General features: G+C 50.4%; 57 protein-coding genes (1 of these 57 cut by a window edge). 45 read left to right on the top strand and 12 right to left on the bottom strand.

Features of this window, described 5'->3' with window-relative positions:
- Positions 1 to 553: the 3' portion of an N-acetyltransferase DgcN family protein gene (locus ABD028_RS20630; RefSeq protein WP_343847296.1), read on the top strand. It extends 494 nt beyond the left edge of the window; the window shows 553 of its 1,047 coding nt (coding positions 495-1,047); its start codon lies off the left edge, out of view; the stop codon is at positions 551 to 553.
- 42 nt (positions 554 to 595) lie between these two features.
- The gene (locus tag ABD028_RS20625) at positions 596 to 1,747 is read left to right on the top strand and encodes a YkvI family membrane protein (RefSeq protein ID WP_343847295.1); all 1,152 of its coding nucleotides are present in this window, start codon (positions 596 to 598) and stop codon (positions 1,745 to 1,747) included.
- On the opposite strand, the gene ABD028_RS20620 is transcribed toward ABD028_RS20625, so the two are convergent.
- On the bottom strand, positions 1,723 to 2,403 hold the full coding sequence (locus ABD028_RS20620) for a GntR family transcriptional regulator (RefSeq protein WP_343847294.1): 681 nt from the start codon (positions 2,401 to 2,403) through the stop codon (positions 1,723 to 1,725). The two genes, ABD028_RS20625 and ABD028_RS20620, sit on opposite strands and share 25 nt — an antisense overlap.
- A gap of 211 nt (positions 2,404 to 2,614) precedes the next feature.
- On the opposite strand from ABD028_RS20620, the gene ABD028_RS20615 reads away from it, so the two are divergent.
- The 4 genes from ABD028_RS20615 to ABD028_RS20600 all read left to right on the top strand — a co-directional run bounded on the left by ABD028_RS20615 (position 2,615) and on the right by ABD028_RS20600 (position 8,197).
- Positions 2,615 to 3,760, top strand: a complete 1,146-nt coding sequence (locus ABD028_RS20615; RefSeq protein ID WP_343847293.1) for an alpha/beta hydrolase — start codon at positions 2,615 to 2,617, stop codon at positions 3,758 to 3,760.
- A gap of 222 nt (positions 3,761 to 3,982) precedes the next feature.
- Positions 3,983 to 5,161: a dipeptidase gene (locus tag ABD028_RS20610; protein ID WP_343847292.1), complete on the top strand. Its 1,179-nt coding sequence runs from the start codon at positions 3,983 to 3,985 to the stop codon at positions 5,159 to 5,161.
- 22 nt (positions 5,162 to 5,183) lie between these two features.
- Positions 5,184 to 7,079 carry a serine hydrolase domain-containing protein gene (locus tag ABD028_RS20605; protein ID WP_343847291.1) on the top strand — a complete coding sequence of 632 codons (1,896 nt, stop codon included), beginning with the start codon at positions 5,184 to 5,186 and terminating at the stop codon, positions 7,077 to 7,079.
- Positions 7,080 to 7,087: 8 nt separating this feature from the next.
- Positions 7,088 to 8,197, top strand: a complete 1,110-nt coding sequence (locus ABD028_RS20600; protein ID WP_343847290.1) for a mandelate racemase/muconate lactonizing enzyme family protein — start codon at positions 7,088 to 7,090, stop codon at positions 8,195 to 8,197.
- 4 nt (positions 8,198 to 8,201) lie between these two features.
- On the opposite strand, the gene trmB is transcribed toward ABD028_RS20600, so the two are convergent.
- The 3 genes from trmB to ABD028_RS20585 are packed head-to-tail and all read right to left on the bottom strand — an operon-like array spanning position 8,202 to position 10,580.
- A complete protein-coding gene (gene trmB / locus ABD028_RS20595; RefSeq protein ID WP_343847289.1) occupies positions 8,202 to 8,861 on the bottom strand; it encodes a tRNA (guanine(46)-N(7))-methyltransferase TrmB in 660 nt (219 codons plus the stop codon).
- Entirely contained in the window at positions 8,861 to 9,631 is a 771-nt protein-coding gene (locus ABD028_RS20590) for an ABC transporter permease (RefSeq protein WP_343847288.1), read from the bottom strand. The genes trmB and ABD028_RS20590 overlap by 1 nt, the downstream gene beginning before the upstream one ends.
- Positions 9,624 to 10,580 (bottom strand): ABC transporter ATP-binding protein, encoded by a 957-nt coding sequence (locus ABD028_RS20585; protein ID WP_343847287.1) that lies wholly within the window; start codon positions 10,578 to 10,580, stop codon positions 9,624 to 9,626. The genes ABD028_RS20590 and ABD028_RS20585 overlap by 8 nt, the downstream gene beginning before the upstream one ends.
- A 212-nt stretch (positions 10,581 to 10,792) precedes the next feature.
- Here ABD028_RS20585 and ABD028_RS20580 point away from each other — a divergent pair, with 212 nt between their 5' ends.
- A complete protein-coding gene (locus ABD028_RS20580; protein ID WP_343847286.1) occupies positions 10,793 to 15,298 on the top strand; it encodes a PAS domain S-box protein in 4,506 nt (1,501 codons plus the stop codon).
- Here the strand turns inward: ABD028_RS20580 and ABD028_RS20575 are convergent.
- Both ABD028_RS20575 and ABD028_RS20570 read right to left on the bottom strand, forming a co-directional pair.
- Positions 15,295 to 16,344 carry an alkaline phosphatase D family protein gene (locus ABD028_RS20575; protein WP_343847285.1) on the bottom strand — a complete coding sequence of 350 codons (1,050 nt, stop codon included), beginning with the start codon at positions 16,342 to 16,344 and terminating at the stop codon, positions 15,295 to 15,297. The genes ABD028_RS20580 and ABD028_RS20575 overlap by 4 nt on opposite strands.
- A gap of 63 nt (positions 16,345 to 16,407) precedes the next feature.
- Entirely contained in the window at positions 16,408 to 18,771 is a 2,364-nt protein-coding gene (locus ABD028_RS20570; RefSeq protein WP_343847284.1) for a TonB-dependent receptor domain-containing protein, read from the bottom strand.
- Between the two features lie 216 nt (positions 18,772 to 18,987).
- On the opposite strand from ABD028_RS20570, the gene betI reads away from it, so the two are divergent.
- Together betI and ABD028_RS20560 are read left to right on the top strand one after the other, a co-directional pair.
- Positions 18,988 to 19,584 carry a transcriptional regulator BetI gene (betI, locus tag ABD028_RS20565; protein WP_102798645.1) on the top strand — a complete coding sequence of 199 codons (597 nt, stop codon included), beginning with the start codon at positions 18,988 to 18,990 and terminating at the stop codon, positions 19,582 to 19,584.
- A 2-nt stretch (positions 19,585 to 19,586) separates the two neighbouring features.
- Positions 19,587 to 20,759, top strand: a complete 1,173-nt coding sequence (locus ABD028_RS20560) for a BCCT family transporter (RefSeq protein ID WP_343847283.1) — start codon at positions 19,587 to 19,589, stop codon at positions 20,757 to 20,759.
- On the opposite strand, the gene nhaA is transcribed toward ABD028_RS20560, so the two are convergent.
- The gene (gene nhaA, locus ABD028_RS20555; protein ID WP_343847282.1) at positions 20,714 to 21,889 is read right to left on the bottom strand and encodes a Na+/H+ antiporter NhaA; all 1,176 of its coding nucleotides are present in this window, start codon (positions 21,887 to 21,889) and stop codon (positions 20,714 to 20,716) included. The genes ABD028_RS20560 and nhaA overlap by 46 nt on opposite strands.
- Positions 21,890 to 22,207: 318 nt before the next feature.
- Between nhaA and purE the strand changes: the two genes are divergently transcribed.
- The 8 genes from purE to ABD028_RS20515 all read left to right on the top strand — a co-directional run bounded on the left by purE (position 22,208) and on the right by ABD028_RS20515 (position 31,617).
- The gene (gene purE, locus ABD028_RS20550; RefSeq protein ID WP_343847281.1) at positions 22,208 to 22,699 is read left to right on the top strand and encodes a 5-(carboxyamino)imidazole ribonucleotide mutase; all 492 of its coding nucleotides are present in this window, start codon (positions 22,208 to 22,210) and stop codon (positions 22,697 to 22,699) included.
- Positions 22,696 to 23,835 carry a 5-(carboxyamino)imidazole ribonucleotide synthase gene (locus ABD028_RS20545; RefSeq protein WP_343847280.1) on the top strand — a complete coding sequence of 380 codons (1,140 nt, stop codon included), beginning with the start codon at positions 22,696 to 22,698 and terminating at the stop codon, positions 23,833 to 23,835. The genes purE and ABD028_RS20545 overlap by 4 nt, the downstream gene beginning before the upstream one ends.
- 100 nt (positions 23,836 to 23,935) lie before the next feature.
- Complete coding sequence (trxA, locus tag ABD028_RS20540; protein WP_343847279.1) at positions 23,936 to 24,793, top strand: thioredoxin; 858 nt, start codon at positions 23,936 to 23,938, stop codon at positions 24,791 to 24,793.
- A 160-nt stretch (positions 24,794 to 24,953) separates the two neighbouring features.
- The gene (locus ABD028_RS20535) at positions 24,954 to 27,902 is read left to right on the top strand and encodes a diguanylate cyclase (RefSeq protein WP_343847278.1); all 2,949 of its coding nucleotides are present in this window, start codon (positions 24,954 to 24,956) and stop codon (positions 27,900 to 27,902) included.
- Positions 27,903 to 27,994: 92 nt separating this feature from the next.
- Positions 27,995 to 28,693, top strand: a complete 699-nt coding sequence (locus tag ABD028_RS20530; protein ID WP_343847277.1) for a spondin domain-containing protein — start codon at positions 27,995 to 27,997, stop codon at positions 28,691 to 28,693.
- A gap of 10 nt (positions 28,694 to 28,703) precedes the next feature.
- On the top strand, positions 28,704 to 29,423 hold the full coding sequence (locus ABD028_RS20525; RefSeq protein WP_343847276.1) for a spondin domain-containing protein: 720 nt from the start codon (positions 28,704 to 28,706) through the stop codon (positions 29,421 to 29,423).
- Between the two features lie 14 nt (positions 29,424 to 29,437).
- Positions 29,438 to 30,151, top strand: coding sequence for a winged helix-turn-helix domain-containing protein (locus tag ABD028_RS20520; RefSeq protein WP_343847275.1), 714 nt, complete (start codon positions 29,438 to 29,440; stop codon positions 30,149 to 30,151).
- Positions 30,151 to 31,617 (top strand): sensor histidine kinase, encoded by a 1,467-nt coding sequence (locus ABD028_RS20515; RefSeq protein ID WP_343847274.1) that lies wholly within the window; start codon positions 30,151 to 30,153, stop codon positions 31,615 to 31,617. Before ABD028_RS20520 ends, ABD028_RS20515 begins: the two co-directional genes overlap by 1 nt.
- Before the next feature lie 3 nt (positions 31,618 to 31,620).
- On the opposite strand, the gene msrA is transcribed toward ABD028_RS20515, so the two are convergent.
- Positions 31,621 to 32,163, bottom strand: a complete 543-nt coding sequence (msrA, locus tag ABD028_RS20510; protein ID WP_343847273.1) for a peptide-methionine (S)-S-oxide reductase MsrA — start codon at positions 32,161 to 32,163, stop codon at positions 31,621 to 31,623.
- Between the two features lie 135 nt (positions 32,164 to 32,298).
- Between msrA and ABD028_RS20505 the strand changes: the two genes are divergently transcribed.
- Together ABD028_RS20505 and ABD028_RS20500 are read left to right on the top strand one after the other, a co-directional pair.
- Positions 32,299 to 33,009: an SDR family NAD(P)-dependent oxidoreductase gene (locus ABD028_RS20505; RefSeq protein WP_343847272.1), complete on the top strand. Its 711-nt coding sequence runs from the start codon at positions 32,299 to 32,301 to the stop codon at positions 33,007 to 33,009.
- A 124-nt stretch (positions 33,010 to 33,133) separates the two neighbouring features.
- Positions 33,134 to 34,564, top strand: a complete 1,431-nt coding sequence (locus ABD028_RS20500) for a sodium-dependent transporter (protein ID WP_102798658.1) — start codon at positions 33,134 to 33,136, stop codon at positions 34,562 to 34,564.
- A gap of 38 nt (positions 34,565 to 34,602) precedes the next feature.
- Here ABD028_RS20500 and ABD028_RS20495 read toward each other — a convergent pair whose 3' ends face one another.
- Together ABD028_RS20495 and ABD028_RS20490 are read right to left on the bottom strand one after the other, a co-directional pair.
- Positions 34,603 to 35,406, bottom strand: a complete 804-nt coding sequence (locus ABD028_RS20495; RefSeq protein WP_343847270.1) for an NAD(P)-binding domain-containing protein — start codon at positions 35,404 to 35,406, stop codon at positions 34,603 to 34,605.
- A 46-nt stretch (positions 35,407 to 35,452) separates the two neighbouring features.
- Entirely contained in the window at positions 35,453 to 36,229 is a 777-nt protein-coding gene (locus tag ABD028_RS20490) for a DUF2884 family protein (RefSeq protein ID WP_343847269.1), read from the bottom strand.
- Positions 36,230 to 36,498: 269 nt separating this feature from the next.
- On the opposite strand from ABD028_RS20490, the gene ABD028_RS20485 reads away from it, so the two are divergent.
- Positions 36,499 to 36,690 (top strand): hypothetical protein, encoded by a 192-nt coding sequence (locus ABD028_RS20485; protein ID WP_102798661.1) that lies wholly within the window; start codon positions 36,499 to 36,501, stop codon positions 36,688 to 36,690.
- Between the two features lie 42 nt (positions 36,691 to 36,732).
- Here the strand turns inward: ABD028_RS20485 and ABD028_RS20480 are convergent, their stop codons facing one another.
- The gene (locus ABD028_RS20480; protein WP_102798662.1) at positions 36,733 to 36,951 is read right to left on the bottom strand and encodes a YgaP family membrane protein; all 219 of its coding nucleotides are present in this window, start codon (positions 36,949 to 36,951) and stop codon (positions 36,733 to 36,735) included.
- Between the two features lie 159 nt (positions 36,952 to 37,110).
- Here ABD028_RS20480 and ABD028_RS20475 point away from each other — a divergent pair, with 159 nt between their 5' ends.
- The 25 genes from ABD028_RS20475 to rplQ all read left to right on the top strand — a co-directional run bounded on the left by ABD028_RS20475 (position 37,111) and on the right by rplQ (position 55,743).
- On the top strand, positions 37,111 to 37,542 hold the full coding sequence (locus tag ABD028_RS20475; protein WP_343847268.1) for a response regulator: 432 nt from the start codon (positions 37,111 to 37,113) through the stop codon (positions 37,540 to 37,542).
- 14 nt (positions 37,543 to 37,556) lie between these two features.
- The gene (locus tag ABD028_RS20470; RefSeq protein WP_343847267.1) at positions 37,557 to 38,684 is read left to right on the top strand and encodes a MalY/PatB family protein; all 1,128 of its coding nucleotides are present in this window, start codon (positions 37,557 to 37,559) and stop codon (positions 38,682 to 38,684) included.
- A 79-nt stretch (positions 38,685 to 38,763) separates the two neighbouring features.
- Positions 38,764 to 39,384, top strand: a complete 621-nt coding sequence (locus tag ABD028_RS20465) for a tetratricopeptide repeat protein (protein ID WP_343847266.1) — start codon at positions 38,764 to 38,766, stop codon at positions 39,382 to 39,384.
- A gap of 121 nt (positions 39,385 to 39,505) precedes the next feature.
- Positions 39,506 to 41,881 carry a ribonuclease R gene (gene rnr / locus ABD028_RS20460; RefSeq protein ID WP_343847265.1) on the top strand — a complete coding sequence of 792 codons (2,376 nt, stop codon included), beginning with the start codon at positions 39,506 to 39,508 and terminating at the stop codon, positions 41,879 to 41,881.
- Complete coding sequence (gene rlmB / locus ABD028_RS20455) at positions 41,882 to 42,628, top strand: 23S rRNA (guanosine(2251)-2'-O)-methyltransferase RlmB (protein ID WP_343847264.1); 747 nt, start codon at positions 41,882 to 41,884, stop codon at positions 42,626 to 42,628.
- A 158-nt stretch (positions 42,629 to 42,786) separates the two neighbouring features.
- Positions 42,787 to 45,366 carry a M1 family metallopeptidase gene (locus tag ABD028_RS20450; RefSeq protein WP_343847263.1) on the top strand — a complete coding sequence of 860 codons (2,580 nt, stop codon included), beginning with the start codon at positions 42,787 to 42,789 and terminating at the stop codon, positions 45,364 to 45,366.
- A 216-nt stretch (positions 45,367 to 45,582) separates the two neighbouring features.
- Positions 45,583 to 46,941 carry a DUF4397 domain-containing protein gene (locus tag ABD028_RS20445; RefSeq protein ID WP_102798668.1) on the top strand — a complete coding sequence of 453 codons (1,359 nt, stop codon included), beginning with the start codon at positions 45,583 to 45,585 and terminating at the stop codon, positions 46,939 to 46,941.
- Entirely contained in the window at positions 46,941 to 47,282 is a 342-nt protein-coding gene (locus ABD028_RS20440; protein WP_343847262.1) for a hypothetical protein, read from the top strand. Before ABD028_RS20445 ends, ABD028_RS20440 begins: the two co-directional genes overlap by 1 nt.
- 2 nt (positions 47,283 to 47,284) lie before the next feature.
- The gene (gene rplN / locus ABD028_RS20435) at positions 47,285 to 47,653 is read left to right on the top strand and encodes a 50S ribosomal protein L14 (protein WP_102798670.1); all 369 of its coding nucleotides are present in this window, start codon (positions 47,285 to 47,287) and stop codon (positions 47,651 to 47,653) included.
- A 12-nt stretch (positions 47,654 to 47,665) separates the two neighbouring features.
- Positions 47,666 to 47,980, top strand: a complete 315-nt coding sequence (gene rplX / locus ABD028_RS20430; RefSeq protein WP_102798671.1) for a 50S ribosomal protein L24 — start codon at positions 47,666 to 47,668, stop codon at positions 47,978 to 47,980.
- A 16-nt stretch (positions 47,981 to 47,996) separates the two neighbouring features.
- The gene (gene rplE / locus ABD028_RS20425) at positions 47,997 to 48,536 is read left to right on the top strand and encodes a 50S ribosomal protein L5 (RefSeq protein WP_102798672.1); all 540 of its coding nucleotides are present in this window, start codon (positions 47,997 to 47,999) and stop codon (positions 48,534 to 48,536) included.
- A gap of 11 nt (positions 48,537 to 48,547) precedes the next feature.
- On the top strand, positions 48,548 to 48,853 hold the full coding sequence (gene rpsN / locus ABD028_RS20420; RefSeq protein WP_102798673.1) for a 30S ribosomal protein S14: 306 nt from the start codon (positions 48,548 to 48,550) through the stop codon (positions 48,851 to 48,853).
- Between the two features lie 12 nt (positions 48,854 to 48,865).
- Positions 48,866 to 49,258: a 30S ribosomal protein S8 gene (gene rpsH / locus ABD028_RS20415; protein ID WP_102798674.1), complete on the top strand. Its 393-nt coding sequence runs from the start codon at positions 48,866 to 48,868 to the stop codon at positions 49,256 to 49,258.
- A 14-nt stretch (positions 49,259 to 49,272) separates the two neighbouring features.
- A complete protein-coding gene (rplF, locus tag ABD028_RS20410) occupies positions 49,273 to 49,806 on the top strand; it encodes a 50S ribosomal protein L6 (RefSeq protein WP_102798675.1) in 534 nt (177 codons plus the stop codon).
- Positions 49,807 to 49,818: 12 nt separating this feature from the next.
- Positions 49,819 to 50,172, top strand: a complete 354-nt coding sequence (gene rplR, locus ABD028_RS20405) for a 50S ribosomal protein L18 (RefSeq protein WP_102798676.1) — start codon at positions 49,819 to 49,821, stop codon at positions 50,170 to 50,172.
- 9 nt (positions 50,173 to 50,181) lie between these two features.
- Positions 50,182 to 50,682: a 30S ribosomal protein S5 gene (gene rpsE / locus ABD028_RS20400; protein WP_102798677.1), complete on the top strand. Its 501-nt coding sequence runs from the start codon at positions 50,182 to 50,184 to the stop codon at positions 50,680 to 50,682.
- 3 nt (positions 50,683 to 50,685) lie between these two features.
- Positions 50,686 to 50,871, top strand: coding sequence for a 50S ribosomal protein L30 (gene rpmD / locus ABD028_RS20395; protein ID WP_425427716.1), 186 nt, complete (start codon positions 50,686 to 50,688; stop codon positions 50,869 to 50,871).
- A gap of 3 nt (positions 50,872 to 50,874) precedes the next feature.
- Positions 50,875 to 51,309: a 50S ribosomal protein L15 gene (rplO, locus tag ABD028_RS20390; RefSeq protein WP_102798679.1), complete on the top strand. Its 435-nt coding sequence runs from the start codon at positions 50,875 to 50,877 to the stop codon at positions 51,307 to 51,309.
- A 5-nt stretch (positions 51,310 to 51,314) separates the two neighbouring features.
- Positions 51,315 to 52,634, top strand: a complete 1,320-nt coding sequence (gene secY / locus ABD028_RS20385; protein ID WP_102798680.1) for a preprotein translocase subunit SecY — start codon at positions 51,315 to 51,317, stop codon at positions 52,632 to 52,634.
- A gap of 24 nt (positions 52,635 to 52,658) precedes the next feature.
- The gene (rpmJ, locus tag ABD028_RS20380; protein WP_102798681.1) at positions 52,659 to 52,775 is read left to right on the top strand and encodes a 50S ribosomal protein L36; all 117 of its coding nucleotides are present in this window, start codon (positions 52,659 to 52,661) and stop codon (positions 52,773 to 52,775) included.
- A gap of 105 nt (positions 52,776 to 52,880) precedes the next feature.
- On the top strand, positions 52,881 to 53,237 hold the full coding sequence (gene rpsM / locus ABD028_RS20375; protein WP_102798682.1) for a 30S ribosomal protein S13: 357 nt from the start codon (positions 52,881 to 52,883) through the stop codon (positions 53,235 to 53,237).
- A 12-nt stretch (positions 53,238 to 53,249) separates the two neighbouring features.
- Positions 53,250 to 53,639: a 30S ribosomal protein S11 gene (gene rpsK, locus ABD028_RS20370; protein ID WP_102798683.1), complete on the top strand. Its 390-nt coding sequence runs from the start codon at positions 53,250 to 53,252 to the stop codon at positions 53,637 to 53,639.
- 30 nt (positions 53,640 to 53,669) lie between these two features.
- Positions 53,670 to 54,290 carry a 30S ribosomal protein S4 gene (gene rpsD / locus ABD028_RS20365; RefSeq protein WP_102798684.1) on the top strand — a complete coding sequence of 207 codons (621 nt, stop codon included), beginning with the start codon at positions 53,670 to 53,672 and terminating at the stop codon, positions 54,288 to 54,290.
- A 22-nt stretch (positions 54,291 to 54,312) separates the two neighbouring features.
- Positions 54,313 to 55,302, top strand: coding sequence for a DNA-directed RNA polymerase subunit alpha (locus ABD028_RS20360; RefSeq protein ID WP_102798685.1), 990 nt, complete (start codon positions 54,313 to 54,315; stop codon positions 55,300 to 55,302).
- Positions 55,303 to 55,344: 42 nt separating this feature from the next.
- Entirely contained in the window at positions 55,345 to 55,743 is a 399-nt protein-coding gene (rplQ, locus tag ABD028_RS20355) for a 50S ribosomal protein L17 (RefSeq protein WP_102798686.1), read from the top strand.
- Positions 55,744 to 55,799: 56 nt separating this feature from the next.
- Here the strand turns inward: rplQ and ABD028_RS20350 are convergent, their stop codons facing one another.
- Positions 55,800 to 56,555 carry a hypothetical protein gene (locus tag ABD028_RS20350; RefSeq protein ID WP_102798687.1) on the bottom strand — a complete coding sequence of 252 codons (756 nt, stop codon included), beginning with the start codon at positions 56,553 to 56,555 and terminating at the stop codon, positions 55,800 to 55,802.
- Positions 56,556 to 56,896: the final 341 nt, after the last annotated feature.

Here is a 56,896-nt window from a genome sequence, read left to right as displayed (position 1 = left end):
ATTGGTTAAAGCGATGCGAGAGCAGGGCATGCAAGCCACATTCAGAGCTACAGGCCAAACCGGTATTATGATTGCCGGGAGCGGTATTCCGGTGGATTCGGTGGTGTCAGACTTTATCTGCGGTGCTGCTGAAGTGATCTCCCCCGCCAATCACAAGGAACACTGGGATGTGATTGAAGGTCAGGGCTCTTTGTTTAATCCGTCCTATGCCGGTGTCAGTCTCGGTCTGCTGCATGGGTCACAGCCTGATGCCCTGGTAGTTTGCCACGACGCCACCCGCACACAAATCAGTACCTGTAAGCAATATGAGTTGCCATCTATCCGTGAATGTATCGCGTTGAATCTCCAGTGCGCGCGCCTGACCAACCCCAAGGTCCGCTGTGTAGGTATCTGTGTAAATACTTCCGGTCTGGCGCCGCATAAAAGAACGGCATATTTACAGGCATTGACACAGGAAACGGGCCTGCTTTGTGTCGACCCACTTACCGATGGCTGCGCCTCCATAGTGGATGAGATTCAACGGGTTTGGCATGGTCAGGCCGAACTGGCATGATGCTGCTGAGGCAAGCCAGCCGGTGCAGTCAGGGAGGAAGCGATGATTAATTCGGGCAGGATACGAAACCTATTGCAGTGCTATTTTTTGCCAGGATTGGTCTTTCAGTCGGTGATTGTGGGTGGCGGCTATGGTACCGGGCGGGAAATTGCCGAATTTTTTCTGGTGCATGGCCCGGTTAACGGGCTACTGGGCATGTTGGTAGCCGGCCTGTGTTGGAGCGTTGTGCTGGCTATTGCATTTGAGTTTTCCCGCCTCACCCACAGCCATGATTACCGGCGCTTCTTCAAACAACTGCTGGGGCCAGGTTGGGTACTGTTTGAGTTGATCTACTTGCTAATTGCCCTGTTGGTACTGGCCGTGCTTGGCTCTGCGGCAGCGAAGATGGTGACCGATCTATTTGCTTGGCCGGGTATTTGGGGCACGCTGATATTGCTGGCCTGTATAGGCTTGCTGGCTTATCTGGGAACCCGGGTGATAGAGCGCGCGCTGACGTTCTGGTCGGTACTACTGTATCTGGTGTATGCCGGTTTTCTGCTTTGGGTTGTACATGATTTTGGCGGCGATATTGCGGCCTCTTTCAACAGTGAACCAAACACAAGTACCATCTGGTATTGGGACGGAGTGCGCTATGCAGCCTACAATCTTAATGCCCTGGCTGCCGTATTGTTTGTGACCCGCCATTTGCACAGTCGCCAACAAGCTTTGGGGGCCGGCGCCCTGGCCGGCGTAATTGGTATAGTGCCGGGCATCTTTGTGTTTATAGCGATGCTGGCCCAGTATCCACACATTATCAGTGCGCCGGTGCCGGTCACAGCGCTTTTGCAGGGGCTGGGCGCTATATGGTTCTTTGTGGTGTTTCAGCTTATTTTGTTCGGCACTTTTGTGGAAACCGGCGCAGGAATTATTCATGCAATAAATGAACGGGTTGCTGGTGCTTTCCAGGAACGGCATAAAACCTTACCCAAAACTTACCGGTTGGCTATTGCCCTGGGGTGCTTAAGCCTGGCCATGTTGCTGGCTGAACAGTTTGGTCTGATAACGCTGATTGCCAAGGGCTACGGTATGCTGTCCTATGCCTACCTGGCGGTGGTTATCCTGCCCTTGCTGACCTTCGGACTGGTGCGTATTTTGCGAAGTCCCAAGACCCGGGCTAAAGACCAAAAGACTCAGACCAGCAGATCCTGGGTATAGAACTGCTTGTGTGAAAATATGGCGTTTAAAATACGCTCCTCGGTCTGGGCAATCATATCCTGAACCTGCGCCTGAATGGCCCTGGGTTCGTCACCCTTGATGAGATCCAGCAAGCTGTTTTGTTGATCACCAGAGTAGGGAAAAGATTGGCGGGTTTTAATATACAGCCAGTAAATGCGCATGGCGGTGTCTTCCAGTTGCCGAACCCAGTCATTCATTAACGGGTAGCCAGCCGGGGCACAAAAAGCCAGATTGATTTCCTTGTTGATTTTTAACAGCTGCAGAGCGGTTTGGTCGTCTTTAACCGGCAATAAGCCCTGAATTCTTTTGTTCAACTGGCGAATATGCTCGATATCAATCTTGGCGCCAGCCAGAGAGATGACTTCGGGCAGCAACATTTTACGTAAGGTGAAATTTTGCCGGATTTCCAGCAAAGTCAAAGGTGCAACCTGAGTAATTCGCGGTGACAGGGAAACCAGAAATTGTTGTGCAATCAGCCGTTCTATCAGGTTTCTGGCAATAGTGCGGCTGATGCCGAACATGTCACTGAGAATATTCTCAGACACCTTGTGACTGGGCGGCAGCGCCTGGGTCACTATGGCGTCCATCACGATATTGTATGCCTCAGTGGCATCGTTAATTTTATTTTTGTCCATTTGTGTGCATTGACCTTGGTTGAGGCTCAAAATTAATACACCAGCTGACCCATCTATTCAAGCGATAGAGCTACTGATTGCGGAGAATGTTGATGATTTCCCGTGTTTTGTACAGCCATATATTGTAAAAAGGCTGTTAAATTGATTTGTCAAGCGATATGGTGTTTCTTTCTGGCCCTGTGGGCAGTAACTAAACACAATGGAGTAAAGGATGAAAAAGTGGCAAATATCGGCTCCTCTGGGATTAATATTGGTCGCCCTGATTTTTGTGCTGGGTATGCTGTGCTCCGTCTATCAGCTGGTTTCTGCTGGTAAGGAGATAAATCGCAATGCTCTGTGGCTTAACACCAATAATGGCGGCATAGACGAATCCTTTTATCTGCAAATAAATGGTGTACGCCAGTATATCCGGGTCCGTGGCAGGGACTTATCGAATCCGTTGTTACTGGATTTACATGGTGGTCCTGGTGGCGCTTTTACACCGTTATCACACCGTTTATTACTGCCTCTTACCGAGTATTTTACCGTGGTGGAATGGGACCAGCGGGGGGCCGGACGCTCTATTGCTGATAATCAGGCCGCCAGCGTGACAGACTATGCCACTATGGTCGAGGACGCAGTCGCCGTGATGGAGCATGTAACCCAGCGTTTTGGACAATCTAAACTGGTGCTGGTGGGGCATAGTTGGGGCAGCATGCTCGGTCTTGGCGTTGTTGCTAAACGTCCTGATCTGGTGTCTGCCTATGTGGGCGTTGGGCAGGCACTGGGCTGGAAGTCTGGATTTGAAGGCAGTCGCAGGCAGATGATGGTGCTGGCTGAAGAGCAAGGGGATATAGACACCTTTAACGCCCTGGAGGCGCTTAGCCAGTGGCCGGACGCCGACCAAGGAATGGCGCATATCCAGGCCATACAACAATATGTACCCCGCTTTGCTGGTTCTATTTATGCGTTGCGTGACCCTACCGATGACTTTCGCACCCATTTGACTCTGGATGCGGTATTGTCACCGGATACCAGCATCGGTGAACTGCTGAGTTTTATCACAAATTCCGAGCCTTCACTGGCAACCCGGCAACTCATTCGTGATCTTTACCACTATGAAATAGAGTACCCGCAACATTATGTTTTTAGCGTGCCGATGTTTATTTTTCAGGGCGAGCGCGATCTGCAAACCCCTACCTACCTGGTTAAAAACTGGTTCGAACAGGTCGAATCCCCGCATAAAGAATATGTTGCATTCCAGCATTCCGCCCACTTTGTGATTAATGAAGAGCCAGGCAAGTATTTATATAGCTTGCTAAGTAAGGTCAGACCTATGGCCTTGCAGCCAGTTTCAGGTAGCCAATCGATGGATTGAGCGGGCAAAACCCTTCCATAATGAAAATAAAGCAGCCTAAATATGTAAAAAGGCTGTACAAAAGATGTTGCGTACGGTTAAAGTGTAACCAGTCCGACTGCCACAGACAGCCATCGCCAGGTTGTTGTCTGAGACGGACAGGCCGGACGGCAGGCATGTGAAGCTGGACCCTTGACACCTGGCATGCCGTTCGGCCACCCCACAAAGTGTTGGAGAAAAATAATGAAAACAGTGAGAAACACGGAATATCCACTTAGCCGACGCGCTTTTCTTAAATCTGGTCTGGCCGCCGCTGTTGCGGTTCCTATGCTGAATTTGGGCAGTTTCAAGGTCTTTGCGGCCAGTGAATCCCGCTACAGTGCCAAGGTGATTGAATTAGTTCAAAGCACGCAGGTCTTTGATATGTTGTCGCTGATGGCGCCGCTTGGGCAGACCATAAAGGCCGCCACCAGCAAACAACCCAAACTGGAAGATGGCTATGGCCTGGATGAAAAGTATCTGCGCCTGATTTTGTCCAGTGGCACCGATGTATTTCATCCCGCGGTGGGAGTGGGAGCGGATGAGGCGTTAGCGTTTGTGGCCCGTTTGAATGCCTTGGCGGCCGAGCATCCGCAGCATTTGCAACGCATCGATAGTATCAGCGATCTGCACAATCTGAAAAAAGGCCAGCGGGTGGGTTTTATTGTTGGCACCCAGAATTCAGATCATTTCCGTAGCCTGGATGATATTAACCAGTTTTACACCCTGGGGCAGCGCATCAGCCAGCTAACCTACAACAGTCGCAACCTGATTGGCACTGGTTCTACCGACCGTAACGACGGTGGCCTGAGCAGCTTTGGGGTGGATGTGGTGCAGCGCATGAATGCGCTGGGCATGGCGGTGGATGTGAGCCATTGCGGCGACCAAACCACCTTGGATGCCTTCGATGTGTCCACTAAGCCGGTACTGATTACACATTCCAATGTGCGTGAGCTTGCCGGAGGCCATATTCGCTGCAAGTCGGCCGAGGCGATCAAAGCCATGGCGAAATCCGGCGGCGTCATGGGTATTACCGGTATTCGCCAGTTTGTCAGTCATCGCGAGCCCACCAATCTGGTCAGCATGATTGATCATATTGACTATATCGCCAGGCAGGTGGGGGTGGAATACGTCGGCGTAGGGTCGGATATGGACATGGATGGCTATGATGACATTCCTGCGCCCTTTTTGAATATGTTGAAAGCCCAGTATAAGTCCAGTTATGCCTTCAGAGACAAGCTGGACACAGACGGTTTTGACCATCCCAAGCGGATCTATGACCTGACCGATGCCTTGTTGCGTCGCGGTTATGGCGAGGCGGACATCCGCTTGATCCTGGGCGGCAATTTTAAACGGGTGCTGGGTGAAATCTGGCAAGCCTGAGCCAACATTGGAGTCAATCGTTATGACGTTACAGCGCATTATTCTGCTTAATCTCCTGGCCGGGCTCTTGTTCACCCTCAGTGTTCAGGCACAAACGGCATTGGATATTAATGATCCTGCTGTGGTCGAAGCCTTTGTAGACGGGGCTGTTAAGCCCACCATGGAACGCGCCCATAACCCCTCCGGGGTGGTGATGGTGATGAAAGACGGCAAAATTATTTTTGCCAAAGGCTATGGTTACATAGATCTGCAAAAGCGCATTCCTGTGGACCCTGACACCAGTCTGTTCAGGCCTGGCTCGATCTCCAAACTTTTTACCTGGGTGGCGGTAATGCAGCAGGTTGAGCAGGGAAGGTTGGACCTGGATACGGATGTAAACCGCTATCTTAAGTCATTTCAGATCGAGGACAGCTGGCCTGGTCAGCCGGTAACCCTGCGCCACATCATGACCCACACCGCTGGCTTCGAAGACGGTGGGTTGGGCTATTTGATTGTTGACGACCCTGAGCGCCTGATGCCGCTGGCCGAATCTTTGGCCAAATATCAGCCACAAAGAGTCAATCCCCCTGGTATGCATACGGCTTATTCTAACTGGGCAACCGCGCTGGCCGGGCTGATTGTACAAAACGTTTCCGGCCAACCCTTTAATGACTATGTACAGAGGCATATTTTTGCTGTGCTGAATATGCAACATTCCAGTTTTGCAGAACCTTTGCCAGTGGATTTGCAGCCGCATATGGCCAAAAACTATAAGTACAACCCCCGTGGTGAGCAGGAAATCAGTTATGAACTGGTGAGCAACTTTGGCCCGGCCGGGGCGATGGCTACCACCGCGCTTGATATGAGCAAGTTTGCCGGTGCGTTGTTGAATGACGGTGAATTTAACGGACGTCGTATTCTGCAGGCAGATACCTTGCAACGTATGCTGGATGACGGCTTTAGCCATGATCCACGGGTACGTGGCATGGGACTGGGATTACTGCTACGCCAGTATGGTGCCGACGGCCTGGATATATACGGCCATGATGGTGCGACGCTGATTTTCTTCTCGCATTTTGGTTTGTCCAGGCAAGAAAATCTGATGTTGTTTACGTCCTTTAGCGGCTCGCCTGGCGGCCCTGAACCCCACAAAGCCCTGGTGAAATCCTTCTATGACGTCTTTTTTCCGCGAGCGGTTGCGGCGATTCCACCCCCGGCGGATTTTGCCGGGCGAGCAGACAAATATATCGGCACTTACCATAGCTGGCGCAATAACTATAGCCAGGCGGAATCCCTGCGTCGCATGCTTGGCGAAACCAAAGTCGCGGCATTGGATGACAACACCTTGCTGATTGGTGATAAGCGCTACGTGGAAGTGGACCACAACCTGTTCCGACAGCTAGATGGTTATCAGCAGATCGCGTTTCAACAGGATGCGGATGGCAGCATTAGCGGGTTTGTGGTGGATGGCATGGGGGTGGCGCAAAGTTATAAAGCGCCACTACAAGACACCCTGAATTTTAATCTGCTGTTGCTGGCGTTGTGCCTGCTTATCTTCTGCAGTGTGGTGCTGCGTCTGGTGTATCAGTGGCGTCTGTGGCGCAGCCAAACGGGTATCGAATATCGTGCCTGGCTGGCGTCTGCTGGATTAGCCTTGAGTAATCTGTTGTTTGTTATTCTGTTACTGACGGCCTTAACCACTGAGTTGCCGGAGCTGATGTTTAACCTGCCAACCTCTTTTATTTTGGCGTTATGCTTCCCTATCTTGGCGGTACCGCTGCTACTGGCCCATGCTTTTTATGCAGTGCAGATTTGGCGCCATCGCCTGTTGGCTGGTAGCTGGGCTCGCATCCGCTATAGCCTGGTAACGCTGGCTGGGTTCGCCATGTTGTGGTTTTGCCTGCACTGGAACCTGCTGGGGTTCCACTATTATAGCTAGCCGGATATATGAAAATCATACAAGTTGATATTGCCAATCTGGATGTGCCGATTCGTCATGCAATCAGTACCCCACGCGGAACTATCACCGCTGCGCACAATGTGGTGGTGAAGCTGACCACCGACAGCGGCATTTATGGTTGGGGGGAAGCCAGCCCCTTCGCAGCTATTACTGGTGACAGTCAGCAAAGCAACTATCTGGCAGCCACACAACTGGCGGAGATTTTACTGGGGCAGGATGCGCTGGCTATAGAATCCAGGGTAGGTGAGCTGTTCAATGCAACCTGTGGTGAGCCTTCACTTGTCTCTGCCTTTGATATGGCATTCTATGATATCGCCGCCAAGGCGGCCGGTATGCCGCTATACCAGTTTTTGGGTGGACAATTGCGGGAATTGCGCACCGATATGACTATAGGACTGCAGACTAGCGTGGCTGATACTCTGGCGCAGGCGCAGGAAGTGCTGGCGGCAGGATTTGTTGCTATCAAGCTGAAGGTGGGGCGCGATGGCCTTAAGGATGTTGAGCACGTAGCGGCAGTACGGGAACTGGCTGGTGCTGATATTGCTATCCGTATTGATGCCAATCAGGGCTGGGATCTGCCCACCGCGCTGGCCAGCCTGCGCGCCATGCAAAGCCTTAACCTGGACTATGTGGAACAACCGCTGGCGGCCTGGAATGTGAGGGGACTGGCAGAGCTCAGGCAGCGACAATCCATTCCTGTTTGTGCCGATGAAAGCCTGTTCAGTCATATTGATGCGCTTAATCTGGCTCATATGGCCGCGGCCGACTATCTGAATATCAAGCTAGGCAAGGCCGGGGGAATTTTTACTGCTCTGAAGATAAGTGCGGTGGCCGAAGCCGCAGGACTTAAATGTATGATTGGTTGTTTTGCCGAAAGCCGTCTTGGCGTGTCGGCGGCCGCCCATCTGGCTCTGGCCAGGGGCAATATCCATTTTATCGACCTGGATACCGCGTATCAGTTCCGGCAGGACCCCATCCGGGGCGGGGTGCATTACGCAGAACAACATGGCGGGCTTATGCAGATAAGCGACCGCCCTGGCCACGGTGCCGAGGTGGACGAAAGCGGCTTACGAACCCCGTATTGCATTCGTTTATAGGCCGTCAGGGCAGCTCCACCTCTAATTGCCAGCTTTGCTGGCCGCTGGCCCAGTACTTGCGTTCAAAGGGGGTCATCGGGTGTTCGGCCTGATAGCACTCAGGATTGGCCTTGATACCGGCAATGCCAAGGGCCAGGGCAAATTCTTCAATATACAAAGGCCAGTTACTGCGCACTGTCAGGGTGCCACCCAGTTTGAGAATATCGGCAAAGGAGGCGCCGCCGTGCCAGCGTCTTTTGACATGCATCGACTTGGGCCAGGGATTGGGGTAGAGCAAAAAATGCCTTTGCAGGCGCCAGCCGGCCTGATGCGCTAAACGCCAGAAATCATTGAGGTCGGCGCGCAGCACCAGGTAGTTGTCTTGATCCACCGCATAGCCGCGTTCATGCTTGGCGGTACGCAGCGCCGATTTGTCGATGCCAATGACTTTGGCTTCGGGGTAAAGGCTGGCAATTACGGCCGTGCTTTCACCTACCCCGCAGCAGGAATCCAGGATCAGTGGTCCCTGCCAGTTATCCAGCCAGGTCTGAGCCTCGGCAAAGGCATCCAGAGTATGTTGATTGAAAGGCTTTTGCGAGTCGCTGGCCAGGTGCCGTCTGACCAACTCTTCCAGCTTCTCGTGAGGCCCGCTCTGGTTACTGGTAACGACTTTTGATTCACCCATCAACTGCGGATCCCCACGCCTTTATTGATCAGATGCCAGGCGGTGGCGAATAACGCCAGGTTAAATCCGACTAATACTGCCAGGGATGTGCCAATGCCCACATCGGACACGCCCAGAAAGCCATAGCGAAAACCGTTAACCATATACACAACCGGATTGGCCTTGCTAACCCACTGCCAGAATTCAGGCAACAAGGTGAGTGAATAAAATACCCCGCCCAGATAGGTCAGGGGGGTCAGCACAAAGGTGGGGATAACACTGATATCATCAAAGGTTTTGGCATACACGGCATTCACCAGCCCCGCTGCGGCAAACAAGGTGGCGGTCAATACCAGCGTCGTCACCAGCATCACTGGATGGTGAATCTGAATATCCACAAAAAATAATGACACCAGGGTAACAATCAAGCCAACCAATAGTGCGCGTGCCACGCCACCACCAATAAAACCGAGAATGATAATCCAGTTAGATAAAGGCGCAACCAGCAACTCCTCGACATTGCGCTGGAACTTAGCGCTAAAAAACGAAGAGGAGACATTGGCATAGGCATTGGTGATCACCGACATCATGATCAGGCCGGGAACGATAAACTCCATATAACTGAAGCCGCCCATCTGGCCGATGCGGTTACCTATCAGGTTACCAAATATCACAAAGTACAAGCTCATGGTAATAGCTGGTGGCACCAGGGTTTGTACCCAGATGCGCAGGAAACGCGTGCATTCTTTGCGCCACAAGGTTTTCAGGGCGGTAAACTGCAAATTAGCCATGTTGAGCCTCCCCGGGAGTCACCTTTTGTGCACGACCATCTTCCACCAGGCGCACAAACAATTCTTCCAGTCGGTTGGATTTGTTGCGCATGCTCAGTACCTGAATGCCTTGCTCGGAGAGCTGACTGAATACGCCATTCAGCCCCGTGGCCTTAGGGACATCCACTTCCAGCGTATGGTCATCTGCCTGGCGGAAGGTAAAGCCTTCCAGGTGGGGCTTGAGACTATTGGCAGGCAAATCAAGAATAAAAGTTTCAATATTCAATTTGGCCAGAAGCCCTTTCATGCTGGTGTTTTCGATAATACGCCCTTTATCAATTATGGCGATATTGCGGCACAGCATCTCCGCCTCTTCCAGATAATGGGTGGTGAGAATGATGGTGATACCCTGACGGTTTATGTCCTGCAGAAAGGTCCACATGGAGCGACGGATTTCAATATCTACTCCGGCCGTGGGTTCATCCAGGATCAGCACTTTAGGCTCGTGCATCAAGGCTCGGGCAATCATTAACCTGCGCTTCATGCCTCCAGACAAAGTGCGTGCAGGCATATCGCGCTTTTCCCACAGATCCAGTTGCTTGAGATACTTTTCCGCACGTTGCACGGCCACATGACGCGGCACACCATAATAGCCGGCCTGGTTGCACACTATCTGCAACAGGGTTTCAAATTGGTTAAAGTTAAATTCCTGGGGGACTAAGCCAATATGAGACTTAGCTTTAACCAGGTTTGTATCCATATCATCGCTGAACACCGCGACCTTGCCTGCGGATTTATTGACCAGGCTGGCAATAATGCCGATGGTGGTGGATTTCCCGGCTCCATTTGGGCCAAGCAGGGCGAAAAAGTCGCCCTCCTGAACTTCCAGATCTATACCTTTAAGGGCCTCAACGCCGCCTCGATAGGTCTTACGCAGTCCTTGGATTTGTAACGCTTTTTGTTTAGTCATGCTGTTCCTGTTGGAGTGAGCAGGATTGCGGGATATGGAAATCGTTAAGTTGAGCAATGATTGGGACAGCAGGCTGAGTTTTCAACCTTATTCAGGCCAATTGCGCTATTTAGCGTTCAACAAAGCATCTCAACCGGTTGTTTAACACAAGGCAAAGAGGATTTCAGGTATTTGGTATAAGCTGTACGGGAATGGCATCAAGGAAATAGGGAATGAAAAAACTGTTAAACCTCGGTCGGGTGATACTGGTTCTGAGCTTGCTGGTAGGCCTGGTTGTGGTGTTTATCTGGAACGTTGACAGAGAGCGGGACAACGCCATCGCTGACAATATCAGCAAGCTCAATAGCCAGGTTAATCTGCGTGCCGAGCAGTTACAGGAATCGGTTGACGGCTATAAACGCAATACTTTGTTTCTTGCTTCCGTGCCACCCGTGCAGGGCTTGGTCAGGGCGGCGCAAAATAATGGTCTGGATATTCAGGAAGACAGTACCAGCGACAGATGGAAACGTCGTCTGACGCAGATTTTTACCGGCTTTATGCAAAGTCACCCGCTGGTCTTGCAAGTTCGTTATGTTGGTGTGGCAGATAACGGTCGGGAGTTGGTGAGGGTAAATAGAACCCCGGACGGTCTGCAAGTGGTTGGTGAATCAGAATTGCAAAGCAAGGGGCATCGCGAGTACTTTCAACACACCTTGAGATTAAAGCCTGGCCAGCTTTATGTGTCTGAGATCAATCTTAATCGTGAGTTTGGCCAACTTGAGGAACCCTATCGGCCGACCCTGAGAGTTGCCACCCCGGTTTGGGACCACAACAACCAGCCTTTTGGCATGATGGTATTAAACATCGACGCCAGCAGCTTACTCACTGTGATGGCTGAAGATGTACCTTCAGGTAAAACCCTGTATCTGACCAACGCCAGGGGGGACTTTCTGCTTCACCCTGACAGCGCTCGACGTTTTGCATTTGAGTTTGACCGCCCTTGGCGTTGGTCTGATGAATTCAGTGCCGGTGAAGTTGATTCCGGCCAGCAAACCGTATTTCGGGAAGGAGAAGGCTTTTTCCTGGTGCAGAAAACCATCCAGTTAGGATCAGGGGACAGTGAACAGAACGTACTTGCCAGTATGCTGTTTGCGAAAACTACAGTGAATCGTGATGCGTCGCTGGCCACGGGCAAGTTGTTTGCCGGCATGTTTGCCGGTATGGCTGTCATTGGTGGTTTTGTATTGCTCTATTGGCTTAACTTGCAACAGCGTCGGCAGTTACATCGCCAGCAAGGCCGATTGGCAGCCATTGTCACCAACAGCCAGGATGCGGTGGTCAGTGCCACTCTGGAAGGCAAGGTCACAGATTGGAACCTGGCCGCTGAACGTATTCTTGGATTTCAACGAGACGAAGTGCTCGATAAAGACTATTTGCAGTTACTTGTGCCTGAAGACAAGTTGGATGAATCCCGCCGCACTCTGGAAAAAATTAGACAAGGTAAAGTGGTATTGCCTTATGACACGGTACGCCTTCGTAAAGACGGTAGTTTGGTGGATTTGTCCGTCTCTGTTACCCCTGTGTTAGAAGAAGGTCGGGGAATTGTCGGGGTGGCGGCCATTATGCGGGATATTGGCCGACAAAAAGCCGTGGAGCGCCAGATACAAAAATTAAATGAAGAGCTGGAACAGCGGGTTGCCAGTCAGACCGCTGAAATTACCGAAATACACCGGCTACAGCAAGCCGTACTCAGCCAGGCTGGCTATGCAGTCATTGCTGCGGACCCCAAGGGTGTGATTGTGATGTTTAACCCGGCAGCGGAAAAAATGCTGGGGTATAAGGCAAAGGACATTATAGGTAAAAATACCCCGGCTATTTTTCATCTGGAAAAAGAAATTGCCGAGCGAGCCAGAACATTCTCCGCCGAACTGGGAGAGCAGATAGAACCTGGTTTCGAAGTGTTCATTTGTAAATCAAAAAAGGGGCTGGCAAATGTCCATGAATGGACCTACGTCAGGGCGGACGGCAGCCAGTTTCCTGTTCAGCTTTCTGTTACCTGTTTGTACGACGATAAAGGCAATATCACTGGGTATCTGGGGATGGCATCGGATATCAGCCAACAGGTCGCGGCGCGGGCAGAATTGCAGCATATGCAGGAGCATCTCCTTAAAGCCGTAGAGGTGGGAGAGTTGGGGGTGTGGAACTGGGATGTGGCCAGCGATAGTCTGGAATGGAACGAGCAGATGTATCGTATCTACCAATTGCCTAAGTCCCACGTTCTGAATTACAAGACCTGGCATCAGGTGTTACACGAAGATGATCGGCAAATGGCCATAGAGAGCCTGACTGAAGCGTTGGCAGGCAACGGCACCTTTAATCCCGAATTTCGCATTATCCGGCCCAGCGGTGAGGTGCGTATTGTTCAGGCGTCGGCCGCCATGGAGTGGAATGACCGCGGGGAAGTGGTGCGCGTAGTGGGGATCAACCGGGATGTGACGGTACAGCGCACCTATGAACAAAAACTGCAGGCCGCCAGACTGGAGGCCGACAGTGCAAACCGTGCCAAGTCGGCATTTTTAGCCAATATGAGCCACGAAATTCGCACACCCATGAACGCGGTGTTAGGGCTGCTACAACTGCTGGGTAAAAGCCAGCTCGAAACCCGTCAACTGGATTATGTTAAGAAGGCCGAATCCGCTGGCCGTCTGCTGTTGAGTATCCTCAATGACATCTTGGATTTTTCCCGGGTGGAAGCGGGCAAGCTGGAACTGGACCCACAGCCCTGTAATCTGGACACCATGTTGGTGGAGGTTGGCGCAATTGCTTCAGCAGATATTGGCGATAAAAATCTGGAAATTCTCTTTGATATCTGCGCCGATATCCCTAAACGTGTGGTGCTAGACGGTTTGCGCTTGCAGCAGATTCTGATCAATCTGGCGGGTAACGCGGTAAAGTTCACCCAGCAGGGGGAAGTTAGATTGTCCCTCAAAATTATTGAGCGCCAGGATGAGCAGTTACAACTCGAATTTCGGGTAAAAGACACAGGTATCGGCATCGCCAAGGCACAGCTTCCACATATTTTTGACGGCTTCCGCCAGGCTGAGAACTCTACAGCAAGGCGTTTTGGTGGTTCCGGGCTGGGACTGGCCATTAGTCAGCGCCTGGTGCAGCAAATGGGCGGGCAGTTACATGTAGAAAGTGAAGCTGGCAAAGGCAGCGAGTTTTCTTTTTCCTTACCTTGTACGTTGGCCGAAGAACGCGATTTACATAATTTGCCAAAAGACCTGAAAGTGCTGGTGGTAGACGATAATGCCAGTGCCCGGGAAGTGTTATGTAAGATGGTGGCGTCTTTCGGCTGGCGGGCTGACAGTGTTTCTCAGGGCGATCAGGCCATCAGCCAAATGGCGAAAGGGGGCCATTCTGCGCCTTATGACTTATTGCTGATGGATTGGGACATGCCGGGTCTGGATGGCTGGGAAACCTGCGAATGTATCGGTGCCATGTATCCACCTGACAAGTTGCCTTTGATCATTATGGTAACAGCCCATGGCAACGAACTGACTCAGCAAAGAGGTCGAACTGACAATGGAATGATTCATGCCCATTTACACAAACCTGTGACACCGTCCATGTTATTGGATGCTGTTGCTGATGCCATGGGGAAAACGGCCAGGCTGGGCACACAAATCACCGCCGGAGTGCCCAGACTTAAAGGTGTGAGTCTTTTGCTGGTGGAGGACAATCCAACCAATCAGCAGGTTGCAACTGAACTGCTGGAACTGGAAGGGGCCAAAATTCAGGTAGCGGGCAATGGCCAGCACGCCGTGGACATTTTGGCCGCTCGTCGGGATGATATTGATCTGGTGTTGATGGATATCCAGATGCCGGAAATGGATGGTTATACGGCGGCAAGGGAAATTCGCCAGACTCTGGTGATGACAGACCTGCCTATCGTGGCGATGACCGCCAATGCGATGGAATCGGACAGGCTAGATGCATTAAATGCCGGTATGAACGATCACATCGGCAAACCTTTTGAACTGGATAAGCTGGTTACCACCATACAGCGAAATTTAGTTCAGGGCAGTCACCAGCCTGAGTCTCAGCCGTCGCCCATTATCAACGAAACAATCAGGCTGGATAGCCAGTCAGCCATACGGCGTCTGGGCAATAGTCAGCAGATATATGCTAACGCGGCAAGAAACTTTCTGAAGGAAGCGCCTGATTTAGTGGCGCAACTTCCTCTGCAGCGTCCAACTGACAGCGCCATTGAGTCGGCTGATTTGATACACAGTCTAAAAGGCATGACGGCCATGCTGGGGGCTAATGCGTTGGCCAAGATTTGCAGTCAATTAGAGACCCTGCTGCGTAAGAATTTGGAAGGTGATTATCCGGCCTTAGTCACCAGCTTAAAGCAGCAGTTAGAGCAGTTATACCCGCTACTGGCGAAATGGGCCGATTCCGCACAAGAGCAAGGCGCAAGTCAGCATCTTGAACCCGCGCAGTTATATGATGGGCTAAAAACGTTGGAAACATTGCTTGAAGGTGCCGATATTGATGCACTATCGGCTTTTGAGAGTTTGCGGGCAGAGCTGTTGATATTGTTACCCACAACGGCAAAAGACCTGGCGCAGAGTATGGAAAGCATGGACTTTCCAGCCGCCCTGGCACATTGTCAGGACGCCCTGGATAGCTTGCAAAAGCACAGCAATAAGAGTGCCGGCAACTCGCTGAGTTAATAGGGACTAATGGCAGAAAGCCTGATGGTGCGGCCGATTACCTGCTGACCGTTCACATCCCGCAAGCCAAAATGGATAACAGGATCATCGGCCTGCCAATCGATTTCAAGAAACCCATAGTTGACCTCATGGGTGAAGTCGCCCTGGCGGTGTTGATTGGGGCTGACGGCTTTCCACTTTTCGGTTAATCCTGAACTGGTAATTTCCCACAGCGGGTAATCCAGGCCCTGTTCCACCAGGGACAGCTCTCCCCAATGAGTATCACCGCTAACAATCATAACGCCGTTCAGTTTTGCTGTGCGGATTAAGCGCAGCAGTCTATTGCGGTCAGCAGGAAAATTTGCCCAGGCCTCCCAGCCGGTAAATTGCGGCAGCAGTTGCAGACTGGAGGCAATAATGCGTATGGCGGCGGGCTTCTTCAGTTCCTGTTCCAGCCATTGCCATTGATGCTCGCCCAGCATACTGGCGTTATTTTCCTGGTTTTGCTGGTAGGGGCCCATATTGGCTGGTTTGCGCTTACTTTCATATTCGCCCTCACTAACATGGGGAAGCGCCGCGCGGTTCCAGCGTAGATCCGGCATTATGACGCGTATTATCTGTTGGCCCTGGCCCTGGCCATAGGTGTAGGAGGTATAGATACCGTCTGATTGACGTCTGCGCGGGGAATCCATCGGCTCCTGCCAGAAGTCCAGCATAATACGCCGGGAGGCTTCTTTCATGGGGTACTCGCGCCCAGCATCGTTTTCGCCATAGTCATGGTCATCCCAAATAGCGATTAGCGGTGTATTGGCGCGTAGCTGTTTAAATCCGGGATTATTGCCAAGCTGCTGATATTTGGCTGCAAGTAGGGCCATGTCTTCGGTATCACCATATATGTTGTCACCCAGGAACATAAACAGGTCGGCCTGCTCAGCATTGATGGCATTCAGTATCGGTATGGGTTTGTCCTGTTTGGCACAAGAGCCGAACAGGATCTTTGTCGGCGCCCCGGCGCTTACCTGGCAACTTAGCAGTAAGGTGAAGCAGAACAATATGGGCTTGTACATTGGTGCTCTCCGTAAATAAAAAAGTGCGCCATAAAGGCGCACTCAAAGGTAATCCCAACGACTTTAGAAGTTTGCTGTCAGCGTCAGAGACGCGGTACGCGGTGCACCAATAAAATAGGTGAATCCGTCGGTGGTGCCTGAACCCAGATAGCGTTTGTCCAGCAGGTTGGTGACGACAAAGGCGACATCCACAGAGGAAATCCCTTTGATACCCACATCCAGGTTATAACCTACGTTCAGATCAACCAGAGTGTAGCTGTCTACCTTGTTGCGCTGCTGCGGATTGTTCAGAATGTCCAGATAGCCACCGGTGCGACCACCAGTATATTTGGCGGACAAGCCACCACGCAGGTTACCCGAGAAGTAATCCAGGCTCAGGGTCAGCATGTCTTCTACGGCATCGATGACATCAGTATCGGCCACTACCTGAACTTTGCGTTCGGTGACTGTCTGACCGTCCACTTGTTTGGTGGTCGTGGTTTCCACCGTTTCTGTGTACTCAGAACGATTCAATGTGTAAGAACCATACAGGCTCCACTGATCATCGAAGCGGTAGGTGGCACTCAGTTCCAGACCCTGTGACTCAATACCCCCTTCATTTCTAAAGGTACCATCGCCCTCATCGTACACAATACCGCCGATAGCGGCACCCGGCGGGATATTGACAATACGGTCTTCAAACTCGATATGGTAGAGGGTGGCAGACAAGTTCAGGTTATCGGCTCGGTAGCGTAACCCCAGATCAATATTGTCGGCGGTTTCTGGATTCAGGTCTGACACATCAACACCAGCTTTCTCCATCACCTGATCGCTGATAGCAGAAAAATTCTGGCTGAAACCTGCGAAGGCTTCCAGTTCATCGGTAAGCTGATATACCCCACCCAGGCTGAACAGTACATCTGAATCACTATCCAGTTTTGTGCGCGTATTGGCAAAGCGGTCATGCTTCTCGATTTCCACATTGAACTGCTGAACACCCAGGTTCAGGGTCAGTTTGTCGAAATTAATCGTGTCCTGGATGTACCATTTAAAGGTATCAGTAACGTAATTATTGTCGTATTGAATCCAGTATGGGGTCTTATCAAAATGATGATAAACCTTGGCATCTATGACTTTGTGCCAGTCGCGGGATTCATCACGATCAGATCTTTCAAACCAGAAGCCTGCCAATAGATCATGGTTGTCCAGAGTTAGCTGATATTTACCCACAGTACCAGTACGGTCCTTGGCATAATGAGTATGACGATAAGACATCACCGGAATGGCGTCATCCGGGTAGCAGGATGGATGTAAAGCTGCACCGGAATCCCAAGGCCAGCTATAGTTGGCGGTGCAGCCCGCAGCCGGTGTTAATGGGTTACCTTGTTGATCGGTAAAGCCATATTGGGTGTTGGTGCCACCCTTGTTGGTCGGGTTACCATCTTTGTCTACTACGATATTCAGGTAAGGCGGGATCCAGTCACCGCGACCTTTCATCTTGTGATAGTAAGGCGTCATACTGAAGTTGCTGGTCGCCGACAGGTTGTAGTCAAAACGCAGGTAGGCAAAGGTGTTCTCGCGCAGAGTCGACCAGCCTTCGGCAAACATCTGGTCATAATGAGGAATACCAGTCCAGTTCCAGGTTAACTGATCCCAGTCCGGGTTTTGTGCGAATTGGGCCTTACTGATGGCATTGTAGTTGTCTTCTTCCACATCATCGTAGGACAAACGGCCTGTTACACTCAGGTTGCCCCAGTCTGAGACAAACTTGGTTTCAAAGTGGCTACGCTCGGCACCGCCATTTGAGCCTTCGCCAATCCAGCGGCTGTTAGAGGTGCTTGAGTAGCTGACATAGGCATAAGTATTGTCAAAGATTTCACCACTGTCATGACGGACAAAATAGCGGCTGGCGTCGTGGTCGCCGTTGCTGTAGGCAAAGGTGGTACCCTGACGACGAGCCGGGTCGCGACTGACGAAGTTGAATGTACCGCCTAAGGCGTCAAGTGACGCAGAAGAAATATCAGATGTGCCCTGTGCCACTTCAACCGTCGCCATGTTCTCGGCATCCATATAACGGTTGGGCTTTGAGCCACCACCATAAGTGGAGCCACCGTTTGGTAAACCGTCTATGGTCATACCCAATTGCTGTTGACTACCAGTACTGGCAAAGCCACGCATAGTGATGCTGGTAGACCAGTCGTCACCACCAAATGCATCGCCTTCATTAATGCTGATGCCCGGCAGGTTATCAATTACCGCCAGCACGCTGGTGGCGGGGGCCTGCTGTTGAATCATTGACGCATCGACCAGGTTGTTGGCATAAGAAATTTTCTTACCAACCACAGATACTTCTTCTATCATGGTCTGGGCTGCATCGTCGGCGGCAACCTGAGCAGACAGGCCGCCAAGTACAGCCAGACTGATCAGGCTCAAAGATGGAGTGCGCATTATTGGTAATCCCTAATTTTGTTTGTTGAGGTTGTGCTTGAAGCGCGAAAATTATGGGAAGCCAATATGACAATTGGATTAATGTTAATTGAACGTTTAATTAAAATAAAACTTCTGTTTAATTATTGCGCGGTTAAGCGATAGAAGTTCTTCGCCGGGATTGTCTGAACCGTTCAATCATAGGTAAGCTGAGGAAAAAACTGGCAAAAAGAACTTATGCCCAAAGTTGGAATGGAAGAAGTACGTCGGCAGCAATTGATCGACGCGACCCTGGAATCGGTCGAAAAATTTGGTTTGCAAGGCACCACCATCAGTACTATTAGCCGTCTGGCTGGCGTATCGTCCGGGATTATCAGCCACTATTTTGGTGGCAAACAGGCTTTATTGGAAGCCACGGTGCGATTTCTGCTGGAGCAGCTTAAACAGGATTTACTGGCACAGATTCATGGCCAACCCAGTCCGGTTGACCGGTTGATGATGATAGTCGAGGCGAACTTCACCCGCTTACAACGCTCAGAGCGGGCAGCCAAAACCTGGTTAGCGTTCTGGGCGCAGTCCATGCACAGTGAAGATCTGATGCGTTTACAACGTATCAACGCAGCTCGGCTGGAGGCCAATCTTAGGTATTCGTTCAGATCTTTAATCGATGCCTCTCAGGTGCGCAATGTCGCAGCCATGACGGCAGCGATGATTGACGGCTACTGGTTACGCGCCGCGCTGAGTGGCTCCGATGGACAAGCCTTCGACCTGGCACTGCATAATTGCAAGGCGTTTATCCATCTGATGCTGGAAAAGCACCAAGCCAGGAACTAGCGATGTATCTGTTGCTGGTGGGTTTGGGACTGACCGCTGTGCTGGCTCTGGTCATGCTTTGGTTTTATGCCGACAAACCTTGCATTGGCACGCATCCGGTTGGCTTATGGAGTTTTGTGGCGATCCTCTTTACCACCAGTCTGGACATCGGACTGGTGATGTTGCCACTGACCGAATTTCCCCGTTATGCGGATACCGGCAAATTTCCACAGTACAGCCTGACTAACCCGTTGGCGATGGAGTTTGCCATGTGGGGCTGTTTGAACTGGGCCTTGTACTTTGTCAGCTCCCTGTATTTCTGTTTGCTTGAGCCACGTCTTGGATTTTTTCGTCTTGTCTGGGTTAACCGCTTGAATAGCCTGGTGATTATTGGTACCTGTGCCTTTACTCTGCATTTATTTATGGTGAATTTGCCCTGGTACCTACCTGCGCTACAAGACAAACCCTATGCCCATGTCGCAGCCAATCTATTGCTGGCCGTCGTTTTGCTATGCGCCATTGTCTCCAGCCTGCATTTGCGTTGGCTGACCTGGCTGAGTCGCGCCAGTTTGTGGGCGCTGCTTGGCGCTATTGTGCTGTTGTATTGGGATGCCGGGGTGCAATGGCAACAATACATGGGTTATCTTGGCGAACTGGCTGACTACTTCAGAGTTATGCCTCTGTTACTGATGCCATTGGATGATCAGCATGAGTTCTATTTGCTCTGGTGGTTCTCCTGGAGCATCATGATTGGCCAGTTTATGGCCCGTTTCCTTAATGGCATTAAGCCCTGGCGTTTGTTGCTGGTGCTATTGTTGCTGCCATCTATTCCGATTGCCTTGTGGTTTTCGCTGCTTTATCACTTTCAGGTGCAGAACCTGTCGCTCTCCACTTTGGCTGTTGCGGTGATGCTCGCCCTTGGCATCCTGTTTCTGATCAACTCCCTGGATTCGTTGATTCGTTTATACGCCGAGAACCTCAATCTGGACGCATCACGACTTGGCACTTCGCGCTACATCCTGCTGCACTTCATTTTACTAATGGTGCTGGGAATGTTGTATAACGCTCAGTGGTTGAAAATACAGTTGTTTGGCGCCCTGGTTATCTTGCTATATATACTGGGCCTGGCCTATTGGGCCAGGCACCGCAATCAGGCAACGTCTTTGTCTTTGCAACATCGGCGCAAAACCAGATAACCAGCCACGGCAGACAACAGAGAACCGGCCAAGATGCCCACCCGCTCATCAAAGGCCATTCGTACGCCGGTTTCCTCAAATGCCAGGGAGCCGATAAACAGACTCATGGTAAAACCTACGCCACATAGCAAAGCTGTACCATATAACTGCATCAGGTTGATGTCGCTGGGCAGTTTTACTAAACGCAGTTTAATTGCGGCATAACAGAAGCCAAATACGCCAATCTGCTTACCAACAAACAAGCCAAGTAACACGCCCAGGGTGACAGGATGTGTAATGGATTCCAGCCCCATTTCGGAAAAATCGATTCCGGCATTGGCAAAGGCAAACAGTGGCAGTATCACGTACGCTACTGCCGGGTGCAGGCTGTGCTCCAGTTCCTGCACTGGTAGATAGCCGGCCTTTTTCTTGTCGTACATTGGGATGAAAAAGGCCAGTAGCACTCCTGCCAATGTGGCGTGTACACCGGACTTGAGCATGGCTATCCAAAGTACCACACCAATAAGCACGTAAGACGCAATTTCAGTGATATTACGTTTGTTCATACACCACAACACAAACAGGCAAAGTCCTGCAACTATAAGAGGACCGGTGGATATATGATTGGTGTAGAACAGGGCAATGATCAGAATGGCACCAATGTCGTCGATAATCGCCAGTGAGACTAAAAATACCTTCAAACTGGTCGGAATACGGCTGCCAAGAAGGGCCAGCACTCCCAGTGCAAAGGCAATATCCGTTGCGGCCGGTATCGCCCAGCCTGACAAGGCATGACTGTCACCAATAGTGAAAAACACGTAGATGGCGGCCGGTATTACCATTCCACCAACAGCGCCAATGGCCGGCAACATAATGTTGTCGGGTTTAGACAACTGACCAGAGCGGATCTCCCGTTTAAGTTCCAGTCCAACCAAAAAGAAGAAGATGGCCATAAAGCCGTCGTTGATCCACAGTAGCAGCGGTTTGGCAATCTCCAGTTTACCCACCTGCACGGCCACCGGAATATTCAGAAAAGAGTTGTACAATCCAGAGAGCGGCGAGTTAGCCACAATCAGGGCCAGAGCGGCGGCAATCATCAATAAGATTCCGCTGGCCGACTCTAGCTTGAAAAAGTCTTTCAGTGCACTCATGGGGCGTGACTCCTTTACTCGTTATAGGGGGCTGGTCTGCGTCCCAATACCATTGTCAGCTATTCATGCTCAGGCTGCCAGTAAAAGCGCTTAAGTTCAGATGACAGCGACTATATTTATGACTTAACAGGTTGATTTTCAAGTAGTCATAACCATGCTTTTCGATAAACCGACCCGTGCGGCAAGACCAGTTGCGGTAAGCCATCCTCGACACTTTGGCTGGACGGCAGATTAATGTACAATCGCGCATCTGTTGTACCAGGGGAATTGTAAGCAGTCTCTCTGGTTTGCATTTTTGCCGATATTTGAGGAGCTACAATGCCTAAAGTTGCCATTGTGATGGGTTCACAGTCTGATTGGCCCACCATGCAGCAGGCTGCCCTGATGTTGAAAGAACTTGGGGTTGAGTACAGCGCCAGGGTGGTGTCTGCACATCGTACCCCGGATCTTTTGAGTGAGTTTGCCCATACAGCGGCCGATAATGGGATAGAAGTGATTATTGCCGGGGCTGGTGGCGCTGCTCATTTGCCAGGTATGATCGCCGCCCACACACACCTGCCTGTGCTGGGTGTACCGGTTAAATCCAAAGCCCTTAGTGGCGTGGACTCCTTGTATTCGATAGTGCAAATGCCTAAAGGCGTGGCCGTAGGCACTTTGGCAATAGGTGAAGCCGGAGCGGCGAATGCCGGTTTGCTGGCTGCTCAGATTCTGGGGATCAGCGATAAAAGCCTGGCCGACCGTATTAAGGCATTTCGTCAGGCCCAAACCGATAAAGTCCTGGCTAACCAGGAATTGGAGCTGCCTGAATGAAGGTATTGATCTTCGGGGCCGGGCAATTAGCCAGAATGATGTATCTGGCCGGTGCCCCACTGGGCATTGATGTGCAGGCGGTGGATGTCAGTAATGAAGACGTGGTGAATCCTGTTACTAAAGACAAACTGCCACTGTCTCTTGCTGAGGCCCTTGACGCTGCCGATGCCATTTCGGTGGAGTTTGAACATATTCCTGAGGCATTGCTGGAACAGGCACGTTTGACCGGTAAATTGTTGCCGGGAAAGGAAGCCATCTTAACCGGTGCTGACCGGGTCAGGGAAAAACGTTTACTCGAACGTCTTGCCATACCCAATTGTGCCCATCGTATTGTTGATAATGTCGAGCAATTAGACCAGGCGGTGGATGCACTGGGGGATAAACTTATCCTCAAGGCCAGTCGCGATGGGTACGATGGTTATGGTCAGTGGCGTTTGGCTGAGCGTGAAGACTTGCCCGCACTGAAGCAGACCCTGGCTGCACTGGATTTGAAAAAGGTGCCGTTGGTGGTTGAACAGATGCAGCAGTTTGAACGTGAACTGTCGCTGGTGGGCATGCGCAGTAAAGATGGCCAGCTAAAGTTCTATCCATTGGCTGAAAATCTGCATCACCAGGGGCAATTACATGTGTCACTGGCTCCTGCACCTGATTGCAGTGACGCCCTAACCGGGCAGGCACAGGATATCTTTAGCCGCTTGGCAGAAGGCTTAGACTACGTTGGTGTGCTGGCTGTAGAGTTTTTTCAGGTGGGCGACCAACTGCTGGTCAATGAAATCGCGCCCAGGGTACATAATTCAGGGCACTGGAGCATGCAGGGTGCTGATACCTGTCAGTTTGAAAATCATCTGCGTGCCGTGTGCGGTTTGCCTTTGGGTGATACGCAAGCCAGAGGAGCTAATGTCATGATCAATGTGATTGGCTACGATGGTCTGGATCTGGAATTGTTGAAAGTACCCGGCAGCCATTTGCATTGGTACGGCAAGAGCGTCAGAGTAAAACGCAAGATGGCGCATATCAATCTCAGTGCCGGAAATTACAAGCAGTTAGGTGAGGCCATGTTGGCGTTGGCTGACTATCTGCCGGCCAGCCATTTTCCTCATGTTCTGGGGGAAGGAAAAAGATTACAAGCACGCTGACCAAGGGCCAACTGGCCCTTGGGGTTCTTATCTGGGTGCCCTTGTCTTGTAAATCGCGGTTTTGACCCGATAATCTCAACAATTGCTCAATGCAGTCTAAATGGAAGAATTCGTGGAAAATATCGTCAACATAGATCTGAATAATTTCCAGCAGGTAATGCTGGAAGCGTCCCAACAGAAGTTGGTCATGGTGGACTTTTGGGCTGACTGGTGCGAGCCCTGCAAGAACCTGATGCCAATTTTGGAAAAACTGGCCGGTGAATATGCCAGTGATCTTATCCTGGCCAAAGTGAATTGTGATGAGCAGCAACAAATAGCGATGCAATTTGGTGTGCGCAGTCTGCCAACGGTGATTCTGGTGAAAGACGGGCAGCCCATCGATGGTTTTGCTGGTTTGCAAAGTGAAAGCGAAATTCGCACTTTGCTGGAAAAACATCTGCCCAGTCCAGCCGATAACCTGCTGGAGCAAGCCCGCCAAAGTCTGGCCGACGGGGACGCTCAGCAGGCTTTTACCCTGGCTAAACAAGCCCTGGATCTTGATAGCCAGCGCGCTGATATCAAACTGGTGCTGGTCGAAGCCTATCTTGACTTAGGACGTTTACCGCAAGCCAGGGAGCTGCTGGACAGCATCACTATGGTTGACCAGGATGCGCAGTATCAAAGCCTTAAAGGCAGGCTGGAACTGGCAGAACAAGCAGCGGATACCCCTGAAATTAAGGCGCTGCAGGATGCATTGGCACAGGCTCCGGATGATCTGGCCCTGAAGGTAAAACTGGCGGTACAGTTGCAGCAAGCTGGCAGAGTGGAAGAAGCGCTGGAATTGTTGCTGGCGGTGCTGCAAAAAGACTTGGCTTTTGCCGATGCCAAGAAAGTGATGCTGGACAGTCTCAATGCTTTACCTGCTGGTGATCCACTGGCCAGTCGTTACCGCCGACGTTTGTACAGCTTGCTCTATTAGAATGAAAGCAGCCAATGTGAGGCACTTCTGACTCAATAATATTGACAATTGGATGAATTTCAGGCATTTTCCGCAGCCAATTTGATCGATGTTGGCACAACTGGAGGTTGCCAGCCTCCAGGCTCAGGCTGAGCCCAATTGCTTTATTGTTGGATGTATCTTGAGCTTAAGATCAACAGTTAGTTACTGCCTTTTGTGGCTTCTGCTGCCGCTATCATTATGCCCTTCTGCTGCTGCGACGGATGGCCGTCTGCAGGATTATTTCCGTGAAAGCTGGACCACCAGAGATGGTCTTCCGCACAACACTATCAACAGTATTATGCAAACCGATGACGGCTACCTATGGTTTGCCACCTGGGAAGGCGTGGCACGCTACAATGGCCGGGATTTTCAGGTATTTGGTCGTGGTGAGCTGACACAGTTGCCGGATGATGGGGTATTTACCCTGGCTGAAGACTGTCAGGGTAACTTGCTGGTTGCGGGGGCTCGTGGCGGCATCAGTTTTACCAGTAAAGGGCGTTGGTCAGGCCTGCCTTCAGCGCCGGTGCTGGTCAGGGCGTTGTTATGTGACAGTCAGGCGCGTTTATGGATTGGGACGGACGGTTCCGGTGTGATGCGTGACGATCGGCATGGCAAGCGACAGGTCTTTAACATGCTAAATGGTCTGCAAGATGAAAGCGTGTTTGATCTGCTTGAAGATCCCCTGGGGCGCATTTGGGTGGCTACGGCTCAGGGTCTCTTTGTTATCGAGGATGATAAGGTCAGCCCTGTTACCGAATTTCGGGGCTTGCCCTCGGGTCCGGTATTCAGTTTGGCTTGGCATCCAAGTGACGGCTTACTGGCTGGAACGGAACAAGGAGCCTTCAGACTTCATGGTCAACAATTCCAGTTGCTGGACAATGAGCTGGCTAATCTGCCTATTTCCAAACTCCTGGTTGATGACACAGCATTATGGCTGGGTACGATTGGCCGGGGACTCTATCGATTAGGGCCATATGGCCTTGAACATCTTGGTCAGGAAGATGGACTGCCCAATGGTCGTATTACTGCCATTTACAAGGACAAGGAGCAAAGTGTCTGGCTTGGCACCAATGGGGGGCTTTTCCGGCTGCGCGATGCAGCATTTCGTACCTTTACCACCGAGCAGGGGCTGAGCGACGACTTTGTCCGCACATTGTTAACGGATGAGGCTGAACGGGTGTGGGTCGGCACCAGTAAAGGGGTAAATTTGCTTGAGAAAGGGCAAATAACCCATCTGCCAGGGCAACGGATCAAGCAGACCATCCTCAGTCTGGCGCATGCCAGGGAAGGGGGCATTTGGGTCGGTACTTTTACGCATGGATTAATCCACTGGCGGGACAATCAGGAGGTGACCTGCTATGACCGGGACACGGGCCTGCTGTCTAATGAAATCAGGGCGATATTACCGGCGGCTGATGGCAGTCTGTGGCTGGCGACCTCGTTAGGGGTGAATCGTATTGACCAAGGCCGTATTAGCGCTCTGCAAGTACAAGATGGTTTACCCAGCAACTTTAGCGTTTCCTTATTTGAAAGTACAAGGTCTGGCATCTGGATTGGCACGTCTTCAGGGGTGGCCCGTTGGCAGGACGGGCGTCTGCGGGCCTTATCCATTTCACATCTGGATGGTGCCCAGTTTGTCTTTGGTTTTTTTGAACAAACTGATGGCCAGGCGTTGTGGTTAGCCACCGACAGGGGACTGATACGTTACCGCTACGAGGATGAGCAACTGGCGTTGTTGGGACGCGATAAAGGCATGCCCTTTGATAAATATTTTCAGGTTCGCGAAGACCAACAAGGCAATTTCTGGTTAAGTAGTAACCGCGGCGTACTGAGAATCAGCGCCAACCAGGCCAACAGATTACTGGATGGTGAAGGGGGGCAGGTTGAGTTCAGCCTGTTTTCCGAGTCCGATGGCATGGTGAGTGCTCAAGCCAATGGCGGTTCCAATCCAGCCATGGCGCTGGCCGAAAACGGACGGATTTGGGTAGCCACCTCGAAAGGTGTTGCGGTGGTTCAGCCCGCCAGGTTACAGCAATTTGGCGATGTTCGTTTACCTGTGGTGATTGAACAGATGTTGGTCGATGGGCAAGCGCTGCATCCTGCGGCTAATCTGACACTCTCTGCTGGGGCCAGCCGCATTGAATTTCAGTTTGCCGGACTGGGGTATGTTGTTCCTGCGCGCATCCTTTATCGAACCCGTTTACAAGGCTTTGATAAAGGATGGGTGTACCGTGGTACTCATAACAACTCCGAATATACCAGTCTACCCCCGGGTGAATACCGCTTTGAGGTGATGGCCAGTTACCCCAGCGGTGATTGGGGGGGCGAGGTGGCGCAGTTGCGTTTTAAGATTCCTCCGCGTTTTTGGCAGCATCCCGGATTTGCTGTGGGGGTTGGGTTACTGTTTGTGATGTTTCTGGTGTTGCTAATCAAATTGCGTTTGCTGGCGTTACAGCGCAGCGCAAAACGTCTTGAGGAGCAGGTTCAGGAACAGACGCAAGCGCTGAGGTGGCAAACCGAATCTCTGAAACGGGCTGATGAAGAAAAGTCCCAGTTGCTCGAGCAGATACGTTTGCAAGCTGAAGCCTATGAATTGCAGGCACGACAAGATGCTCTCACTGGCCTGGCTAACCGCAGAGCATTTGATGAAGCCTTGCACAGAGAATTTTCCCGCGCCGTCCGTCAGGCTAACCCATTCTGCTTGTTACTGTTGGATTTAGATCACTTCAAGCGCATTAATGACAACTGGTCACATGCTGTTGGAGATGTTGTTTTGCAACGAGTTGCTGAATGTTTGCGCTTACTAAGCAGGGATGCCGACCTGGTTGCCCGTTGGGGTGGCGAGGAATTTGCGGTTTTATTACCCAACACTGATTTGCATGCTGCTCATAAGCTTGCTGAAAGATTGCGCCTGGCAATACAGGCTTTGGACTATTCAGCGCTGGCTCCTGAACTCAGTGTCACGGCCAGTATCGGGTTAGCAGAACAGCAAGACTGTCAGGATTCTGAGCAAATGCTGCAACGAGCTGACACCGCATTGTACCAGGCCAAACAGAATGGTCGAAACCAGACCTGCATCGCAGGCTAAGCGAGCTTTAGGAAATTGTGAAGGTCTTGTGATACTTTTGCGATAATTCTCCCCGATGCTTTTCCCTGACTCTGTTCAATTAAGGAAAAGCTATGAAATATACCCTAGTTGCATTAGCTGGCATGTCAGTCCTTGCCAGCACAGCCCAAGCTGCCGACCTGGATATCCAAATACAGAATATCAGTCACGGCGTTTATTTTGCTCCTCTTTTTATCAGTGCACATAACCAGGACATGTATTTGTTTAAGCTCGGAGAAGCGGCAAGTCCTGAGCTGCAGGCGATGGCCGAAGGCGGCAATATTGCCGGTCTGGCGGAAATGGCCAGCGCCATGGGCGCAGACAGCGTTGAAAACCCAGCGCAGGGGCCTATGTCTCCTGGTATGACCGTTATGACCAGTCTGTCTACCAGTGAGGGCAATACCTGGTTATCTGTCACCGGCATGATGGTTCCCACCAACGACGGATTTGTTGGCTTAAACAGCTGGGAAATTCCCACCGAAGCTGGCAGCTATGAATTCTATTTGCAGGGCTATGATGCTGGCACTGAAGCCAATGATGAAATCCGCGGCAGCGGCGCACCTGGTGTACCGGGCTTACCCGTGTTGCCATTTTTCGACGCAGAAGTGGGACAGAATGGCTCTGGCGTCACCACCACAGAGAACAACCCTGTAGTACATATTCATCGCGGCAGTATCGGTGATGCGGATATGCAGGGCGGTAGCAGCGATCTGGACAGTAGCCGTCATCGGTGGTTAAACCCGGTTGCCAAAGTCACTGTAACGGTGAATTAAGGAGTGGTTTATGAACGTTTTGAATAATAAACCAATGTTATGCCTTTGGGTTTGTGCGGCAAGTTTGTCGGGCTGCTTCGATGGTAATGACAATAACACTGCAATGACACCAATGCCCGAACCCGAGCCGGAACCGCTGATGGTCAGCTATGAGGTCACGGTGGATAACCTGACTCAGGGGCAACCGCTTTCACCTATTACTCTGATATTGCATAGCGAAGGTACCTTATGGGAAATAGGGCAGCCCGCTTCTGTGGCACTGGAAAAGGTTGCTGAAAGCGGTGACAACGAAGACTTACTGGTACTTGATATGGCTATGGCCAGTGCTTCAGGGGAAGGGCTGACCATGCCGGGAAATGCTCAGACCATCACCATCAATATTGAGGATGTCACCAACGCTTACTTATCCGTTGCTGCCATGTTGGGGAAATCAAATGATGCCTTTACCGGTCTCAATGCGCAGGGACTGGCTGGACTGATGGTGGGAGAAAGCTGGACTTTGTTTACTAACGCTTACGATGCCGGTACCGAAGCCAATACTGAAGATATGGCGTCGATTGGCGCCGTAGGCGGTGAAGGCTTCAGTGAGGTGCGTGATGATGCCAGGAACATGGTGACTATGCATCCCGGTATCGTTTCAGTGGATGATGGCTTGGCTACGTCGGCGCTAACCCAGGAGCAACGTTTCGACAATCCTGTCGCCAGGATCCGTATCACCCGCACGCAATAGAGAGGAAAAGCAAAATGGGCCAAAGGGTGTTGCTTGTAGAAGATGATGCAGATATCGCTGAGCTGGTGCGGGTTAATCTGCTGGAAGCCGGTATCCACACGCAACACTTTGATCAGGGAAGAGATGCGTTATCTGCGGCATTGTCTGGTGAATTTGACCTGGTGCTTTTGGATCTGATGCTGCCAGATATCAGCGGCCTGGATATCTGTCGGCAGGTTCGCCAGGCAAGGCCTGCTCAGGCTATTTTGATGTTAACTGCCAAAGACGCGGAAATGGATAGGGTGCTTGGTTTGGAGTTGGGGGCAGATGATTATATGACCAAGCCCTTTAGTGTTCGGGAATTACAGGCCAGAGTTCGGGCTCAACTGCGCAAGGCGGCGTTGATTCAGCAGCGCAAGCATAACGATAGCGATGATGCCCAGTTAACACTGGGGCGACTCTGTATCGACCAGTTGCAACACATAGCCAGCCTTGGTTCATTACACTTGGACTTAACCGCCACCGAGTTTGAACTGCTGCATTATCTTGCTCGTCACCCTAATCAGGTATTCAGTCGCAGCCAGTTGTTGGAATCGGTGTGGGGTTACCATCACAGTGGCTATGAGCACACGGTGAATTCGCACATCAACAGATTGCGCAATAAGGTGGAGCAGAACCCCAATCACCCCAAAGTGATAGAAACCGTCTGGGGCGTTGGCTATAAGCTCAATCCACAGGGCGTATTGTGATGAACCTGTCTTTGTATCAGCGCCTGGCATTGTCGCTGGTGTTGGTATTTGTTTTGATGCTGTGGGTGTTTTACTGGTGGAGTAGTGAATTACACCAGCGGACCACGCTGGAGGCCGAGCAGCGGCTGCACATAGATTTAGCCGCGCATCTTGTACATGACAACCCCTTGTTGGCACAGGGTGTATATGATTATCAGGGGCTGGAGAATTTGTTCCATACCTTGATGGTGCTGGGGCCGAGCTTCGAGTTTTACTACCTGGACCCCCAGGGCAGGATCCTCACCTACTCGGCAGAGCCTCAGAAAATTCGCCGTCAGTCTGTGAACCTGGCGCCCATATTGCAGTTGATTGAGCACCCAGATACGGTGCCCGTGCTAGGGGATGACCCGCGTAACCCCAATGGTCGCAAAATATTCTCGGCGGCGGCGGTCAAACATGCCGACCAGTTGCAAGGGTATCTTTATATGATTATCGGTGGTGAAGCTTATGACTCGGTATTTGCCAAAGTCAGAGACAGCCATGGATTACAAACCATTGCATTATGGGCGTCATTAGCTCTGGCCTTTTTATTAGTGGTGTTGTTGGGACTGTTTAGGTTTATTACCCGCCCGTTGTTGCGGCTGACCCGTTCCATGCAAGCCTTTCGCAGCAATCAGAGGTTGCCGGCAGCGGATAATTGGTGTGCAACCAGCCACAACGAAGTCCATCAGTTAGGTTGTGCCTTTAAGCAAATGACGACCCAAATCAACTCACAGTTTGAGCAACTGCAGCAATTAGACCAGCAACGCAGGACCCTGCTGGCAGACCTATCCCATGATCTGCGCACACCGCTGGCGAATTTGCAGGGCTATATCGAGACCCTGGCGTTGAATGATCAACACCTTAGCTCGGAGGAGCGGCGGCGCTTTGTTGAAATATCCCTGAAAAATGCCCGTAATCTTAAACGCCTGATCGATCAGATCTTTGAACTGGCCTACCTGGAAGGCGGGCAAGTGACCCTGAATCAGGAGGCCTTTCCCCTTGGCGAGTTGCTGTATGATGTGGTGGCGAAGTTCTCTCTTAAAGCCAATGATAAAGGGGTGAAGCTGGAGATAGTCCCTGGGCAGTGTCAGTATCAGGTGTTTGCTGATATTGCCAAACTGGAAAGGGTACTGACCAACTTATTGGAGAATGCCTTACGCCATACCCCCAAAGGGGGACGGGTGATTATTCGCATGTTGTTAGGCAAAGATAGCGTCAGGGTGGAAGTGGAAGATACCGGCGTGGGCATTGGACGCAATGAGCTAGCCTATATTTTTGATGCTCGCTACCGGGCCAGCAATAGCCGCGAGGACAAATCCTTGCATGCAGGTCTTGGCCTGGCCATCAGTAAAAAGCTGATGGCCTTGTTGGAGTCCGATCTCAGGGTAAAAAGTGAACTAGGCAAAGGGACCTGCTTCAGCTTTGACCTGAAGCAGGTGTTCTAGGGCTTAGCTCTTCAGGCGGCTGGCAAATTTCTGCCTGAATTTGGCGAGCTTGGGTGCCACCACTACATTGCAATATTGATTCTGCGGGTTATTACGAAAATAATCTTGATGATAGTCTTCCGCCTGATAGTAGTTATTCAGTGCCGTCACCTCAGTCACTATCGGGTCCGGCCAGACCTGCTGTTCAGCTAGCTCGCCAATTAACTGTTCGGCCTGCTGTTTTTGCAGCTCATCATGATAGAACACCGCACTGCGGTACTGCGGGCCAATATCATTGCCCTGGCGGTTAAGCTGGGTGGGATCATGCAGGGCGAAAAAGATCTCCAGCACTTCGCGATAACTGATTTGCTCCGCATCAAAATTCACTCGTACTACTTCTGCGTGCCCGGTGGTGCCTTCGCATACCGCTTTGTAGCTGGGATTATCCAGATGCCCACCTGCGTATCCAGAAAATGCTGACTCTATGCCGTTTAGTGAGTTAAATGCCGACTCAATACACCAGAAACAACCACCGGCCAACGTGGCTTGTTGAATATTCTTTGCCATCTTTTTCACCTCTGTCGATTGTACCGAAGCGAACTCCGGCGCTGACCATATAATGTGGGTACATGTGCCTTCTGCTTCAAGTGATCTTTATCGCCGTATTTACGCTATTAGCCTGTTTTAAGGAAAAGCTTGGTTATGGATACAGATGCTGTATTGGTTATTGGTGCCAGTGGCGGTATTGGCAGCGCACTAACGGAGCTGCTTGTTGCTTCGGGCAAGCGGGTGTTTTGTATTAGTCGCCGTCCTTGTTCGGCTTCGTGTGAGTCGATGTTATTGTCAGAACAGAATGACAGTACCATCGCAAGCTGTTGTCAGACTATGCTAGAACAGGGCTGGCGATTCAAATGGGTTATCTGTCATATTGGTGTGCTTTATGAATCGACAATGATGCCCGAGAAACGTCTGGAGGATCTGCAAGCGCAGCACTTACAACGTTACTTTGAAGTGAACAGTATTCTTCCCGCTTTGTGGCTTAAGCACTTGGTTGGCTTGTTTGAGCCCCACCAGGATGCCCGTCTGGCGTTTCTGAGTGCCCGGGTGGGCAGCATTGAAGATAACCGCTTAGGAGGCTGGTATGGTTACCGGGCTTCAAAGGCCGCCTTGAATATGCTGGTAAAAACGGCGCAGGTAGAATATGCGCGGCGTGTACCAGGTGTGCAGCTAATGTGTTACCACCCTGGGACAGTGGACACCCCACTGTCGCGTCCCTTCAAAGGCGGCACTCCGCGCGACCAACGTCTTTCTGCTTACCAGGCGGCACAATACCTGTTGTCTGAGTTGCAAAAGCCCAGACAACAGCGCGAGGCGATCTTTATTGACTGGCAGGGACAACCCATCCACTGGTAAAAAGCGCACGTCGGCAAGTGGTGGAATAAATACGTTTGCTACAAAGACATTTTGTTACTTGGCTGTTAACATCGGCGCTGGGGAAGAAAACCATAATGATAAACTCCAGGGAGTTCACCAAGTAATGAAGCGTGAAGAATTCAGTTCCAGCCTGGGCTTCGTCCTGGCAGCGGCAGGCTCGGCAGTCGGTATTGGCAACCTTGTTGCTTTCCCGGTCATGGCCAGTAAAAACGGTGGCGCGGCCTTTCTGATAATGTATGCCATTTTCGTATTTTTTATCTGTTTGCCGGTGATGCTGGCAGAAATGAGCCTGGGACGTCATACCAGACAAAATCCCCTGGGTGCTTATACAGAGATAGGTCGTAATCCTGCCTGGCGCACGGTAGGTTGGTTGTCGGTATTAACGCCATTTATGATCGGTGTGTTTTATCTGGTCATCACGGTCTGGATTTTTGGCTATCTGGCCAAGTCTGTTATGGGGCAACTCGACCTGTTGGCTGCACCGGAAAGCTTTGGTGTTTTTATCAACAGTAATGAACTGTTTATTTATATGGCGGTGGTTATTGCCCTGACCTTCCTGATTTTACAAGGAGGGGTAAAACAGGGGATTGAGAAAGCGGCTAAGGTTCTGATGCCGCTGCTGTTTCTGATGTTGATAGCCTTGGTTCTGTATGTGCTTACCCTGGACAATGCTGAACTGGGAGTTAAATTCTTCCTGGTGCCGGATTTTGACAAAGTAACAGGTAAAGTGTTGAACGGTGCCCTGGCTCAGGCGTTCTTTTCCTTGTCCCTGGCGATGGGGATTCTGATTACCTATGGCTCTTATATTCAAAAAGAGAACAATATTGTGCAGGCAGGGAAAATGGTGGCAGGTTTGTCACTGTTGGTGGCCGCCTGCTCAGGTTTGTTGATTCTGCCAGCGGTATTCTCTTTTAATCCGGATGTGCAGCTTAGCACCCTGTCTGAGTCCAGTATCAGTATGATCTTTACATTCCTGCCGAAGATCTTCCTGGCGCTGCAAGCCAACATTGGTTATTTCGGTGCATCCTTTATCGCCAGTTTCTTCTTTCTGTTAGTGTTTTTTGCTGCGTTAACCTCACTGGTTTCCATTATTGAAGTGCCGGTTGCCAGCCTGATGGACGGTAAAGGTGTCAGCCGTCGCAAGGCCCTATATTCTCTGGGTGGCGCGATGATTCTGCTGGCGATTGTCAGCGCCCTGTCTTTTGGCCGGGTGGAGATATTTTCCAACCTGACTGCATACGGCCTGAATGCGTCGGGCATGCCGCTGAACAAGTCATTTTTTGACGTGGTGTACGACATTTTCTATGAAACAATTCTACCTCTGAACGGATTTTTGCTGTGCCTGTTTGTGATCTACAAATGGAAAAAACAGAATTTTGATGCAGAGATCAGCCAGGGTAACAGTACCTTTGCCGGCTCTTTGCTGCAGAAATATGTGAACTTCTCGTTAGGTACTTTTATACCGGTGATTCTGGCGGTGATTTTCGTTAATACCGTATCGACGGTGTTTTTCGGAAAAAATCTGCTGTTCTGAGTTAACTGACATCAAGGCAGCTTTGGCTGCCTTGATGTTTAGCCAATCTCTATCGGCATATCATACGGGCTGGGGTATTGCAGCGTGATCCCCAGTTTATCCAGGGTTGCAGAGGCATTGATCCAACGCCCCGCATCGGCATTGTTCTCCTGGCTGAACTGCGGAACTGCTAATCCTGCTGCCATGGCAGCCCAGGTGTAAAATTCTGCGCGGCTGGGGTGCTCAGTGGCACTAAGGTGGAACGTCTGCCGCCAAAGCTGCTGAACGATAATCGCTTTTATCGCCGTGATAACATCCTGCTGATGCACCAGATTGACCAGCTGCTGCCCTTTTTCTAAAACTCTGCCGCTGAGATGTTGCACCGGGTGACGGGCTGGACCGGTTAGCCCTGCCAAGCGAAGTATTGTGCCGCTACCTTGTAATGCTTGCTGCTCAATGACGGCATGGGCCTTAGCCGATGCCGTGACAGGGTGAGCCTGGGTGGTTTCGAATATTTCCCCGCTCACCTCCCCGTATACCGAGGTGCTGCTGATAAAAAGGATGTGACTTTTCTGTACCAGTGCCTGATTAACCAAGGCGGTCATGGCTGCGATAAATCTAACTTCATCAAACTCCCGGCGTCCGGGCGGAATATTTATCACCAGTACATCGGGGGGGGCGACTGACCAGGGCAGCGTCGCGCCGAGTGAATATTCAAAAGCCTGAATGCCTTGCTCTGCCATGAATTTCAGTTTGTCTTTATTTCTGGCGGTGCCCAGCACGGTATAACCATTGGCTTTTAGCTGCATGGCCAGTGGCAAGCCCAGCCAGCCGCAGCCACAGATTCCGATCTTTTTGTGCATATAAAAAAGCGGCTTACGCCGCCCAGGGAGAAAGATAAAGCCGAGCTTACATGGAATATTTGGACTCGGAAACTTCGATCATATTCAGGCCCGATAGCTGGGGGATGCTACTGCTGATTTGATTTTCCAGGCTATCCAGCTGGCTCAGGTCATAGCAAAGAGTCTGTGCCTGTGCCTCAATGCCCGCCGCGCGTACTTCCATATCGGCTTCTAACTGTTCGCCAAATCTGTCCATACGTTTCTCGAATGCTTGCATATCGCCGCCACTGAACAGCATTTCTTTACCAATGGCGATCATCAAACTGCCCATGGAACGCTGTACCAGTTTTTCCAGTTTTTGTTCAAACTCCGACTCAAAATCTTCGCCAAGAAACTGGCCATTGTCGAAGTTGGCCGAGTTAAATCTGATGCTACCGTCGTCGGCGTAGAATTCCTGGTGCAGCTTAATACGCAAGGCGTCAATTTCTGATGACAGATCGGCAACCAGTTCGTTGTCTTCCCCCAGCAATTGATTAAATGCCTTTGCAACCCCCTCATTAGCCAAGGCCACCGCATCCAAAGCAATACCCGCTACTTTAGGAGCGAGATCATTAACGTTTTGATGGTATTGATTCAGCATGTTTAACTGAGTATGGCTTAAGTGCATTTCCTGACCGTTTAATAGTGCTTTATGGCCATCCAGGTGCAATAGCTTGTCATCGGGCAAGTGCAGGGTAAGTTGCCCATGACTCAACTCCATCTCACCATGCAGGTTCATATTGCAGTCATTGGCCATGCTGGCAGTGGAAAAAAACAGGGCTGTGGCAGCGACTAAGGTTCTCATTGATTTATCCTCTATTGGGCTTTGCCTTCGGTATTGCTTCAGCAACCCTTGTGCCAATGGAATAAATTCATAGTTAACAGATGCTTATGTTTTTCAGGTGGAGTAGGTAAGAGGTGGATTTAGCGATTTTTGCTAAAAGTTAACAAAATTCACTAACTGTCGATGTGAAGCGCTTGCAACCGGTGGCTAAAAATTTGATCTAACACACTGATTTATCCTCTTGTTTTGATGCATAATAAGCACAGCTTGAATGTAACTTGGGGTGAACTATGAGCAACTGGATTGAAGCCTTGCTGTTTGGCTTGGCACTGTTAGCTTTCGTATTGGGCTTTAGCAGCATCATTATGGCCATGATCCACAAACCTGTAACAGTTGACGCTGAAATGAAAGAAAAGGTCGAATACGGCTTTTTTGGTGTGGCTGGTTTAGTACTCTGTATTTTATTCAGCTACGCCATTTAATTAAGATACATAAATAAGGCGCTTTGAGCGCCTTATTTGTTTTTAGTGGTTTGCCGGTTTGTGGTAGGTGTCAATGCCCAACAGTTTATAGACCAGGCATATACCGCTGGATGCGGTGGTCCACAGCAGCAAACCCGCAATGGCCAGAATTGCGCTGGTTGTATTTGAAAATATCCCCTCTACCGCCATTGCCAACAGGATACAGGACAAAACTGAACGTACGGCTGTATCCAGAACGCCAACATTATCATTGTCTTTCATTGATTTTTCTCCGTCCGATTGATGGCATCATTGTCTTCTTTGCACAAAAATTGGACATTGATGTCCGTCAAATTCCAGAAGGCAATAAATTGTTCCAGATCAAATTTGTTTCCTTCGCGGTCGCGGGCATATAGTAGCCCTCTAAATTAGGAGAATAGGATGGACGTAAAGATCAGTGCTGTACTTTTGAATGCGCTGGTGCTGGAGGATGACGGCATTACCCAGGAGCTGCTCGGGCACCTGTTGCGTGATATGAACTTTGCTGAAATCAGTTTTTTCGGTGACGGGGTGCCTGCCCTTAACCACCTTAACGAGGTGGGAAGCGGCTACTACGACTTGGTCGTCTGCGACTGGCATATGCGAACCATGAGCGGGCTGGAATTCCTGACCGCATTTCGTCAGTTGCAGCCTGAAACACCTTTTTTGATGCTTACCGGCGACGCTACCCGCGAAAACGTAGTCGAAGCACTTAAAGCCGGTGTCACAGAATTTATTGCCAAGCCTTTCTCCAGAAAAGAGTTGCAGGAAAAACTGGCGCGAGTACTGCGTGAAAAACTGCAACGGGATTATCGTGACCCATCAAATGAATGAGAAAAGAGAGCCCTATGGATTTTGATCAGATTATCGACCGCAGCCAAAGCTGTTCATTTAAATGGAACAAGTATCAGGGCCGCGACATTTTGCCTATGTGGGTGGCAGACAGCGAATTTCGCTGTGCTCAGCCGATTCTGGATGCGTTGCATAACCGGGTTGAGCATGGTCTGTTGGGCTATACGCTGCCGGCGCAGTATGAACCGGCTAAACAAGCTATTGTGCACTGGCTGGGTCGCCAGTATAACTGGCAGATAGAATCAGACTGGGTTGTCTGGACCCCTGGTGTTGTGCCAGCCTTCAATGTGGCCTGCAAGGCCTATTGCCAGCCTGGTGATAAGGTTTTAGTTCAAGTACCCAACTATCCGCCACTTTTAGCCGCTCCGGCACTGAACCAATTACAACGGGTAGATATCCCAACCATTGAAGAGTCAGGTCGCTGGCAACTGGATTTCGAAAGCCTGGAGCGGCAAGCCGCTGATCCTAAGGCCAAGCTTTTGATTTTATGCAACCCTATGAATCCAGTGGGTTCGGTGCTGAGTGAGGCTGAACTTGAGCGAGTGGCAGATATTTGTCAGCGTCATGGCCTGATGTTGTGTTCTGATGAAATTCATTGCGACCTGATTCTGGATGAGCAGGCATTGCATATTCCTGCCAGCAAGCTGGAAAGTTTAAAACATCATTCAGTTACCCTGATGGCCGCCAGTAAGACCTTCAATATTGCTGGCTTAGGTGCGTCTTTTGCGGTTATTCCTGATGCCAAAGTACGGCAGCAGTTTGTCCAGGCTGCCATGGGGATAGTGCCTTGGGTCAATGTGCTGGGATTGTTTGCAACAGAGGCTGCATTTACCTTGTGTGATGACTGGTATCAGGCGCAGCTCGATTATTTGCGTGGTAACCGCGATTATCTGATGCAGGAAATCAACAAAATAGACGGATTGCGTCTGCTTAAGCCTCAGGCTACCTTCCTGGCTTGGGTGGATGCCCGCGGGCTGGAGGAGGATAATCCGCAGAAATGGTGCGAAGAAAAAGGGGTGGGTCCCTCGCCGGGTGTCGACTTTGGCGACAAGGGATTTTTCCGGATTAACTTTGGTTGTCCGCGCAGTTACCTTGAGCAGGCCGTTGCCAGACTAAAAGGGTAAGGCTGATTCTGATGGAATCCGTTCTTCAGCATCCAGTTGACGGGCCGATACAGACAACACACCCACAAGAGGATTGAAGATGAAAGCCCTGGCTGCTTTGCCCCTGATGTTGTCATTATGCCTCTCTGTTCAGGCTGAGGAAGAGCTCAAAGCTGTGCAGCTTTATTCACAGGACGAGTTGATTGCGCTTATCCGTGACAACACCCATTTAGATCGGGTGGTGCTAGATAAATGCCAGTTGGTGCAAGATATTGAAGCCAGAGCGCAGACATTGATGGTGCCCGCCTACCAATTCTTATGGGGCGATATGCTGGCCTGGGGAGTCTGTGTTAAGGCCGATCCTGAGCGAGGTATACACTATATGCGACAGGCGGCCCAGCAGGGGCTGCCCGAGGCGCTGGAACAACTGGGGCGCTATTACGCACTGGGCAAACTGGTGCAACAGGATAAGCAAAAAGCCGTGGTGTTTTTGCGCGAAGCGGCTGGCCTGGGTAATCTGAAAGCGCAGATCCGTCTGGCAGAACTGTTTATCGAAGGCTATGGCAGCCCGTATGACTATGAAGATGCTTACCACTGGTTGTATAACGCTATTACCGATGACAAGCCAACTCACCAGAAAATTGCCCGTTGTTTGCAAGAACTTGAAAAATTGATGCACCCCAAGGCGGTTCGAGCCGCCAAGCGAGCGCTGGACAGTTAAGGAATTTGAGTAGGATTGGCTGTAACTGCTGTGCAAATCTGTTTTGCTGAAATTCCCTGCTACTATCAATGCGCGAGTTCGCTATACTAGGGGCCTAAACCTGATATAACGGACTCCGCATTTGTCTCAATCTGACGATCCTTACTTCCAACGGGAACAGGAAAAGTACGAAAATCCTGTCGCCAGCCGCGAATACCTGCTGCAAATTCTTACCGATAAAAACAAGCCGCTTTCCTTTATGGAGATTTGCGAGCTGGTGGATGCCATGGACGAAGAGAGTCGTATTGGCATTCAACGCCGCTTAAGGGCCATGGAGCGTGAAGGACAGATTCTGTTCACCCGTTCAAAAAAATATGGCTTGGCTGAAAAAATGGATCTGATCCGTGGCAAGGTGCTGGGGCATCGGGATGGCTTTGGTTTTCTTAAGCGGGATGACGGTCAGCCGGATCTGTTTATTCATAATGCCCAGATGCAGGCTTTGCTGCATGGTGACATAGTACTGGTAACCGAAAGCAGCCAGAATTTTAAAGGCAAGAAGGAAGCTCGTATTGTGCGGGTTGTTGAGCCGCGCAGTGAAGCCATTGTCGGGCGTTTTTTCCTGGAGCAGGGGCTGGGACTGGTGGTACCAGATGACAGCCGAATCTGCCAGGAAATCATTATTCCACCAGAGCATGTGAATGGTGCCCGCCAGGGACATGTCGTAGTAGTGGAAATCATCCAGCGGCCGATGAAACGCGTGAATACAGTGGGGAAAATTGTCGAAGTGCTGGGGGAGCATATGGCCCCGGGCATGGAAATCGAAATGGCGCTGCGCACCTTTGATATTCCGCACAACTGGCCCAAAGACGTTGAAAAGCAGGTTAAGGGGCTCACAGAGCAAGTCCCTGAAGAGGCTAAGCAAGGCCGATTGGACTTGCGTGAGCTTCCGCTGGTGACTATTGATGGTGAAGACGCCAGGGATTTTGACGATGCCGTATATTGCGAACCGCTGGATGATGGTGGCTGGCAGCTTTGGGTGGCGATAGCCGATGTCAGTTACTATGTGCGTCCGGCTACCGCGTTGGACAAAGAGGCCATCGAAAGGGGCAATTCGGTGTATTTCCCCGAGCAGGTTGTGCCCATGTTACCAGAGGTACTATCGAACGGGCTATGTTCATTAAACCCGCAGGTCGATCGTCTGTGTATGGTCTGTGAAATGCAGGTGTCCAAGTCAGGGCAACTCAAGGAATACCAGTTTTATGAAGCGGTAATGAACTCCCATGCCAGACTGACTTACACCAAGGTGTGGGATATTCTGCAGGGAGATAAAGAGCTTTATCAGCGTTACGAGCCTTTGGTGCCACATCTGCGAAATCTGCATGATCTGTTCCGCACCCTGAAAAAAGCCAGAGGGCGGCGTGGGGCCATTGAGTTTGAAACCCAGGAAAACAAATTTATTTTCAATGCCCAGCGCAAGATTGATCATATTGTGCCGGTGGTGCGCAACGACGCCCATAAAATGATTGAAGAATGTATGATCCTGGCCAACGTCAGCGCCGCCAATTTCCTGCAGAAACACCAGGCTGAAGGCCTTTACCGGGTGCATGACAAACCGGACCAGGACCGGCTGCTAAGTTTTCTGAGCTACCTGGGAGAGGTTGGCATTCCGCATGGTATAGGCAAAGATCCCCAACCGGCAGATTTTTCCAATGTGGTGGACAAAATTGCTAATCGCCCGGATCAGGAACTGATTCAGACCATGTTGCTGCGCTCTATGAAGCAAGCCGTGTACGACCGGGAGAATGTCGGACATTTCGGTCTGGCACTGGATGCCTATGCACACTTTACGTCACCTATTCGGCGTTATCCGGATTTGGTGGTGCACCGGGCGATTAAGGCGGTACTGGATAAAATAGCCAAACGTAAAAATAAGACCGGCGGTAAGGCTTACTCCGAAGAAGAAGTGTCACAGCTGGGTATTCAATGCTCTATGACCGAGCGTCGTGCCGATGATGCCACTCGCGATGTGGCTGACTGGCTTAAATGTGAGTTTATGCTCGATCATGTGGGCGACAGCTTTGATGGTGTGATTGCTTCAGTCACCAATTTTGGCTTCTTCGTCAGACTCAGTGATTTCCATATCGATGGCTTGGTACATATCACTGCGCTGGAAAACGATTACTACCACTATGACGAGCTCAAGCAACACTTAATTGGCGAGAACTTTGGTACGGTTTATCGCTTAGGCGACCAACTGCGGGTTAAAGTAGCTGGCGTGAACCTGGATGATCGCAAAATCGACTTTGTGCTGGACCAGCCCATGGGCAAAGGTAAGGGGGGGCGCAAGGTGATGGTTAAAAAAGTAAGCAGAAAGTCCGACAAAAGTGAGCTGTCAGAAGGTAAGTGGCCAACGTCGGGTAAACCCGCCCCACGCCGAAGCAGGCGCGGGGAGGCGGCAGAAAGTACCGACAGTAAAAAGTCCCGCAAATCAAAAGCAACCAGCAGGAAGAATAGATAAATGGCTCAGCAAGAATGGCTTTATGGTATCCATGCTCTTGAATCCCTGCTGCAGCGGGAACCGGAGCGCCTGATTGAGCTTTTTGTCTTGAAAGGACGTGAAGACGAACGGCTGACGAATATTATCAACCAGGCTAGGCGCTTTGGTGCCTCTATTCAGTTTTGTCAGCGAAAAACCCTGGACGATAAAGCACAGGGGGAACAGCACCAGGGCGTGGTAGCGAAAGCCAGGCCGGGACGTCAGTACGATGAAAAAGACCTGGATCAGATTCTGTCCGCCAGTGGCAGCCCATTTCTGCTGATCTTGGATGGTGTTACCGATCCACATAATCTGGGGGCCTGCCTGCGCACAGCTGATGCTGCTGGTGTGCATGCGGTGGTGGTGCCTAAAGACAAATCGGCGTCCCTGACCCCTACAGTACGAAAAGTGGCTTGCGGCGCAGCCGAAGTCATTCCCCTTGTGCAAGTCACCAATCTGGCCAGAACCTTAAAGGAGCTGCAGCAAGCTGGGGTGTGGATCGTAGGCACCGCTGGCGAGGCGCAACAGGATATTTACCAGGCCAAGCTAACCGGCCCAATTGCGCTGGTTATGGGGGCAGAAGGCAAAGGGATGCGCAGGCTGACCCGCGAACACTGTGATGAGTTGATTAAACTGCCAATGGCCGGTTCGGTATCCAGTCTTAATGTGTCTGTTGCCACCGGCATCTGTTTATATGAAGTCGTACGGCAACGAGCCGCACAACTGTAAATTGGGGGCGGCAAGCCCCTTTTTCGTTACTTACACATCGTCTCCTCGTTATCCTGGCCGTGTCTGACAAAGTTGTTAACTTTTCTGCGCTAGTCGGCTTGTTGCTGTTAGGGTAGGGTGCTCTGTTAGCCCTATAACAACAACGAAGAGGAAAGACCATGGCCGACAAAATTGCGCGCGGCTTTTGTGGATGGCTGCTGGCGCTGACCAGTTTTTGCCTGCAGGCGACGCCAGACTATCAATTACCTGACAATATTCAGCCGAACTTCCAACAAATCAGTTTGAAAGTTGATCCGGACCAGGCGGATTTCAGTGGTGACACTTTTATCGATCTGACCATCAAGCAAGCCACTGACAAGGTCGGCTTTTATCAGATTGATTTAACCCTGGATAAAGTGGAATTGATCAGAGATGGAAAAAGCATTCCTTTAACGGTCAGTGGTGGCGACTATGATATCTTTTGGGGCCAGTCGGCCACGGTGCTTGAACCTGGCGACTATCAGTTGCATATTCAGTACAAAGGCAAAGTGAATACCAGCTCTGACGGCATGTATCTGGCCAGGTTTGAAGAGCGTAACTACTTGTTTACCCAGTTTGAGGACATGGAAGCCAGGCGGGCATTTCCCTCCTTTGACCAGCCTAACTACAAAATACCATTTCAACTGAAGATTCAGGCCCCGGAAAAACACGTTGTACTGTCGAACACCCCGGTACTAAGCCGGGAGGTGAAAGATGGTTGGCAAACGGTGGAGTTTAAACGCACCAAACCTCTGCCAACCTATCTGGTGGCCTATGCCATTGGAGAGCTGGATTCTGCCGAGATTTCTGGTTTGTCAGTGCCAGGGCGAATTTACACCCCCAAAGGCAAGGCGGAGCAGACGCGTTTTATCATTAAGCACATGCCGCAAATACTAAAAAGTCTGGAAGACTACTTTGGCATGCCTTACCCCTATGAAAAGCTCGACTTTATTGCGGTGCCAAACTTTACACACGGGGCAATGGAAAATGCCGGTCTGATTACCTTCAGAAGCAGCCTGTTGTTGCTGGAAGATGAACCTGGTCTGGCAGAACGCAGTGGGCCGCTGGATACCGTAACCCATGAACTGGCACATCAATGGTATGGCAATCTGGTGACGATGTCCTGGTGGGATGATCTGTGGCTGAATGAGGCGTTTGCCTCCTGGATGGCCAGTAAGGTCATGATGAAACTCTATCCTGAGCTGAACTTCCATACCCGTATTGTCCAAGAGGGGGCCTTTGAGGCTGACGCCAGCCCCACCACTAAGCCGGTGAAAAAGATTGTGCGCTCCTCTGCGGATGTGATGGATGGCCTGGGCCTGAACTACAGCAAGGGGGAATCCATTCTGAATATGATTGAATCACTGACCGGAGAAGCACCCTTTCAAAAAGCGGTGCAAGCCTATATGCAAAAGCATAAGTGGGGCAACACCACCGCCGATGACCTGTGGGCCGTACTGGGCGACGTGGCAGACTTTGACGTGCCGGCCATGATGAAAACCTATCTGGAGCAGCCTGGATATCCTCTGGTCAGCTTTGCAGCGGACGGCACGGTAAGCCAAAGCCGTTATCACCTGGCCGGGGCGGACGTGGCAGAGCAAAGCTGGATAGTGCCCCTCTCTGTGAGCTTCAAGAAAAACGGCAAGCTGCAGCGTCGAATGCTGTATCTGGACAAACCAAGTAGCAACGTTGTTGAGCTGGCTGAAGCAGATTGGGTATACCCTAATGACAATGCAATGGGGTACTTCCGCTGGCAGATGTCCGCCCAACAGATGCGCGCCTTGTTAAAGGATATAGACGCGCTGAATGGCAGAGAGAAAAAGGAGTTGTTGTATAACTCCGGTGCATTGCTGCAGGCCGGAAAAGCCGATTTTGAACAACATCTGAGTGTTCTGAATACCCTGGCTGCAGATAAGGAACCTATGGTGGCAAGGGCGGTGGTCGCCTCGCTGAACGATTTTACTTATTTGGTGGATAAAACCAATGAGGACGATTTTGCCAGTTTCCTGCAAACAAAATTACTGCCCTGGTATCAGCAACTAGGTATGAGTCAGCGCCCCGATGATTCCGAAGATGTCATTAAATTGCGTCAGGCTGTTTTTAGCTTGCTGAGTCTATATGGGCATGTGCCGGAGGTGGACAGCAAAGCTCAGGCGCTTGCTGCCAGTTATCTGCATGAGCCTGTATCAGTGCCGCGCAACCTGGCATCTTATGCACTGCGCAATGCGGCTAAGTACGGCAATGCTGAATGGTACGAGAAGTTCAACCAAGCTTATTTGAAGCATACGGATGCCAATATTCGCGGCACGATAATGGCTGGCATGTATTTCCCGCAAGATAGCAATCTGACTAAAGTTCTGAACTTTTCCTTTGATGAGCAAATGAGTCCAGCCAATGTTATTTATAACCTCGTGGTCGCTTCTCGTGCGCAGGAACAACAGGATCTGTTATACCAATGGCTGGACAAGCATTTTGAGCAACTGGTAGAGCGGATGCCCAGTTACCACATAGGCCGCATGCCTGAGTTTGTCTCCAGCAGTTGTAATGCGCACAATATTCAGCTGGCCAAAGCGTTCTATACGCCGCGTATGGATAAATTTGATGGTATGGCGCGCAGTTTTGAGGTGGCCATGAATGATGCAAGCCAATGTGTTGCTATGAAACAACGCTTCCAATCAAGTTTTACTCAACTGCTGAAGCAGGTAAATCAAAAACGCTAAGTTTGACAAAGGCGGTCCAGTTGGCCGCCTTTTTTTAATTGGCTTAGTACAGTTTGGTCGCCAGAGATAGTCTCTAAGTACAGGAAAATTAGCTTTTGTTACTGCAGTTTGTAAAGCAATGTAAAGATTGGTAAAGAATGTGAATCCTCAAGAACTTCGCGGCCTGCGGCGGGTCTTTGCTGAGTCGAGCCAACCTATAAGTTATGAGGACCTTAAATGCATTTGCGAGCATTATCTTTTCCCCTGTTAATCACTGCGTCTGCTTTAGCACTAACCGCCTGCGGGGGTTCCAGTGATGATGATAAAACCTATCCTAATGCCTACGTACAATTCTACAACGGCTCGCCAAACAGCGCCGAGACCGATCTCTACATTGAAGACATTGAACAAGGCGGTGCAGCTTACGGGGATGCTTCCGGGCTATACACCGTGGATACCGGCGATGCCACCCTCACTCTAAAACGCACCGATGCCAGCGATAAACTGGTGGAGGTCTTGAGCAAAGAAGTGAATTTCACTGACGGCCATAAGTCTCTTTACCTGCTTGTTGGTGATTACGAGAGTCCAACGCTGATTGAGCATAAGTTCGAACGAAAGGAACTGACAGACCATTTCATTCTTTACGCCATGTCAGCTGTGGCAGATGCCAACTATGACCTGTACATGGCTGAAGCAGGCGCGCCTTTCACCGACGCTAATAAGATTGACAGTCTGAGTTTCAGTGAGGTTGTGGAGGGCAAGTATTGGGATGCAGATACGACCAACCCTGACTGGGATACCGGTGACTATGTGGTTTATCTGACGGAGCCTGGTAAAACTGACGTGCTGTATGAAAGTCCCACGATTAAATTCAGTTATGACACTGAGTATATGCTGGTTATCAGACAGTCTGCCGCCACCACACAAAACAACTTGTCAGTGGACTTAGTGATCAATTCCACTAGTGTGTCCAGTTACAAAGATGTTCGGGCGGGGGCGCAATTCCGCCTGTATAACAGTCTGCAAGACAGTGGATTGACAGCACTGGTTAAAGGCAATGATGTCGAGCAGAGTAGCAACCTGCAGCATAATGAACTAAGTGAGTTCAGTGCTGTTAAGTATGGTGACTATCAAATTTCAGCACAAAATGAAGATAACAGCCTGTCTTTCAACAATCGCCTGCTGACTCTCAATCAAGGTGAAGCCAAAACAGTCGTACTCTATAAGAATAAGGAAAATACCCTGACTTCACTGGCGTTTGAAGAGAGTGATCTGCCCCAGGTGTATGACCACGAATTGAATGTGGTAAACCTGGCACAGGATTATGCAAACGTGGATATCTATTTCGTTCGCCAGGATGAGACAGTCGAGACAGCCCAGTACAAGATCAAACGTTTAGGCTTTGCAGGAAGCGAAGATATCAGTTTGCCAAGTGATTATTATGAGATTATTGCTTTGCATGATGATAACAGTGGTAATCAGACTTTATTGTTCAGAACACCGGCTCTGGCCATTGATGAAGCGGTCAACTATATGGTTGCTGTGGAACCGGACAGTACATCAGCCAGCGGCTACCGGGTGGTATTGCTGAACTAGTGACATCCAACGGATGGGTAAAAGGCCTCTTTTTAGAGGCCTTTTTTGTGGCGGGGATGAATTTCCACCATCCTGCCCCCATCATGTGCAATCAGTGGTTTTTGACTGACAAAGAATTTTCACCACCGGCATTTTTTTACTTTGAACTTTCCCTGTCCTTCGCCCTTCCAGGGCCGTCGCGACTGGGCTGCGGCGTTAAAAAGCGAATTAGGCGCTTTTTTCAACATTTCGGGTATCGCCGCAAATTCTTTTCTGTTATTATTTCGCGCCCTTTTTATAGGGGTATGACTATTAAAGCAGCTAAACGGCCTGAGAAGGCCTTAACAACAGCGGAGCACTAACAATGATCCAAATGCAAACTAGCCTGGACGTGGCCGATAACTCCGGCGCTCGCAGGGTAATGTGTATTAAGGTTCTTGGTGGCTCGCATCGCCGTTATGCACATATCGGTGACATCATCAAAGTTACCGTCAAGGAAGCAATTCCTCGCGGTAAAGTTAAAAAAGGTGACGTACTGAATGCAGTGGTGGTGCGTACTAGAAAAGGCGTTCGTCGTCCTGACGGTTCTCTGATCCGTTTCGATAACAACGCAGCCGTGTTGCTGAACAACAACAAGCAACCTATTGGTACGCGTATCTTTGGCCCGGTAACCCGTGAGCTTCGTGGAGATAAATTCATGAAGATCATCTCACTGGCCCCAGAGGTACTATAAGGAGTCACGATAATGGCAAGAAAAATTCGTCGTGATGATGAAGTTGTCGTATTGGCCGGTAAAGACAAAGGCAAAACAGGCAAAGTCCTGAAAGTGCTGGTTGAGTCTGACCGTCTGGTAGTAGAAGGTGTGAATGTGATGAAGAAACACCAGAAGCCTAACCCTCAGTTAGGTGTTGCTGGTGGCATCGTTGAGAAAGAAGCATCCATTCATGTATCGAATGTAGCGATTCTGAACCCTAAAACGGGTAAAGCTGATCGCGTCGGTTTCCGTCTTGAAGGCGAGAAGAAAGTACGTTTCTTCAAGTCTAACGGTGAACTGGTTTAATTAATTGGAGAGTACGATGGCGAAACTGCATGATTTCTATAAAGAAACAGTAGTGGCGGAACTTGCTAAGCAGTTCGGTTACAAAAGCGTCATGCAAGTCCCTCGGATTGAAAAAATCACCCTGAACATGGGTCTGGGTGAAGCTGTAGCGGATAAAAAGATTCTGGAAAATGCAACTGCCGATATGCAGGCAATTGCTGGCCAGAAGCCTGTAGTAACCGTTGCGCGTAAATCCGTTGCGGGTTTTAAAATCCGTGAAGGTTATCCGATTGGCTGTAAAGTAACCCTACGTGGCGAGCGTATGTGGGAATTCCTGGAGCGTTTGATTTCAATCGCTATCCCACGTATCCGTGACTTCCGTGGTCTGAATGCTAAGTCATTCGACGGCCGTGGAAACTATAGCATGGGTGTTCGCGAGCAAATCATCTTCCCCGAAATCGACTTTGATAAAGTTGATAAGGTGCGCGGTATGGATATTACTATCACTACTACCGCCGCTACGGATGAGGAAGGTCGCGCTCTGCTGGCTGCTTTTAACTTCCCATTCAAGAAATAAGGTGTAGGGTTATGGCAAAACAATCAATGAAAGCGCGTGAAGTAAAGCGCGCCAAGCTGGTAGCCAAGCACGCCACTAAGCGTGCTGAGCTGAAAGCCATTATCAGCAGTGTAAACTCTTCTGACGAAGAGCGTTGGGACGCCGTGCTCAAGCTGCAATCATTACCTCGTGACTCTGCCCGTACACGTCAACATAACCGTTGCCGTATCACTGGCCGTCCTCATGGTTTCCTGCGCAAGTTCGGCCTGAGCCGTATCAAACTGCGTGAGGCCGCCATGCGTGGTGAAGTCCCTGGTCTGAAGAAAGCCAGTTGGTAAGGAGTAGCTAAGATGAGTATGCAAGATCCTATCGCGGATATGTTTACCCGCATCCGTAACGGCCAGCTGGCCAGCAAAGTGTCTGTCACTATGCCGTCTTCCAAGCTGCGTGTTGCGATTGCCAAGGTACTGAAAGATGAAGGTTACATCGCTGACTTCCAGGCATCTGGTGACGTTAAGCCTACCCTTGAAGTAACTCTGAAGTACTTCGAAGGTAAGAAAGTGATTGAAACCATCGAGCGTGTCAGCCGTCCTGGTCTGCGCATCTATAAGAAAAAAGATGAGCTGCCAAAAGTAATGGGTGGTCTGGGTATCGCTATTGTTTCAACATCCAAGGGCGTGATGACTGACCGTGCTGCGCGTAAAGCCGGCATGGGTGGTGAAGTCATCGGCTATGTAGCGTAACGGAGGATTATTCGATGTCACGTGTAGCAAAAGCCCCGGTTGAGATCCAAGCTGGCGTAGAAGTCACTATCGCTGGTCAAGTGGTCACACTGAAAGGTAAGAACGGCACGCTGAGCCGTGAGTTCAACGGTGCAGTTGAAGTAGTTAAAGAAGAAAACAACCTGAAAGCCCTGCCTCGTGAAGGTGCGGTTGACGGTTGGGCTCAAGCTGGTACTGCTCGCGCACTGCTGAACGGCATGATGATCGGCGTCACCAACGGTTTCGAGAAAAAACTGCAGCTGCAGGGCGTTGGTTACCGTGCTTCGGCACAAGGTAACAAACTGAACCTGACACTGGGTTTCTCTCACCCCGTAGTTTACGAAATGCCTGCCGGCGTTAGCGTAGAAACACCTACCCAGACTGAAATCGTCGTAAAAGGCGCTGACAAGCAACAGGTAGGTCAGGTTGCAGCTAACATCCGTGGATACCGTCCGCCAGAGCCTTACAAAGGCAAAGGTGTGCGTTATGCCGATGAAGTTGTGCGTCGTAAAGAAGCCAAGAAAAAGTAAGGGGTTGATACGATGGATAAGAAAACAGCTCGTTTGCGTCGCGCGACTCGTGCACGCAAAAAGATCAGTGAACTGGGCGCAGCTCGCCTGGTAGTACACCGTACTCCCCGTCACATCTATGCACAACTGATTGCCGCTAACGGCGCAGAAGTGCTGGCGGCTGCCTCTACTGTTGAAGCTGATCTGCGTAAAGACCTGAAAGTAACAGGCAACGCAGATGCCGCTACTGCAGTTGGCAAAGTGATCGCACAACGTGCTATCGAAAAAGGCATCACTGAGGTGGCTTTCGATCGCAGCGGTTTCAAGTATCACGGTCGAGTGAAGGCATTGGCTGATGCTGCTCGCGAAGCAGGTCTTCAGTTCTAGGAGTAGATTATGGCTAAAGTAGAAGTTCAAAACGGTGAACTGTTAGAGAAGCTGATTGCCGTAAACCGTGTAGCCAAGACTGTTAAAGGTGGACGCATCATGAGCTTCACCGCGCTGACAGTGGTTGGTGACGGAAACGGTCGTGTAGGCTTCGGTTACGGTAAAGCCCGTGAAGTACCATCCGCAATTCAAAAAGCGATGGAAAAAGCGCGTCGTAACCTGGTTACCGTGGGTCTGAATGGCAACACCCTTCAGCACCCAATTAAGGGTCGTCACTCCGGCTCTCAGGTATACATGCAGCCTGCATCTGAAGGTACCGGTATTATTGCCGGTGGTGCGATGCGTGCAGTACTGGAAGTCGCTGGCGTACAGAACGTACTTTCAAAATGTTACGGCTCTACCAACCCAATCAACGTAGTGCGTGCCACTATCAATGCCCTGGTGGATATGAAATCTCCAGAGCAGGTAGCAGCCAAGCGTGGATTGTCCGTAGAACAGATTTTGGGGTAATGAATCATGGCTAAGACAATCAAAGTAAGACAAACCAAGAGCTCAATCGCTCGTCTGCCTAGCCACAAGGCTACGCTGACCGGTTTGGGTCTGCGTCGTATTGGTCATGTTCGTGAGTTGGAAGACACTCCTGCTGTTCGCGGTATGATCAACAAAGTCAACTACATGGTTGAGATAGTTGAGGAGTAACTCATGCATTTGAATACGATTGCTCCTGCACCTGGAGCTAAAAAACCCTCTAAGCGTCTGGGCCGTGGTATCGGTTCTGGCCTGGGTAAAACAGGTGGCCGTGGTCACAAAGGTCAGACATCACGTTCTGGCGGTACTGTGCGTCCTGGTTTTGAAGGCGGTCAGATGCCTATCCAGCGTCGTCTGCCTAAGTTCGGTTTCACTTCGCGTAAATCTCTGGTTTCTGACCAGGTGACGCTGGCTGAAATTGCTAAGGTAGAGGGTGAAGTGGTGTCACTGGAAACTTTAAAAGCTGCAGGTCTGGTTAAGAAAGACGTGCTGCATGTTAAAGTGATGAAAAGTGGTGACATCGCTCGCGCTGTTACTGTAAATGGCTTGAAGGTAACTAAAGGCGCCCGTGAAGCTATCGAAGCTGCTGGCGGTAAAGTAGAGGAATAAGCTAAATGGCTAAACCAGGATTGGATTCAGGCGCCAAAGGCGGTTTGACCGAGCTGAAATCAAGACTTTTGTTTGTCTTGGGTGCGATTATCGTGTTCAGGCTCGGTTCTTTCGTGCCTATTCCTGGTATTGATGCAGCAGTGCTGGCGAGTTTGTTCGAACAGCAAAAAGGCACCATCGTAGAAATGTTTAACATGTTCTCCGGTGGTGCGCTTGAGCGTGCATCAATCCTGGCGCTTGGCATCATGCCCTATATTTCTGCGTCCATCATCATGCAGTTGTTGACTGTTGTTCATCCTCAGATGGCGGAACTGAAAAAAGAAGGCGAGGCGGGACGTCGTAAGATAAGCCAGTACACCAGGTATTTAACCTTGGTGCTGTCTATCTTCCAGGCAATTGCCATTGCCACCGGTCTGCCTAACCTGATGCAGGGTCTGGTGATGAATCCTGGTTTCGGCTTCTACTTTACAGCGGTGGTGAGCCTGGTCACGGGAACTATGTTCCTGATGTGGCTGGGTGAGCAGATCACTGAGCGTGGAATCGGCAACGGTATATCTATTCTGATCTTTACCGGTATCGTGGCGGGCTTGCCCTCCGCGATCGGTCAGACAGTTGAGCAGGCAAGACAGGGTGACCTGAACATGCTGTTCCTGTTATTGATTGGTGTGATTGTTATCGCCGTCACGTATTTCGTGGTGTTTGTAGAGCGTGGCCAACGTCGTATCGTGGTCAACTATGCTAAGCGTCAGCAGGGCCGTAAGGTATTTGCCGCGCAAAGCACACATTTACCATTGAAAGTGAACATGGCGGGCGTTATCCCACCAATCTTTGCTTCCAGTATTATCCTGTTTCCAGGTACGCTGGCGAGCTGGTTTGGTCAGAACGAAGCCATGTCCTGGTTGCAGGATGTGTCTTTGATGTTGTCACCCGGACAGCCTTTGCATGCTATGTTGTATGCAGCGGCCATTATTTTCTTCTGTTTCTTCTATACTGCGTTGGTGTTCAACCCGCGCGAGACAGCAGATAACCTGAAGAAATCCGGCGCATTTGTGCCCGGTATCCGTCCAGGTGAGCAAACATCACGTTATATCGATAAAGTGATGACACGCCTGACTCTGGCTGGTGCCCTGTACATTACCTTTATTTGTTTGGTGCCCGAGTTCATGATGATCGCCTGGAACGTACAGTTCTATTTTGGCGGCACATCACTGCTGATTATCGTAGTGGTAATCATGGACTTTATGGCACAGGTCCAGACTCACCTGATGTCTCATCAGTACGAGTCTGTTCTGAAGAAAGCGAATCTTAAAGGCTTCGGCCGTTAAGATTGGCAATTACGGAGTAACGAAATGAAAGTTCGTGCATCTGTCAAAGCGATTTGCCGTAACTGCAAAATCATCAAGCGCAACGGTGTTGTGCGTGTGATTTGTAGCAGCGACCCTAAGCATAAGCAAAGGCAAGGCTAATCAAAAACAAGCTCTTTAGAGAGCTTAATTTGCAATTTTGTCGTTGGATAAGTATCCTAGCGGGCTTTTTAGGCCGACGACAATTTAACTATAGGAGTGCTGTTAGTGGCCCGTATCGCTGGCATTAACATCCCTGAACACAAGCATGCCGTAATCGCTGTACAAGCTATTTTCGGTATCGGTGCTACACGTGCTAAAAGCATCTGTGCTGCCGCTGGTGTTGCAGAGAGTACCAAGATCAAAGATCTTGATGAGACGCAAATTGATAAACTGCGTGACGAAGTAGCCAAGTTCACCGTTGAAGGTGACCTGCGTCGTGAAGTGTCAATGAGCATTAAACGTTTGATGGACCTAGGTTGTTTCCGTGGCTTACGTCACCGTCGCAGCTTGCCTGTTCGTGGTCAGCGCACTAAAACTAATGCGCGCACCCGTAAAGGTCCTCGTAAGCCGATTAAGAAGTAAGCGGGGGGATTTATGGCAAAAGCACCAGTACGTACTCGTAAGCGCGTAAAACGCCAGGTTGCTGATGGTATGGCTCATATCCATGCCTCTTTCAACAACACGATAGTGACTATCACTGACCGTCAAGGTAATGCCCTGTCTTGGGCAACTTCCGGTGGTTCAGGCTTCCGTGGTTCACGTAAGTCTACGCCTTTCGCTGCTCAGGTTGCTGCCGAGCGCGCCGGTGTTGCGGCCCAGGAATACGGTTTGAAAAACCTAGAAGTGTTTGTAAAAGGTCCAGGTCCAGGCCGTGAGTCTGCGATCCGTGCCCTGAATGCAACAGGTTACCGTATCACTAACATTACCGATGTGACTCCTATTCCTCACAACGGTTGTCGTCCACCTAAGAAACGTCGCGTATAAGCAGCGTTTTAGGACAGTTGGAGAAAGATCATGGCAAGATATTTGGGTCCCAAACTCAAACTTAGCCGCCGCGAGGGAACAGACCTGTTCCTGAAAAGTGGCGTTCGAGCAATTGACTCGAAGTGTAAAATTGATACTGCGCCTGGTCAGCACGGTGCCCGTCGTGGCCGCCTGTCTGATTACGGTGTGCAGTTGCGTGAGAAGCAGAAAGTTCGTCGTATGTTCGGCGTGCTGGAAAAGCAATTCCGTAACTACTACAAAGAAGCAGCACGTCTGAAAGGCAACACAGGTGAAAACCTGCTGCAATTGCTTGAGCAGCGTCTTGACAACGTGGTTTACCGCATGGGATTTGCCAGCACTCGCTCTGAAGCGCGTCAGTTGGTTAGTCACAAGGCCATTATGGTCAATGGTAAAGTTGTTAACGTTCCTTCTTTTAGCGTATCTGCTGAAGACGTTGTGTCTGTTCGTGAAAAAGCCAAGAAGCAAGCACGTATCGTGGCTGCCCTTGAGCTTGCCGATCAGCGCGAAAAGCCTACTTGGATAGAAGTGGACAGCAAGAAGATGGAAGGTGTTTTCAAACGCATTCCTGAGCGTAGCGACTTGTCTGCCGAAATTAACGAACAGCTGATCGTCGAACTTTACAGTAAGTAAAGAAGGTCAAAGAGAGGAAACAATGTCGGGTTCTGTAACTGAATTCCTTAAACCAAGGTTAGTCGAGATAGATAACGTATCCAAAACCCGCGCTAAGGTCACACTTGAGCCGTTGGAGCGTGGTTTCGGTCATACACTCGGAAACGCACTGCGTCGTATCCTGCTGTCATCCATGCCTGGTTGCGCGGTGACTGAAGTAGAAATTGACGGTGTGCTGCATGAGTACAGCACCAAGGAAGGCGTCCAGGAAGACGTTATCGAGATCCTGCTGAACCTGAAAGGTCTGGCCGTTCGTCTCGAAGGTAAGAATGAAGCTACCCTGACCCTGGTTAAGTCCGGTGCAGGCCCGGTAGTTGCAGGTGATATCCAGCACGATGGTGACGTCACTATTGTAAACCCTGAACACCAGATTTGTACGCTGACAGGCGATGCCTCCATCAGCATGCGTATCAAAGTGGAAATGGGGCGTGGTTATATTCCTGCCGCTACTCGTCGTACCTCTGAAGAAGACGACAGACCTATTGGTCGTTTGTTAGTGGATGCCTCTTTCAGTCCTGTTGAGCGTATTGCCTATAGTGTTGAGTCTGCCCGTGTTGAACAACGCACAGACTTGGACAAACTGATCATTGATATGGAAACCAATGGCACTATCGACCCAGAAGAAGCTATCCGTCGTTCTGCTACTATTTTAGCTGAGCAATTGGATGCCTTCGTAGAACTGCGCGATATTAAAGAGCCAGTGGCGAAAGAAGAGAAGCCGGAGTTTGATCCGATTCTGCTTCGTCCAGTAGATGATCTGGAATTGACAGTACGTTCTGCCAACTGTTTGAAAGCAGAAGCTATCCAGTACATTGGTGACCTGGTCCAGCGCACAGAAGTTGAGCTGCTTAAGACCCCTAACCTGGGTAAGAAGTCTCTGACTGAAATCAAAGACGTGCTCGCTTCTCGCGGACTCTCATTGGGTATGCGCCTGGAAAACTGGCCACCAGAGAGTATTGCTGAGAAAGACTAATCAGGTCGCAAGTTAAACTGATTTGTTAAGAAGGAAAGAACCATGCGCCATCGTAAGAGTGGTCGTCAGTTAAATCGCAACAGCAGCCATCGTCAAGCGATGTTCCGCAATATGGCAGGTTCTTTGGTGAAACACGAAATCATCAAAACTACTTTGCCTAAGGCGAAAGAACTGCGTCGCGTTATTGAGCCTCTGATTACACTTGCTAAGCAAGACAGTGTAGCAAACCGCCGTTTGGCCTTTGCCCGCACTGGTGATAAAGAGGTTGTAGGTAAACTGTTTAATGAACTGGGTCCTCGTTATACCGAGCGTCCAGGGGGTTACATTCGTATACTGAAATGTGGCTTCCGTACTGGTGACAATGCCCCTATGGCATATGTTGAACTGGTAGACCGCCCAGTTGCTGAAGAAGCAGCTACTGAAGAAGCGGCAGCTGAATAAGCTACCGAATAATAAAAAACCGGGCCTGGCCCGGTTTTTTATTGTCTGTCGAAAATCTAATCTTGCTTTAAGATGGCGGCGACTTCTTCAGCGTTGGCACCACCTTTTATTGCGTACTCTGTTAGTTGTTCATCTGTTAAACCCGCACTACGTGCAGTTTCTAAAATACGCTGCAGGTTCTCGTGCTGCGCTGAAGATTCCTGGACAGCTGTGGTTACTACTGCGTCAGCGTTATCCGGAAAGGTAGCGAGTAAGGCATCTACTATATATTCACCTACAAAGGGAACGGCTTCCATTGCCGTTTTGATGATATCCACTAATTTATTCGGGTGGGCTTTTGCTACTGAACGAACTATTGCATCGGCCGAGTTCGGTTCTGTCACCACTGCGACCCGAACGATATCGTTCAATTCCTCAGGTGTTGAATAGGCTGCTGCAGTTGCAACAAAGTCCACATAGCTGGGTTCAGCATTAATTGCCGTCTCCACTATATTAGTGCAACTGGTGATACCTTTTTCCAAAGCAATACGTACCACATCTTCTGTAAGTGCTGGTTGTGCAGCGATAGCTGCATGGATCACTTCCTTATATCTGTCAGGATATAAGTCCAAAGCGGTCCCCACCACTATCTCGACATCCTGCGGATAGTGGCCAACAATACTTTTTATTGCCCGGCCAATAGACATATTCTGTGCTACTTGCCTTTGGATGAACTCAGCAGTCTCTTTATTATTGCTGTCGGCTTTTTCCGCTGCCATGGCTGCTGTCCCTGTTATAGCCAAAAGCATCACCGAACATATTATCTTTCTCATGGACAGACTTCCGAAGGTGTCAAACGACTGACGACTTAGTCCCATATTGGACTGTCGTACAGAAAATGAGTTCAAAGAGTAACAAGAAATAAACAAAACAAAACAAAAAATAGCCGTTTGGCTGGAAAATAATCGTTTGAACGGCAAAAATTAAGAAACATGAAAAAACCTGTTGACGGTTGTGCGGAAATCTCTAGAATGCGCACCACTTCGACGGGGCAGGCAGAAAGGCTTCCCAGTCAGCCAGGAAGGCAGGAAGATTCAAGGAGCGGCAGGCAACGAAATTTAAAAAAGTTGCTTGACACAGAAACCGGATGGCGTAGAATGCGCGTCCCGCTTGA

This window comes from Bowmanella denitrificans (genome assembly GCF_039522935.1).
In the GTDB taxonomy this organism is placed as follows: domain Bacteria; phylum Pseudomonadota; class Gammaproteobacteria; order Enterobacterales; family Alteromonadaceae; genus Bowmanella; species Bowmanella denitrificans.
This window is presented reverse-complemented; position numbering and strand designations above follow the sequence as displayed.

Coding starts and splice junctions, on each gene's coding strand:
- rplQ (WP_102798686.1), top strand. CDS start 55,345: ATGCGCCATCGTAAGAGTGGTCGTCAGTTAAATCGCAACAGCAGCCAT.
- rplN (WP_102798670.1), top strand. CDS start 47,285: ATGATCCAAATGCAAACTAGCCTGGACGTGGCCGATAACTCCGGCGCT.
- trxA (WP_343847279.1), top strand. CDS start 23,936: ATGGAAGAATTCGTGGAAAATATCGTCAACATAGATCTGAATAATTTC.
- ABD028_RS20610 (WP_343847292.1), top strand. CDS start 3,983: ATGAAAACAGTGAGAAACACGGAATATCCACTTAGCCGACGCGCTTTT.
- ABD028_RS20500 (WP_102798658.1), top strand. CDS start 33,134: ATGAAGCGTGAAGAATTCAGTTCCAGCCTGGGCTTCGTCCTGGCAGCG.
- rplF (WP_102798675.1), top strand. CDS start 49,273: ATGTCACGTGTAGCAAAAGCCCCGGTTGAGATCCAAGCTGGCGTAGAA.
- rplR (WP_102798676.1), top strand. CDS start 49,819: ATGGATAAGAAAACAGCTCGTTTGCGTCGCGCGACTCGTGCACGCAAA.
- ABD028_RS20490 (WP_343847269.1), bottom strand. CDS start 36,229: ATGAGAACCTTAGTCGCTGCCACAGCCCTGTTTTTTTCCACTGCCAGC.
- ABD028_RS20470 (WP_343847267.1), top strand. CDS start 37,557: ATGGATTTTGATCAGATTATCGACCGCAGCCAAAGCTGTTCATTTAAA.
- ABD028_RS20605 (WP_343847291.1), top strand. CDS start 5,184: ATGACGTTACAGCGCATTATTCTGCTTAATCTCCTGGCCGGGCTCTTG.
- nhaA (WP_343847282.1), bottom strand. CDS start 21,889: ATGAGTGCACTGAAAGACTTTTTCAAGCTAGAGTCGGCCAGCGGAATC.
- rpsE (WP_102798677.1), top strand. CDS start 50,182: ATGGCTAAAGTAGAAGTTCAAAACGGTGAACTGTTAGAGAAGCTGATT.
- ABD028_RS20350 (WP_102798687.1), bottom strand. CDS start 56,555: ATGAGAAAGATAATATGTTCGGTGATGCTTTTGGCTATAACAGGGACA.
- ABD028_RS20480 (WP_102798662.1), bottom strand. CDS start 36,951: ATGAAAGACAATGATAATGTTGGCGTTCTGGATACAGCCGTACGTTCA.
- ABD028_RS20450 (WP_343847263.1), top strand. CDS start 42,787: ATGGCCGACAAAATTGCGCGCGGCTTTTGTGGATGGCTGCTGGCGCTG.
- rpmJ (WP_102798681.1), top strand. CDS start 52,659: ATGAAAGTTCGTGCATCTGTCAAAGCGATTTGCCGTAACTGCAAAATC.
- ABD028_RS20530 (WP_343847277.1), top strand. CDS start 27,995: ATGAAATATACCCTAGTTGCATTAGCTGGCATGTCAGTCCTTGCCAGC.
- ABD028_RS20465 (WP_343847266.1), top strand. CDS start 38,764: ATGAAAGCCCTGGCTGCTTTGCCCCTGATGTTGTCATTATGCCTCTCT.
- ABD028_RS20575 (WP_343847285.1), bottom strand. CDS start 16,344: ATGTACAAGCCCATATTGTTCTGCTTCACCTTACTGCTAAGTTGCCAG.
- rpsN (WP_102798673.1), top strand. CDS start 48,548: ATGGCAAAACAATCAATGAAAGCGCGTGAAGTAAAGCGCGCCAAGCTG.
- ABD028_RS20445 (WP_102798668.1), top strand. CDS start 45,583: ATGCATTTGCGAGCATTATCTTTTCCCCTGTTAATCACTGCGTCTGCT.
- ABD028_RS20475 (WP_343847268.1), top strand. CDS start 37,111: ATGGACGTAAAGATCAGTGCTGTACTTTTGAATGCGCTGGTGCTGGAG.
- ABD028_RS20570 (WP_343847284.1), bottom strand. CDS start 18,771: ATGCGCACTCCATCTTTGAGCCTGATCAGTCTGGCTGTACTTGGCGGC.
- rplO (WP_102798679.1), top strand. CDS start 50,875: ATGCATTTGAATACGATTGCTCCTGCACCTGGAGCTAAAAAACCCTCT.
- betI (WP_102798645.1), top strand. CDS start 18,988: ATGCCCAAAGTTGGAATGGAAGAAGTACGTCGGCAGCAATTGATCGAC.
- ABD028_RS20505 (WP_343847272.1), top strand. CDS start 32,299: ATGGATACAGATGCTGTATTGGTTATTGGTGCCAGTGGCGGTATTGGC.
- ABD028_RS20615 (WP_343847293.1), top strand. CDS start 2,615: ATGAAAAAGTGGCAAATATCGGCTCCTCTGGGATTAATATTGGTCGCC.
- ABD028_RS20620 (WP_343847294.1), bottom strand. CDS start 2,403: ATGGACAAAAATAAAATTAACGATGCCACTGAGGCATACAATATCGTG.
- rplE (WP_102798672.1), top strand. CDS start 47,997: ATGGCGAAACTGCATGATTTCTATAAAGAAACAGTAGTGGCGGAACTT.
- ABD028_RS20520 (WP_343847275.1), top strand. CDS start 29,438: ATGGGCCAAAGGGTGTTGCTTGTAGAAGATGATGCAGATATCGCTGAG.
- ABD028_RS20580 (WP_343847286.1), top strand. CDS start 10,793: ATGAAAAAACTGTTAAACCTCGGTCGGGTGATACTGGTTCTGAGCTTG.
- ABD028_RS20590 (WP_343847288.1), bottom strand. CDS start 9,631: ATGGCTAATTTGCAGTTTACCGCCCTGAAAACCTTGTGGCGCAAAGAA.
- rpsK (WP_102798683.1), top strand. CDS start 53,250: ATGGCAAAAGCACCAGTACGTACTCGTAAGCGCGTAAAACGCCAGGTT.
- ABD028_RS20625 (WP_343847295.1), top strand. CDS start 596: ATGATTAATTCGGGCAGGATACGAAACCTATTGCAGTGCTATTTTTTG.
- ABD028_RS20495 (WP_343847270.1), bottom strand. CDS start 35,406: ATGCACAAAAAGATCGGAATCTGTGGCTGCGGCTGGCTGGGCTTGCCA.
- ABD028_RS20515 (WP_343847274.1), top strand. CDS start 30,151: ATGAACCTGTCTTTGTATCAGCGCCTGGCATTGTCGCTGGTGTTGGTA.
- purE (WP_343847281.1), top strand. CDS start 22,208: ATGCCTAAAGTTGCCATTGTGATGGGTTCACAGTCTGATTGGCCCACC.
- rpsD (WP_102798684.1), top strand. CDS start 53,670: ATGGCAAGATATTTGGGTCCCAAACTCAAACTTAGCCGCCGCGAGGGA.
- ABD028_RS20525 (WP_343847276.1), top strand. CDS start 28,704: ATGAACGTTTTGAATAATAAACCAATGTTATGCCTTTGGGTTTGTGCG.
- ABD028_RS20560 (WP_343847283.1), top strand. CDS start 19,587: ATGTATCTGTTGCTGGTGGGTTTGGGACTGACCGCTGTGCTGGCTCTG.
- ABD028_RS20600 (WP_343847290.1), top strand. CDS start 7,088: ATGAAAATCATACAAGTTGATATTGCCAATCTGGATGTGCCGATTCGT.
- secY (WP_102798680.1), top strand. CDS start 51,315: ATGGCTAAACCAGGATTGGATTCAGGCGCCAAAGGCGGTTTGACCGAG.
- ABD028_RS20545 (WP_343847280.1), top strand. CDS start 22,696: ATGAAGGTATTGATCTTCGGGGCCGGGCAATTAGCCAGAATGATGTAT.
- rlmB (WP_343847264.1), top strand. CDS start 41,882: ATGGCTCAGCAAGAATGGCTTTATGGTATCCATGCTCTTGAATCCCTG.
- rplX (WP_102798671.1), top strand. CDS start 47,666: ATGGCAAGAAAAATTCGTCGTGATGATGAAGTTGTCGTATTGGCCGGT.
- msrA (WP_343847273.1), bottom strand. CDS start 32,163: ATGGCAAAGAATATTCAACAAGCCACGTTGGCCGGTGGTTGTTTCTGG.
- ABD028_RS20485 (WP_102798661.1), top strand. CDS start 36,499: ATGAGCAACTGGATTGAAGCCTTGCTGTTTGGCTTGGCACTGTTAGCT.
- ABD028_RS20360 (WP_102798685.1), top strand. CDS start 54,313: ATGTCGGGTTCTGTAACTGAATTCCTTAAACCAAGGTTAGTCGAGATA.
- rpsH (WP_102798674.1), top strand. CDS start 48,866: ATGAGTATGCAAGATCCTATCGCGGATATGTTTACCCGCATCCGTAAC.
- trmB (WP_343847289.1), bottom strand. CDS start 8,861: ATGGGTGAATCAAAAGTCGTTACCAGTAACCAGAGCGGGCCTCACGAG.
- ABD028_RS20585 (WP_343847287.1), bottom strand. CDS start 10,580: ATGACTAAACAAAAAGCGTTACAAATCCAAGGACTGCGTAAGACCTAT.